The organism is Rubripirellula tenax (genome assembly GCF_007860125.1).
Lineage (GTDB): Bacteria > Planctomycetota > Planctomycetia > Pirellulales > Pirellulaceae > Rubripirellula > Rubripirellula tenax.
This window is the reverse complement of sequence record NZ_SJPW01000003.1, coordinates 1-57,671: the sequence shown is the minus strand read 5'-3', so window position 1 is coordinate 57,671 and position 57,671 is coordinate 1. Positions and strand designations below refer to the sequence as shown.

The following is a 57,671-nucleotide window of genomic DNA, read 5'->3' as shown; positions in this document are numbered from 1 at the left end:
TTGACTTGTGATTGCATCACACCGGGAAGCGAGTGTTCGATCGGGTCCTCGAGCGTGTGGATTTTTCGGGTGCCGTCGTTCAACGCCTCCACTGCGGAATAGAGCGTGCTAGATTTACCGCTCGCGACCGGGCCGGCGACCAAAATCAAACCCGATGGCCGATGGATCAGATCCACAATGGTTTGCATTTCGGAATCGTCATATCCGAGATTTTCGATCGATCGTGCGCCACGAATCGGGTCGAACAAGCGTATTGCAACGTCTTGTCCATAGAGTGTCGGAATGGAGCTCAATCGCAAGTCGATGAGGCTGCCGTCGGGCGTGGCCAAGACTCCCCGGCCGTCGGACGGACGGATCGACTCGCCGGCATCGGCACCGGCGAGGACGCGAAGGTGGCCCTGCAATCGCTTTCCATATTGTCGAGCGAGTTGTCGAACGGGTTCAATTTTTCCTAGGCGACGAATCGAAACCAAAACACTGGATTCTGAATCCGAGATAAACAAATCGCTGGCGTGACGCTCGACGGCCCATTCGACCAAATTAGCGGCGTAAACCTCGGGCGGTGATAGTTCCGTTTCACCATGAAGAGGTTGGAAGTCAATCTTGTCGTTGGTGCTCATCTTGAAGTCTTCGTCGTGTAAGGGCTGGAAATCTTAGGGTGTCGCGACTTAGGAGCAAATTGGAAGCCTCGAACTTTGGGCTGTGCGAATCGGCCAATTTCCATTGGCATGACTATGGACGATCCGCGACGTGATTGCAAAGATTTTGGCATGACAGAGCACAGATTATCAATTCCGGCCGATGACGCGTTGGGACTTTTGGAAACACACTTTGGTTACCCGTCGTTTCGCGGAAGCCAGCGAGCGATCATTGACCATGTTTGTTCGGGACAAAATGCATTGGTGGTCATGCCCACGGGGATGGGCAAATCATTGTGTTACCAGATTCCTGCGCTAGCGATGAAGGCGGATGGAGAAAATTTAGTATTGGTTCTTTCCCCTCTGGTGGCGTTGATGCATGATCAGGTGGATTCCATGGTGCGCCGAGGCATGGATGCGGCCTTTATCAACTCGTCACTTGATCGCCCCACTCGTTTACAGCGTTATCAGGAATTGGCCGATGGAAAATATCGGTTGATATATGTGACGCCGGAACGGTTTCGCAAAGACGACTTTCGAGAAGCTCTGTCGAAGCGACGCGTTCGGTTGTTGGCGATCGACGAAGCGCATTGCGTCAGCCAATGGGGCCACGATTTTCGCCCCGACTATTCGCGGGTCGGTGACATTCGACGGTCTTTGGGCGACCCCGTCACGATCGCTTTGACTGCGACGGCCACCGCGGAATGTCGCGACGACATTCGCCGGCAACTGCGGCTGGATGAGAATTCAATCAAGTTGTTCCACGAGGGAATTGATCGACCGAATTTGAAGTTGGACGTGCAACCGGTTTTCGATGAAGAGGAAAAGCTAATCGTCATCGGGGACGCCTTGGACGATACCGAGTACCGCGGCGGAAGCGTCATCGTTTATTTCTCGCTGATCAAAACGTTGGAACGATTCAGCGACGATTTTCGCCAACGCGGAATCGACCACGTCGTCTATCACGGCGATGTTCCTCGCCATCGGCGTCGACGCGTTCAGGACGAATTCATGGCCGGTGATGCGGACATCGTGTTGGCGACACCCGCGTTTGGGATGGGTGTTGATAAGGAAGACGTTCGCGTTGTCATTCACGCCGAAACACCGGGGTCGATCGAGTCGTACTATCAAGAGATCGGGCGAGCGGGCCGCGACGGTAAGCCGAGTTTGTGTCGGTGGCTGTATGACCAGTCGGACTTGATGACGCAAATGCAATTCATTGAATGGTCCAACCCGGATGCTGATTTTTACGGTCGGGTATACACCACGATGGTCGAGCACCCTGAGCCATGCCGAGCCTTCGGGCTTCAGTGGCTTAACGATCGGTTGCAGCGGGTTAGCCGACATGATCATCGATTGGCGACGGCGATCGCGATGCTGGATCGTCACGGCGTCATCGCAGGCCCGCATGAACCAGAGTGCTTTGACATCCTTGGTCCTTTGCCGTCGTACTTTTCAGACGACGAAGCACTGGCGCATAAAAAACGCCGCGATCAGCAGCGTTTGTATGCGATGGTCCAATTGGCGGCCGAAGAAGGTGACCGCAAAGAGTTTCTCAACCGCTACTTTATGGGTGACGGTTTCACCGAAAATGAAAACCCTACGCCAACAGCGTAGTTTGCACGGGCATCACCATCACCGACGGGTTCGCCGTGTTGGTTCGGTAATAGTCCGGCGCCCAACGGTTCAATTCAATCCACATCGCAATGACGGCGATCAACATGAACAGCATGCTTAGCAGAAGCATGACCGTGTAGACGCTTGGTGGCTGCTTGCCACTATTTTCAATCGAGGGTTGTGTCGACACGGTCGTTCTCCTGCATGATGCCTTCGCTGTAGTCTTCCAAGATCTCGGCGACCGCACGGTCCGGTTCGGTCTTGCGGATTTTCATCTTGCCGATATAGCGACCGTTTCGGGTTACTTCCAAGAAGTGGCCTTCTCGCAGTCCTTCGTCGTAGCCGATTGAAACCAACGTCAAGCGACGTGGGCGATCGATTTCAAGAATCTTGCCGTTCCGCATCGGCGGTGCACCGTCCAGCGGTGCATTGATGTCGATGCCCTTCGATGCGACGACTTCTTCAAATCGCGTGACTTGCGACATCAGTTGAGCGTTGCGTTCTTCGAGCTGTTGCTTGAAGCCTCGCAGTTTGTTCATTTGGTCGGTCAATTCGAGCGTCTGCGTGAACAGGCTATCGCGACTCTGTTGTTCGTCGCGAACCTTCTGGCGAAGGCTCGAGTTGTCTGCGGTCAGGCGCTCCAATTCTTGAGCGCGACTCAAGTCAATTTGTGTGAGCTCTTGAACTTGCGCGGTCAATTTTTGAACGCTCGCTTCGCTTTGTTGCAGGTCACTCTTGAGTTGGTCGAGTTGAGTCTGCAGGGCGGCCAGCGCGGTACGGCGGGCGGCTTGTTCACGATCAAGCGACGATTGACTTCGCTCTTTCTGGATCGTGAGCTGTTCGTTCTCACGTGAGATCGCTTCGATCTGAGACTTCAGCCCCGGTTGTCCGTTGACACCGGTCAGAACAACGTCTCGCCAATTACGGTGGGACGCATTGACTGCCAGCGCCAAAACCATAAAGACGGCGCTGAGAATCAAAATGAGAGCTGTGAAGGACTTCCCAAGTAGGGTCATGGGTGTTTTCCGTTAACGACGAGATCGACAAGGGACGTGCGGGCAATCTTGCCTGAATTACCACGCCCCCGAAGTATAGTTACGCGGAAAAACGAGTGTCAACGAATTCGCTATGAAAACCGCCATTGCCGGCACCTTTTACCGAATCGGAACCAAATACACGGCGCCGGCCGGATACGCATCGGGAATCGGTCGTGCCGATTATGCCAATTTTTCCGTTTTGAGGAGCTTTTGCCGCGCTGGAACAGCCATCCGGTGGTGGCCTACGGTCTTTTTCGACCAGTCGGGCAAGGGAATTGACTTCGTTTTGCTGCGGCCCGATTAGCAGCCTGTTGAAAAAAGGGGCTGACTTAGGGGACGTCGAACGTCGGAGAGGGTCAGACCCCTTTTTCAACAGGCTGTTAGGCGTCCGAATCGACGAAGGCCTTTTCGACGTTTCGGATTCCGTGCAGAAATTGATCCATGTCCTCCGTTCGCTGTTCGACCACGGGATTGAGCGCGTTCATGATGGTCCGCGCCAGTCGCGGGTCGACGTTGGGGCATCGCTCGATCAGGTCTTTGGGAGGCCTCGAATCGTGTTGGAGCGCTGCTCGCCCGTTGAGCATCTCGCTCTGCCAGGGGTGAAAAAAACAAACGAGGCAGTAACACGTCACGCCAAACGAGAAAATGTCGACGCGTTTGTCGGTCGGTCGTCGGCGAACGATCTCTGGAGACATGTAAAGCGGCGTCCCCGTCCGATTGCCGGCAACCATAAAAGGGGCGGTTGCAGGGACCGTCAGCCCGAAGTCGATCAGTTTGACACCGGTCGTTTCCGGCAAGCAAATGAAGTTTCGCGGGCAAATGTCTCGGTGAATGAAGCCTTGGCTGTGGACATATTTCAGCGATTCGGCCATATCCCGAATCATCAGCATTCGGCGTCCCGTCACATGATGTTCTTGCTTTTGAACGACGATGTTTTGAAGACTCGGTCCACCGACGTATTCCATCACAATGACCGGTTCGCCCTTCAGCGACGTTCCGATTTCGTAGGTTTCGACGACCTTGGGATGCTTCATTTGCATCGCGATTTGGCCTTCGGACGGTTTGTTCAGGCCTTTGAATCGAGCCTCGAACAACTCCATCTTTTCGATATCCAGAATCTTCACTCCGACCATCCGGTCGTTGTGTTCGCGATCTTTCGCGACGAAAAAGTTGGCCATCGTTCCCGTCACTGCCGTCCGCTGGCGGGCGAACCGTCCGGCAACGTCAATCCGTCCGCCCGTGCTGGGGCCGGATTTGAACGCGGACTTGATGGAATCGAAAAGACTCATGGCGGAGTAGGAGTAGGTGACAGGTTTTAGGTGACAGGTGACAGGAAAAAGCGATGACTCAACCCCCTTTAGTTTAGGTCCAGATTGGGCAAGCTGAAACTGGATTCCAGGTGCCTATGCCCCGAAACCTGTTACCTGTGACCTGAAGCCTGTCACCTATCCCGCTATTTTCCGCAATAGTCGATTGCGCGGGCGATTTCGCTCTTGAGGTGCTTGCGTGTGACGATTCGGTCGATGTAGCCGTGTTCGAGGAGGAATTCGCTGGTTTGGAATCCCTCAGGCAATTCGATTCCGATGGTGGCTTTGATGGTCCGTGGCCCGGCGAACCCAATCAGAGCTTTGGGTTCGGCGAACACCAAATCGCCAAGCGATGCGAAACTTGCGGCGACGCCACCCATGGTTGGGTTGGTCAAAACGCTGATGAACAGTCCGCCGGACTCGTCATAGCGTGCAAGTGCCGCGGAGACCTTCGCCATCTGCATCAGCGACAGGATTCCTTCGTGCATTCGGGCACCGCCGCCCGACGCCGAGATGATGATCAGTGGCAGCCCGTCGTCCGTGGCACGTTCGATCAAACGCGTCAGGCGTTCGCCGACCACCGAGCCCATGCTTCCCATGATGAACGCACTATCGGTGACCGCAAACGCCACTCGACGAGCCCGAACCATTCCGGTTCCCGTCATCGCAGCATCGGTCAAACCCGTGCGTTTTTGCTCGCCGACAAGCCGGTCGGCGTACTTTCGTCGATCCGAAAACTCCAGCGGGTCGACCGGCCGAAGGGATTCGTTCATCGGCTCAAACGTGCCTTCGTCCAACACTTGAGCGATTCGATCAATTGCCGAAACGTAAAAGTGATGTTCGCACTTGGGGCAAACGTTCAGCCGTTGTTCGACTTCTTTTTTGTAAACCGACGATCCGCATCCCGGACACTTCAGCCAAAGTCCTTCCGGCACACCGCGTTTCTTTGGTGGCACGGGTGTATCGTCGGACGATGACACGGGTGTTTCCTCAGACATCGCGGGACCAGCAGGGTTGGAATCGACAGTGGACATGCAAAATTATTTCTTGCGGTGACGAATTTTCGCTCGCATACGGCGTTTTTTACGTCCCACTTTTCGTCGACCTTTTCCCGTTCTCTTAGTACCCACCTAGTCAAATCTCCCATGGTATTGCGTCGAAAACAGAGCGTCGTTCGACATCAAGGCATAATCTTCCCGTCGAAAACGAAAGTCCGATTCGGTCCCGTAGCGTACCAAATCGCGGCACGGCGGCAAGTCGGATACCGGATCGGCCATTCGGCGTCGAATTCCGCGTCATCGGGGGCGGCGATGAAACCTCATCCGCCAGCCCTCAAATTGTGTGTTTTCCTGTGCGATCCACCGGGTTAACCGTTGGTGACTTCGGAATCACGGCTGTAGACGGCTAGCGCCGACTCGAACGTTTGGCCGTTGATCTTGAAGACCGGTTGGGCATCGGTGTGCCGGTTGCAGTGATCGACCAGCACGCGATAGAGCAGCCGAAACAGATGACGAGGCACGCGTAGCGACTGGAATGCGGCCAGCAATCGTTCGTAACTTACATCGTCGGCGAACAAGTCCTTTGGTTCCGGCGACCGTCCGTCTGCGGCGCACGCCAACATCCGGGCACGGGCCAGGTCGTAGAGCGCCTCGCCGGTCCACTGGAACGCCGGGATGACGTTTTGCTTATCCAGCCGGGCCCGTTCATGAAATTCACGAGTCTCGCGTTCGATATCGCGGTGCAGCTCTTGCGGCAAGAAAATCTTGAAACCGATACCGGGGTGCTTCAAAAGTTTGTTGTCCAGAATCGGCCAAACGAAACGTTGCATCAATTCGGCCTTGCCGCCGGTCATGTGCGGTTCGTCCACGCGGTCCATCAACACAACGACGCCGCTGTAACCCAATCGCAACAGGATCGCCCGAAACTTGTTGAGCAACTCGTAGCGATCGTCGGTCCGATCGTAGCGCGGCAGCGGTTGGCTGGCCAATTCCTTCGATGGGATATTGCCGAGCACTTTTCGCAGCGTTCCCGTTTCTCGCTTTCCGACTCGCATGTGTTTGCGAATTCCGGCGGCCGCCAACTGGTTTTTGGTCCATTGGATCCAAAACGGCATTCCGCCGACCAATGTGATTAGCGGAATCAACCAAAGGATGTGATTGCTAACCGCCGCTGGTTCGCCGTCGGCACCGACACCGCCGCCTCGATAGAACAGCCAACCGACCAGGATGACCGACGCCAAGAATGCGACGATCGCTAGCACCATCGGCCATTTGGCACCAACGTTGCTGTATCGCAGTCGTTTGCGAAGGTCGTTCCATCGGCTGGTGAACGAAGACGCCGTGGATTGGTCATAGCACGTCGCCAGCATCAAAAAATCGCGAGCCGATGTGCGGTCGAGGTTCTTCAACGCATTGGCGTCGATCCGCGGCCCGGTGCTGCCGTCGCCTTCGGTTCGCAAAACACGATCGACCAAATCGGTCACACCGAGGCACAGGATCGAGTCCATGTGGTCCCATAAACGCCACGAATCGAGGACCTTTTCGGGTTTTTTGGTCGTCCGCCGACTCATCCGTTCGCAGAAGTGATCCAGGAACGGATTGAAGTCGTCATAGCGAATCACGAACGTGCGATTGGTCGGGTTTTCTTGGTTGAACCGAGCCAGGTGCCGATCGATTTGCAGCCGCATGGCCGTTTTGCCAGAGCCCTTGGGGCCGAAGACGATCGCGGTCGACGGTTCCTTGGGATCGCCATAAACCTTGTCCCAAATCGGATGGTACGCGCTACTGATGCAGTGCTCTTTGAACACCTGATCGGTTTGGGCGTCCTCTTCGGCGAACGGGTTGCGGACGATCCCGTGGTGTTCCAAGAAGCTCTGGATATTCATGCTGGCGGGTTACCGGTTCAATTGATTCAACAAGGCGAGTTGACGGCGGCTGGTGACGGATTCGCGCGATCGATCACTCGATGCTTTTGATCATCGCGACGAATTTTTCACGGTTGGCTTTGATGACGGCGGCGGGGCCGATCATCTTGACGAAGTACTTTTGGCCTTCGGGATGGACCAAAATTGCTGCGGTCATCGCATAATCTTCTCGCTGGACGACCTTTCCGCCCGAGAACGGGCCGCCGCCCATCGATTCACCGAAGCTGCCGTTGAGATCGACCAAGTGGACTTCCCATTGGCCGACTTTCATGGTTTCGGTCTTGTTCGCATCGGCGTTGCCGCCGGCGAATTGGCCTTTCCAACGCGCGATGTTCGCGGGCACGTCGCCGCCGGCCGCCATCATGGTGATCCGCGCCGGTGCCGGTGCTCCGTCGGCGGTGGCTTCGAATTCGTGTTCGATGATTCGCGATTTCGGATCGACCGACTTGAACTCGGCGGGCACATCCAGGTCGCCGTCACCAAACACGGTGACTTTGGTGGCTTCGGCTGGCTCGGCTGCGGTAGCCAGGGGCGAGGAAAGAAGCGTCAACAAAATCGCTAGAAGCGAGGCCAGGCTTAAGAGGAAACGCATCGCGGAAACTCCAACTTTGGGAAGGATTGGCAAGGGCGGGCTTTGACAGGAGACGGCGTCGTCGTGAACGTTTCGCCATCGTCGCGTCGTCCTGCAAATACTCTAGTGCGTCGTGCCAACGCCCGGTAGTTGGGAGGTGCCGATCCTAGGCTGCGGGCCGATTGAGAAGGAAGTACAACGCGACGGCCAGCGAAATGGCGATCAAGGTTAGTGCGCCGATCCAAAATATCCGCTGGAACGAACGGGATCGTCGCGCGGCGCCGATGTTGGCTTGGCCCGCGAACGTCGGTGTCGTCACGTCACTTTCTGGGGCAACTTGGGGCCGCGGGGACGCAGCAGGTTGCACGGCCGGTTTCGCGACTTCAGATACCGACGGCAAGATCGAGGCGACTTCGACTAGGGCTTCGTCGGCGGGGCGCCACTGTGGCCATCCTTCTCGCCAAATCAGCGCCGTCGCGGCGACACGGCCTTCTTCGATCCACTGTTTCAACAAATCGCCCGAAGCCGGACCGTACTGTCCACCACTTGGCGGGCGGACGTACCATGTCGCGTCGGGCTCGTCGGCGATCAGGGAAATGGCAGCGCCAGCGGACGGCTGGCGTTTGGCGGACGGTTGGGATGCGGCGGAAACTTTGGGTGCCGGGCGCGACCTGGTGGCAGGCTCGGCCGGTGTGTCCTGAATCGGTGAGGAAACGTCTGAGTCAGCAACCGGAATTCGAAACTTGGTTTTGCACTTCGGGCAAACGCCACGACGTCCGGCAAATTCCTGTTTGATATTGAGTTGCTTGTTGCAGGCATGACAGGCAAAACGAACACCCATGGGAGGTCCAAGCGGGAGGCAGATAGATAAGAGGGAAACGAGTAGAGGGACTCATCATAACCCAACCCTCTACCTCGCACCCGAACGGAACTCCGACGTCGATGTTACAGCGTCGATGTTGCAGTTCTGGCGTTGCCGTGCTGGTCTACATCAGCGATTGGGCGAACGCCTTTCTCAGCCCTTCGGTCGCCTCGGCCGCCCTGGTCGCGTCGATGACTGCGTTGACCTGCAGTTCGCTGGTGTTGATCATTTCGACGTTGATTTGGTCGTTCGCCAAGCGGTCGAACAGCAGCGTTGCGACATGGGTATGGCTGCGCAGTCCGATGCCGCTGACCGTGATCTTGGCGATATTGTCGGCACCTTGGACGTCTCGCATCCCATGGTTTTTCTGGATCACGCGAGCGACGTCCAGCGTCTTTTCGAGATCTTTTCTGTCGACGGTCAGCGAGACGCTGGTCGACCCGTCTTCGCCGTCATAGCCTTGCACGATCATGTCGACAAAGATGTTGGCCTTGCCGATCATTTCGAACATGTCCGCCGCGATGCCCGGTCGGTCGGGGACTCCGCGAAGCGTCACACGGGCCTGGTCTTTGGTCAGCGCGATGCCGGTCAACGTCAAGGCTTCCAGTTCGTCGGCCCTCAATCGGTTGACCAACGTATCAACGTCGGCTTTGCCTCGATCGGCCTTGATCTCGCTCCAATTTTTTGCGTCAGCAGGACGCGAATGCAAATCGAACGCTTTATGGACCGCACGTAACGCGTCGGCCGATTGTGATTTCGGAACCAGCGTCGAGATCTTGATTTCGCTGGTCGTGATCATATGGATGTTCACACCCGCGTCGGCAAGTGCGCGGAACATTCGCGACGCGACGTTCGTTTGCGTCGCCATATTCAAGCCGACCACCGAGACTTTCGACACTTCGTCGTCGTGAGTGACGCCTTGCGCTCCGATCGACTTCACCACCGAATCGAGCGCCGCAAGGGTCGACTTCAGTTCGCCTCGCGGGACCGTAAACGAGACGTCGGCGTGGCCGTCCTGTCCGACGTTCTGGACGACCATGTCGACCGCGATCTTACGCGCCGCAATTGCCGAGAAAATCTGCAAGCTTTTGCCCGGCACGTCCGGCACGCCAAGCACCGTCACGCGTGCTTCGTCGGCCGTCATTGCCGCGCCGCTGACGGGTTGGGTCGTCGATTCGGCTTCGGCCACGATCATCGTGCCCTCGGTGTCCGAAAAACTGCTGCGGACGTGAATCGGCACACCGAACTTCTTCGCAAATTCGATCGAGCGGTTGTGCATCACTCCGGCACCCAGGCTGGCCAATTCCAGCATTTCGTCGTAGCTGATCACGTCGACGCGGCGCGCCTCTGGGAGTTTGCGTGGGTCGGTCGTGTAGACGCCATCGACGTCAGTATAAATTTCACACGCATCGGCGCCCAAAACGGCGGCCAGTGCGACGGCGGTGGTGTCGCTGCCGCCGCGGCCCAGCGTCGTGATGTTCAAATCGTCGTCGATCCCTTGGAATCCCGCCGCGACGACGATGTTGCCCTCGGCCAAGAGTCGTTCGATGCGATCGGTCGAAATCGATTGAATGCGTGCTTTCGAGAAGCTGTTGTCGGTCTTCATTCCGATCTGTCCGCCGGTCAAGCTGATCGCTTTGGCGCCGAGTTCGTGAATGGCCATCGCCACCAAGGCGACGCTGACCTGTTCACCGGTGCTTAGCAGCATGTCCATCTCGCGTGCCGGCGGGTTCTCGCCGATTTGGCCGGCCAGGTCCAACAAGACATCGGTGTTCTTACCCATCGCGCTGACAACCATCACGACTTGGTGACCTTGCCGTTGGGCGCGGATCGCCTTGCGAGCGGCGGCACGGATTTTTTCAACATCGGCAACGCTAGTGCCGCCAAACTTTTGGACGATCAGAGACATGGGAGTAGGTAACAGGAGATAGGTGACAGGTAACAGGATTTTGTGATCGTAGTCTCGAGCGTTAGCCTTTTAGGAACGCTTGCATCAGGTCCCAGCCCTTCGCGAACGTTCGGCCGCTCGCCTGGGCCGCGATTTCGTCATACGTCGTTTGGTCGTCGGCCGTAATGCCGGTACCGGCGATCACCAAAGGCACCATCCCGTGCGTGTGCTTCTTGGTGCTGCAAAACGTTGGGTGATCGGGGAGCACCAAAATGCGATGGTCGCCGTATTGGGCCAGTGCATCGACAAGCGGCGCCACGATGTGCTTATCGATCTGCTGCAGTGCTTCGATCTTTGCATCGGCGCGGCCTTCGTGCGATGCTTCGTCGGGGGCTTCGATGTGAACGCAGACGACGTCGTACTCTTTTAACGCTTCAACGGCCGCGCGACCCTTGGCGGCATAGTCCGTATCCAGGTATCCGGTTGCCCCTTCGACTTCGATGCGGGGCCATCCCACCAGCGCCGCGATCCCACGCAGCAAGTCCACCGCCGTGATCATCACGCCCTGGACCCCGAATCGTTCTTTCACCGACGGCAGGCTCGGTGCGCCGCCCAATCCCCAAAGCCAGACGTTCGTGGCCGGACGCTTGCCTTCGGCGATGCGTTTCTTGTTGACCGGATGGTCGGCAAACAGTTCGGCCGAATCGTTCATCAACCGAACCAGCCAGTCGCTGCCCGGGCCGCGCGGGAAATCATCGGCGACACTCAGGTCCGTCAAATCGTGCGGCGCGCTGGTGCGGGTATCGCGAGCGAAGGGAGCCGGTTCGCCATCGACGCCTCGATAGATCAACAGATTTCGATAGCTGACGCCGGGCACAAATTCCAACCGTCCGTCCATGCCGTCGCGAGACAGAATCTTTTCCTGCGCCGACTTTAGCAACTCGGTTCCTTCGGCGGTCGAGACGTGATCGGCGGTAAAATCGACCATCACTTGGTCTTCGATCGTGACCAAATTGCATCGAACGGCCCAGTCGTTGGGGCCGAGCGTGATGCCTTGGGCTGCAGCTTCCAGGGGGGCACGGCCGGTGAAATAGACATCCGGGTCATAGCCCAGAAGGCACAGGTTGGCGACTTCGCTGCCCGCGGGCAGGTGGGCCGGCGTGTTATTGGACAGGGCCTGGAATCCGCGAGCGGCGATCGCGTCCATCGCCGGCAATTGGGCGGCCTGGAGCGGCGTTTTTCCGCCGAGCGAATCCATCGGTTCATCGGCGCATCCGTCCGGGATGACGATTACATACTTCACAGCGAGGCTCCGCCGAGTGGTTGGTTTTGCGGATCGAATCCGCAGATTTGATCGAAATGAGGGAAATCTCGGCGTAGTTTCGTTCAGGTCTGGATCGGACGAAAGGGGGTTTCGCCGCATCGTGGTTCTGTTCGGCGATCGTTTCCGCCGCCGGCGCAACCGGAACGGTCGGCCCAATCCGACGCCGGCGACCGGCGGTCGGTCGACGAAAGGGGCACATTGATCAAGGGCCGCGTTTCGCAACCTAGGTTTCAGCGAACGCCTGAATTCGGGATTTTGCACCACCAACAAGCCATCATGTCAAACGATTCGGCCTCGTCGCCCAGCATTTTGAAACCACATCGACGAATCGTCGAGTTGGATTCGCTGCGCGCCCTTGCCGCGATCAACTTGGTGCTCTTCCACTTCACTTTGGTGTACGCGAACAAGTACGGCTATTCGTCGCCCCTCGGCTTTCAATGGCCGTTTGGTGCTTACGGCGTCGAGATGTTTTTTATCTTGAGCGGATTCGTCAACAGCATGTCGTTGTTGCGTCGCGGTAAGCCGGTTGATTTCGTCGCCGCTCGATTGATTCGCATCGTGCCCGTGTTCCTGTTGGTGATCATCGCCAATCTTTGGATTTTGCCGTTGGCTCCGATGCAACAATCGGTAACGCTCGGTCAGTTCGTTGCCAATATGACGTTGTTGCCAAGAGTGTTGGGATTCGAGTGCGTCGATCCGGTGATGTGGACGTTGCAGATCGAGATGATGTTTTACGTCACGCTTGTGACCTTGTTCATGATCGGCGGACTGCGGCGGTACTTCATCGGTTGGGGAAGTCTGTTGGCGATGTCGATCACGTTTTGTCCGCTGCTGGATTCGTTGGAAGCCACCTACGGCGGTCAAGCTTGGTTCAGCGTTGCCACGGGACTAAGACGTTTGTTGCTGTTGGACTTTGCGCCGCTGTTTTCGATCGGCTTCCTGCTGTACATGATCAAGACCGGTGTCGGCAAACGGTGGCAAAACATTGCCGGCATCGTCGTTGCCGCAATCGTGTTTCACTGCATCGACCACGGCAAACACAATCCCGTCGCAACCGTGATGATCATCGGTTTGGTGACGCTATGTGCGTACGGCAAAGTGCCACCGTTGAGGTTCCGACCTTTGGTCTACATCAGCACGATTTCGTACGCGATCTACCTTTGCCACAACAATTTGGGCTGTGCATTGATCCGTCGCTTTGACGAAGCGGGCGTGCCACCGGTGATCTGTTTTGCGATCGCCGTGGTCTTCTCGTTTGCGTTGGCGGTGATCATCACGCACCGCGTCGAGCAACCCATCACCAATGCGCTTCGCCGCGGATGGGTGCGCTATCGAAATCCGACTGCGGAAGTCGCCGCGGCATGACCGACCGTCCCGGTCTCGGTCGTGATTTCCAGCCGCGTTCGGATCAGCGGCGTTCTTTGGTCAGCGAACCGATCTTCACGTCTCGGTCCACCCACTGACCCTCTTCCCACGCGCTGCGGCCGGCCACTTGCCAACTTTCGGGTTCGATTTTCGTCACGCTATGGTCGATGCGGCGGATCATGGATTCGGCACCTGCGTGGGGCAACGTCGCGATCACCAATTCCGTGATCGGTGATTTGCGAAAAATTGCCAGCTTCGAGCCGATTCGCGTGCGATCGGAACCCGCAACGTCATAGCGCCAAATCGGAACGCCGCGATACAGGCTGACAAGCGTTCCCGAATCGGTGATTAGCATGTCATGGTCGATCCAGAATGGTGTTCCCGTTCCCAAGCTGTTGCGACTGCGGACGTCACCGGCCAGCGCTGCCGAAGGCAGGTCCCAGGCCCGAACACGACGCGTTGTGGCGATCGCCAATTGGTTTCCTAAGGGCGAAAAAGAAACGCCTGGAACTTGTTTCTCGACTTTGATGCGGCCTTGCCAGTCACCCGTCGCCGTCGTCCATAGATCGACGCCGCCTTCGTAGGGAATCGCAACGTAGCGACCGCCGCCGGACACCGCCAGCGCCGCCCGCTTGTCGATGCCTTCGATCTGATAGAGCTGTTTTCCGGTCGTGATGTTCCAAAGGCCAAGGGTTTCGTCGATGACCGCCAATGCGTGATTCTGGTCGATCCATTTCGCCCAACGCAGTCGGGGCACACCGCCGGCGGATCGGCGCGGCGGCAGTTCTTTGCGATGGGATAGTTCCAGTCCGCCGTCTTGCCATCCTTCCAAGACCGCAAGCGAGCCCCCGGAGCCGAGCGAATTGAATCCGACCGCAACCAACGAGCGACCGCTTTCGAGATGATGATCCAGCAAGCGGAGCGTTTCGTTATGTCGCATCATCACGTCGGCGCTGCCACGGTCGAGTTCGAATCGAACCAGTTCTTGTCGCGTGATTTGGTCAGGCAATCGAATGGGTTCGCTGATCGACATGATCAGCGACGTTTTGCTGTTTCCTGACGCGTCCAGGGTGTTGATCGCGATCGGTGGCGAAATGCCAATGTTGAAATCGACGCGCTGGATCATGATCCTGGCATCGGCAACCGATACGTCCATGGGCGATCGATCCGCGGGAATCGACGCTGGCAAGTGGTCGGACACGCGTTGTCGGATCGGGCCGTCGAACTGCAACGGCGCATCGGCGGCCTCGGCTTCGGAAGCATCAAAAGGAATCTTAAGCGGTTCCAACGCCACGATTTTGGGCGGTGAGGGCGGCGCGGCACGCAGCCCGTTCAGCGTCGATTCAAATTGCTTTTGTTCAGCAACGTAGGCTTTGTCTTGTTCGCTGAGTTTGTCCAACGATAGCGTGATCTCGCCTCCGTCGGATCGTAGCAGCACGACCGAATTGTCGTACGCGTTGATCATGGTGGCTTTGACCGAAAACGACCCGCCCGCATCGACCCAGATCCGTTCAACGTTTTGAGCGCCCGCATTGCTGGCCGTGATTGCGATTCCTGTAAGCGTCGACAGGGCAATGCTGCGAAGGATCGCCAATCGAGTTCGGGTGGGTCGTCGGTGCATGGCAATCGGTTCGATAGTTTTGGTGTTCGAAGTTTCGCGTTCAACGATTGGGCGATCTAGAAAAGATCGCGAACTCGATCAGCGATTCGCGTTTCCACTTGCGCGGCTGGTTTGCCGTCCAACGCGGCTATCCAAACCTCGGGATCGCTACCGTAGTTCTTTCCCGTCGCGCCGCGTAGCGAAGCGATCGCCAGCGACCGGGTTGCCGGGTTACGGTCCGACAGGGCCGTTCGCAACGAATCGACCGCGATCGGACTCTTGTGGCCGGCCAACGCCGTCATCGCAGTGTGACGCACGTCTTGATTGGTTTCGGTACCGATCGTCGCCGCTAACATACGAGCAGCGTCGTCGCCTTTGCGGCGGCCGAGTGCTTCGCAGGCTTCCATGCGAACCTTAACACTCTCGTCGTCGAGCCCTTTTTCGACCATCGCCAAAGCGGACGGGTCTTGAATTGCACCGGCGGCGCGAACGGCTAAGCGTCGCATTTCAGGGCTCTGTTCGTTTTCGATCAATTGTTTCAGATGGCCCGACCAATACTGTTGGCGATTGGCCGGCATGGTTGCAATCGTGTCCGCCAACTGGGTCAGTACCTTGCGTCGTTCGTGGTCCGTCACGCCGATGGCTTCGTCTTTTTTCCATTCCTTCATCGAATAATAAGGATTGGCAACCTTCAACGCGTACAGCGGTCCATCCTGGCAACCGGCGACGGCCGCGAACGTCGACATCACCAAAGCACCCAATGTGAAGCGACGAGTCAGCGAATCGGTTTTCGTTCGATTGTAAATTGGCCGTGGCATAACAACTTTCGACATTCGGTAACTCGGTACTTTCAAAGACGGCGTCCGCATTGGCATGTATCAAAGCAACTCGCGCCATTCCAATACCACTTATCGGCACACGAATTTTGTAGCCGCGAAAAAATCTCTCTTTTCGTGAAACACCGGATTCGACTAAAGTGCGTCGACATCCGCAAATCAAACGGTGGAAGTTCGAGAATTCCCGTGGCGATTGATTCGCCATTCTTGAACAATCGTATGCAATGAATGCAATTTGCCGGGTTTCGACCCGCGTGGCCATGGAGGGGCCAGATCATGTTGTTGGACCGAATCGACATCGACGCCCACGGACCCCTAAACGGCGTAGAATTGGGCCCGTTTTCCGAACACCTCAACGTGGTATCCAGCCCCGCTGGCTCTGGAAAAACCGCAATTGTTCGCTTCATTCGTGATTCGCTGGTCAATCGCGAATATCCGCTTGGCATGATGAGCTCGTCGACGGGCCGCGTCGTCTGGGCCGATCGCCACGGAATGCTGCATTGCCGCCGCGAAAAAGATGGCACCGCGACGGGACGACGCACCGTCGAATTCGAATCTCGAGGCGCTTCGGTCTATTCCGACATCGCGAGTTCCGGGGCCTATCAAGACATGGCACTGAATGGTTCAGCTTGGGCCAATTCAATCGGCGCCGGCTCGGCAGCCCATGCAAACGCGAATTTTTCCGACTCGGCGTTGGCCATGAAGTCGATTCAGTTGCCCGAGAGCCTGGTCGACGGTGTGATCACGGATTCTGGCATCACGTCGGTCGGTCGAGTTGTGTCGGCCTGCGTTCGCGCCGGACTGGATTCGCCCGAAACGTATCGCTCGCTGCCGCTGGGCCGCGATTCGGTCTATCAAGATCGTGATGCTCACGTGGACTCGCTGGGTGGGTATCGTCGCGAAACCGTTGGCGATCGTCGCTATGAAAACCATTTGCAACGACGTGAAGAATTGGCAACCATCGAGTCCGAATTGTCTCGGTTGGATTCGGGCGGTCGTGATCGGGAATCGCTGATCCACCGTCGCGCCGAATTGGTTGCCCGCTTGAATCGTCGTACGCATCACCCCGTGGGACATAACACCGACCATTTCATTCCTCGGTCACGCTACAACGATTGGCAGCACGAATTGTCGCGTTTGCACGATCGGACGCGCGGCCTGCGTCATCGTCAACACGAATTGCGTCGTTGGATCGCCGAGATCGATGCCGAAGCGGCTCGCTACGGTGCCCGCGGCGATGTCTCGCCATCTTATCGATACGAAGCCTCGATTGCCGACGAAAATTTGCGTCGCCAACTCGAAGACCTCGACGCCCAAATGATCCGTTGGCGCCGCGCGCTGTTGGAAGTTCGCGGTCTGCGTCAAGCATTGCTTGCCGGTCGCGACACGTTCGCTCGATACACCGGATCGCCGATCGATGAAGCGACGCTTCGTCGTATGCGATTGGATGGGTTCCTGCATGCCATCGATCGCTATGAGCCGACCCGTTCATGGGACGACTTGGACCAGAACATTTATGCCGGCGGGCATCGGCCACTGCTGCATTTGGACGAAGTCGAATCTCGCATGGAGTCGGCGACACGCAATATCGATTGGTTGCTGTCGCGATACGCCAGCCCCGAAAATCTTCAACACGCTTGGTTCGAGTCGATCCCGTCATCGGCGGGTTACCGATCGGCCACTTCGTTGGAAGGCACCCTTCGTGCCATCCGCGACGACTTGCGAACGGTTCAATCGTATACGGTGGATCAATACGCACGCGGTTCGCACTACGCGGCCCCGTCGTCGATCGACCGCCACCACGTCGGCGAATTGGAAGAACTGGCGCACAGCGAATCGTGGTTAGTGGCCGCCTTGGAAGGGCTGTCGCGTCACCGTGAATCACTGCTGCGTGAAAGCACAATCGGTCACTCGGCGTCGGCTAATTTTTCGGCCGGCCCATGGTCCGAAGGCGTCCGCTTCGGCGCGATCGGACTGCGACGTGAACGTGACGAACGGTCGGCCGAACTCGGTCGATTGACCGCCGAACTGGATGACTGTTTGCGTTCGGCGGCACAGATCCGTCGTTCCATGCGTACGTTGCCAGTCATTGATTCGTACGCGGCCCACTATCAACTCGCCGGCGATCATGTGTCGGGCTATTCATCGGACTGGATCGACCGTGACGCGATCGCCGCTGAAATTCGCAGCATCGATGCGGCGATCGGTTCGACCCCGCGTATCGATTGGCTTCGAAAGCGACGCGATGAACTGATCGATCAACTTCGCGTTGTCAAACCGACGGGAAGCTCGCAATCGCCGCTCGCCGATGCTGCCAGCCGATGGTTGGTGCGTCTTTCCGCCGGTCGGTTGCAGCGTGTCGATTGGCCGTACCAACTGTATCGCAATGATTCGTCGATGATGCATCGCGATGGATTCCAAGGCGGTGTGGTCAAGATCAATGGTCGCGACGAAAACCAGTGCACGGGCGCCGAACGTGCGATCGCAACCATGGCCGTTCGATTGGCCGCGGGTGAACTTTTGGAACAACTCGGTCGTCCCATTCCTCTGGTCTTGGAAACGCATCGCGAATTGTTCTCGGACATCGGTTCGATCGGCTTGGGTGATACCACGCCTTTGGCCTACTTTGAACACGGCGATCACGGTCACAGCAATCACCCGATCGTTGCGGCGCTGCGTGACTACGCACATCGCGGCCGCCAGGTCGTTGTGTTGACCAGCCATCAAGGTTTGGTCGATCAACTTGCACGTGTCGGAGCCCGCTCGTTTGCGATTCGCGGTGAACGCGTCGTGCACCCGCATCGTCCAATGTGGCAATCCCAATACACGCCGGAAAGCTACGTCGGCCCGCATCCGCACACGTACGGCGATCGATCGGCGGAATCCGTGGCCAGTCGTCGCCCGCCGCGAAGCGGCGATGTCAATGGCGACTTTGACATGGCGTGGCGCGAAGCCTACGGGCTGTACAACGATCCCACGCAATCGGCGCGAACCGATTGGGCGATCGATGGAGCCGAGTTTCGTGACGGATACTACTATGCCGATCACTACACGACCGATGCGGCGCGAAACCATCGCGATCACGGAAACCGTGTCGACACGTCTGGCCAGGGGATGCAAAGGACTCTCTACCCGGAGAGCACGTTTCGCGATTCCTCGAATGGTTCGTATGTTGATGCTCACGGACACGCCGCTGGCCAAGTTGTATCGCCGTCGGTGGTAAACAACTCCGTTGCGATCAAGTCGGTACAAGCACCGGCAAGCCCATTCTTTTTGTCCGTGGACAGCCCGATCGACCAAGCCCCGTCCATCGACGCCGTCGCAGCGGCGCGGTTGCGTGGATTGAGCGTGACTCACATCAATCACTTGATGCAGCAAGACTCGAACCGTCTAGCCGATGCGTTGGGTTTGACGAATGTTGACGCACCCGTGATTCGTCGTTGGCAAGCCGAGTGTCGGTTGGTGTGCCGCGTACCTCAATTGCGAGGCTTCGATGCACGCGTGCTTGTCGGATGCGGGATCACCACGCCGGCACAGTTGGCGTCGATTCATCCCGTCGACTTGCTCGGCCGTGTCGAAGAATTTTTGGCAACGCAGCGAGGCCAGCAGTTATTGCTTTCCGGCAGCAGTCACGAACTGTCGCGTTTGACCAGTTGGATCGCTGCGGCCAATAGCAGCAGTGATCGAAAATTCGGTGGATTTGCTCGCGGTCGCTCGGCTTCGGTTCGTTCACACGGAAAAACGCGAATCCAAAACGGGGCGCGCCGCAGCTACTATCGTGACGAACGTTTGTCCGGCGACGATCCACTAGGTCGTGACTCGGACGCAGGGCGCGACGGTGAATTCGCGTTCGACAGCGATCGCTACGAGTACGAAAAAAATGACGGACGCCGATCCTCCGAAGGCTCGCGAGGTCGTCGACGCATTCGAACCATCGAAAGCAATGAACGGGGCTCGCGTGAAGGCGATTCCATCGACGGTTACATTCGACGACGAAGCAACCGGGGTGGAAACTCCACTCGCTCGGCCGCCGAGGGACAAGGTCGTGGAAACGGCCATGGAACTGGAAACGGCCATGGAACTGGAAACGGTTCGGGCAGTGGTTCCGATAGCGGACGATCACGGCGTCAATCGCGACGTTCATCGACTGGATCCACGTCGGCTGCACGTGAAGTCGTTCGATACGAACGAAGTGACCGTGACGAACGAGTTAGCAACGAACGAGTTAGCGGCGATCGAGTTAGCGGCGATCGAGTTGTCAGTGAAAGGGAACCACGAGCCGAACGAAGTGAACGAACCGAGAGAAGCGAACGGGCGCAGCGAGGCGAGCGCGACTCGCGTCGTCGTGAACCGCGACCCGAACGCAGTTCAGAGCGAGAGCTGCGTTTCTACTTGCAACGCGACAGTCCCGTTGTCGACGCACCGTCGATCGGCGCACGTATGGCCGAACGATTGCACGCGATTGACATCTACACTGTCGACGACTTGTTGACTTCCGATCCGGCTGCGGTCGCGGAGCAACTGGGGCATCGTCGTGTCGACGCTGATACGGTGTTGCAATGGCAGCAGCAGTCCACACTCGTTTGCCGAGTCCCGATGTTGCGAGGCCATGACGCCCAGTTGTTGGTGATGGCCGAAGTCACGACGCCCGAGGAACTTGCGGCTGAAAACGCGGGTACGTTGTTTGGCACCATCGATTCGATCGCTCGCAGCACCGAGGGCAAGCGAATCGTTCGTGGCGGCACGCTGCCCGACTTGAACGAAGTGACCGAGTGGGTCGGGTACGCCCAGCACCACCGCGAACTGATCGCGGCCTAAATCCCCCGCAATCACAGTGCGCTCGAACGACAAAGCGAGTGAGGCCACGGCCTCGCTCGCTTTGTCTATTTCGTTGTCGCCGTTTGCCAGTAGTCTTGTTTCATCGCGGCGGCATCAATCGAATCGTACATCCATACCTTCCGCTGATTGTTTTCCGGAGGCGTGTTGACCTGCTTCTCGGATGCCATTTCGGGGTGCAGTAGCGATTCGACGAGGGCCAGGTCCCACATCGTCCATGTCGTGCTGTTTGGAAATTTGGTTTTCCATTTTTGCGTCAAGTATCTACCGAGTTCGCCCATCGATTGCTGACGCGTGAAGGTATCGTCGCGATCGAAAGTCAGTTGTTTCGACACGCTGGTCGGCATGATGTGCAATTCCAGGTCGCGTTGGTTCAGCAGAAAATCGGCGGCATTCAAGTCGCGACGAATATTGAATTCCGACTTGTTCCAGACGCCCGTCGAAGCGTCGTACTGGAATCCCAAAATGTAGGCTTTGATTTTGGCCGCGATTTCGGGCGCAATTTTGATGGCCGATGCCAGGTTCGTCGACGCACCGGTGCAGACAACGATCAGGTGTTCATCGGCAGGAGTTGCCCGGGCTTGCGCGATGATGAACTGTGCCGCTACGGAGTCTTTGGCATCGTCACCGCCCCAAGGTTTTCCGAGTGGTTCCGGCGAACCTTGCGGCATCGGCACATCGCTTCGTCCCAGAACGCGCATCAGGTCCTCGTTGTCTTTCTGGCTTGCTTCGACCGACTTTGGGTCGCCCAAATAGTGAAACCACTGCGATGAAGTCAGGCCGACGACATCGAACGCGTCCTGCTTCATCATTCGCACGATCGCATACAGGTCGTCGATCTCGTTCGCCGTATCGCAGTCCAGGATTAGTCGTTGTCCTGGGGTGTGGCTCGCCTTCGCGGTGGTGGTCCCGACGAGCAGCGCCACCGCATAGCAGCACAAGATCGAATAGCAGGGTCGGCCCCGTTTTGACTTCATTATCATTGGAAAACACTCATAAACGGATCGGGGACAACAAACGAACGGGCGATTTTGGGCTGGATTCTGATGTGTTTGAAACGTTGCTGTGCGTTCACGGCACTGTCGGGCGAACCGTTCATGCGCCGCAGTTGACGGCGTTTCTCGCGTCGCAATAAACGATTGTTTATCGGTCGCCTCAGGCCCAAAATTGCAATACGGCTGGCAAGTCCAAATTTTTTCTTATCAATCCGTTACTGAGCGTCTATGACGTTTTGAGGATTTGACGAGCCAGTCTGATGTGAAGTTTTGAGTCTTTCTCTTTTTAATCCTAGGGATTTTAGTCATGAAGAACGCGAATCGGAATCGAGGTTTCACCTTGGTGGAGCTTCTAGTGGTCATCGCCATCATCGGCGTGTTGGTCGGGTTGCGTGCCGGCGGTTCAAGCGGCACGTGAAGTTGCTCGTCGGATGAGTTGCAGTAACAATTTCAAGCAAATCGGGCTTGGAATTCACAATTACCATTCGGTCTTCAAGAGGTTGCCGACACACGGCACAGGCACCGTTGACGGGATCAACCCCACCGGGATGGCATGGTGGCAAAATGGCGTGACCGGAAATAACAAGCAATTGAGCATGTTGGTGAGCGTTTTGCCAATGATTGAGCAACAAGGCATCTGGGAACAGATTACCAATCCTTTGGACAACAACGGCGGCACGCCACTGATTTGGCCTGCCATGGGGCCGACACCGAACGAAATCACTTACTTGCCGTGGACGTTTGAGATCCCGACCTTTCGCTGTCCCAGCGATCCAGGTGTTGGCCTTCCTGCGCTGGGTCGAACCAATTACGCAGCCTGTATCGGCGATTCGTCGGACGAAACGGCATACGGTCCTTGGCCAAATAATCGCGTTATCGGAATGACGAAGACGCGGGCCCAAACGGCACAGAAGGCCCACCGTGGATTCTTCAAGCCGTTTGACGACACAAAGTTTCGCGACTGTCTTGACGGATTATCAAATGCCATCGCGATGGGTGAAATCGCGACTTCGCTCGGCGACAAAGACAACCGAACCGTCCTGCCCAACTTCACGGCTGGGAACAACAACGCGACCATGACGGTGATTCGCCAAAATCCGAAAGCCTGTGCTGGTGTCATCGATCCACTACGACCGCGATTTTGGACCGCGGATAGTCGTGATACCCGAGCGCGAGGTTATCGCTGGGCGGATGCCAAGACGATTTTCTCGGGCATGGTCACGATCCTGCCGCCTAACAGCGAGATTTGCTCGCGGACCAACGGTGACGACTTGAACTTGGTTGGTTCAGCATCGAGCTATCACCAAGGTGGTGCCCACGTATTGATGGGTGATGGTGCGGTGAAATTCATCACCGATTCCATCGAAGCGGGGACTTCGACAGCGGGAATGGTTTGGTCGGGTGGCGTTGGCCCGCAATCCGCAGGCTCCGAAAGCCCCTACGGCTTGTGGGGTGCTTTGGGGACTCGCGCCGCGAAAGAAGTGATCGAAGAAGAGTTGTAAATCGATTGGCACCTTCTCTTGCTCGCCACTGGACGATCGGTTTCGGTGGCGAGCTTTGCCGGGGCAGAAATGCATCCCGGTTCTTTTTTTAAACCGATCGATCAACATCGATCCATTTGCGTTTGGGACAGTCAGCGAGCGAGGCGTTCGCACTCACATTTTTGAAAAGAGATTTCCGTTGAAAAACCTAATGTTCAGTTTCCTTTTCCTGGGTTGTGTCGTTCCGATGGTCAGTGGCTGTGGCGACAGTTCAGCGCCAACCAGCGTGACCGAGGGAATGGCCCCTTCGGCCATCGAAGAGTATCAAGCCAAGGAGAAGCAGTTGTTAGAGGAAACTGAGAACTCGATGAAAGACAACAAGTAGTGAACGCGAGGCGGCAATCGTTGCCGCTTTCCAATGGGCAGTTTCTTTGTCAGCGGAAACGCGCTGCGTGAAATCGCCTAGCTGTTTCGAGCAGCGTTCATCGTTGTTCGGAGCGAACTTCGGTCGCCAGTGAAGTGTTGGCGATAATCGTGTTGAGGAAGACGCGACGGATCGCGTCGTAGCCTCGGTCGTTGGGGTCTTCGATGTTGGTGTAGAACCAGTAGTGTGGATCGTCTGCGTCGTAGGTCGATCGCCAAAATTGGCGACAGTGCGAGCCGTGGCCTAAGAAAGTTTCGTGAAGCGGCACGACGAACACGTGCGCGTCCTGGCTGGCCACTTCTCGGATCACGGCGTTGTATTCGGCGTGAATCGCAAGTCCATCGGGCCAATCGGGCAGGAAGATGCTCGGCGCGTCACCAATGCCGTCGGTCGGGTCGTAGATGTCGCCGATGTAAATCTCGCAGCCAGCCGGGAATTTTCCGCTCAGCTCGTCGAATATCTCTCGCAGTCGGACTCGGAAAGAAGCGATCCAGGGTCGGGCTTGTTCCAGCGAAGCACCGTACATCGCGCACTCTCGCGGGTCGCTGCGACCGTAGCTGTGGATCAAATCGTTTCCACCGGATGTCATCAGGACAATGCCGAATGCGTCGTCGTATGTCGGCACTTGGTCAACCGCGACTTCTAGATGCATCGATGACTCGGACCCCGAAATGGCAAAGTTCTCGGATTCCAGGTTGGGAAGCACGGCCGTCAAGCAAACGCCTCGCAGTTCGTCGAATTCGTCGCGAGGATTCTTCAGCAGTCGGTTGAAGAACGAATGGGACGGTGACTTGGCACCCAATCCCGCCGTGACACTGTCGCCGATGCCGATGACGCGGATTTTGCGATCGGTCCAAGGATGCTCAAAAACAGTCGCGTTCACCGCTGGGCCAGCCGGTCCGTCGCCGATGGGCCGAGCTAAGTAGAATTGGATGTAGCCGATCACCGCCACGGTGGTCACGATCGCTATCGCGATCAGGACCCAAAGGCGACGTTGGGACGGTGTCGCGTGTGTCATGGCGGTGCCTTTCGCGTTCGGTTCGGATAGCTACGAGCATACACCGGGGCTGAAGTTGTTACCCGTTGCGGATCACCCTTCGTGGCCCTGCGACTCCGCTCGCAGGGTGTACTGTGTTCTCTTCATGAACTGCTTTGCAGTTCATATCCCGCCAACGGAGTCGCGGGTCCACATCGGGTTGCCCGTTTGGGATCACCCTTTGTGGCCCTGCGACTCCGCTCGCAGGGTGTACGCTGCGCTTCTGCCGGCTACTTTGCAGCTGACATCCCGCGAGCGGAGTCGCGGGTCCACATCGGGTTGCCCGTTTGGGATCACCCTTCGTGGCCCTGCGACTCCGCTCGCAGGGTGTACTGTGTTTTCTTCGTGAGCTGCTTTGCAGTTCACGTCGCGCCAACGGCGTCGCGGGTCCACATCGGGTTGCCCGTTTTTTGGAACGCATCAGCGGCCGCGTCGTTGCGTCGCAGGCTTATGCCGGTTGCCGGCTATTGGTCGCCCTCGGTTCTTACCCAGACAGCGTGAACACCGCTTTTTTGGCATCGCAAAGCAATAGTCGTGCGACACAATGTCGCTCGGTCGTTGGTCGGGATTGCCAGCTTGCTAGTGTGACCGCCATACTGCGGCCCGATCGGGCACTGGATGCCTTCTTTTTCTTACTCCTTCTCCCGCGAAACGAGTCGCGACGAACTGTCGTCGGCGCCGGCGTCGTTGGGCTAGACAGTATTATTATGCAACGGTTCTTGTTTCCTCGCTGGATCAATCCACTTCTCGGCCTGCTGGCAGTTGCCGGTGCGGCTGGTGCCGTGTTCGCGGGCGCGATGGGCGGTCTGCTGACCGATCCCGTGACGCTCAATATCGGCTATCAGCCGACTCAGCCGGTTCCATTCAGTCACGCGATCCACGCGGGGCAGTTGAAAATGGACTGCCGGTACTGTCACAACACGGTCTTCGACGCTGCCCACGCGGCGGTCCCGCCCACCGCGACGTGTGTCAATTGTCACTCGCCAGCGAACGACCAGGGCGTGACAGCTTTGGCGGCCGTTCATGCAGAGAGCCCTAAGTTGGCTCCCATTCGTGAAAGCTGGGAAACCGGTCGCAGTATGGCCTGGAAACGCGTTCACAACCTGCCCGAGTTCGTCTACTTCAACCACGCTGCACACGTCAATTCGGGCGTTAGTTGCAAGTCGTGTCACGGCCGGATCGATCAGATGGAAGTCGTTTATCAGCACGAAGAGTTGTCGATGGCATGGTGTATCACGTGCCACCGCAATCCTGAGCCCCACCTGCGGCCCAAGGAATTTGTAACGAAGTTGGATTGGGAGTTTGATAACCCCGAAGCTCAAGCGGCCTTCGCGAAAGAGTGGCGGAAAGATCACAACATCAATCCCCAAGTCCACTGCGCCGTTTGTCATCGCTAGGTCGGTCCCGGTCGCGTGGGGCGAAATAGTCGCCGCTCGTCACTTGGTTTTTTTCCCGCACATCACTTCCACCCTCTTTCGCAATCTCTCGACATGACCTTGAACCATCCGGAACCTTCGACATCCGAAGCCACCCAGGAGAAGGCACGGCCACAGTACTGGCGAAGTCTCTCGGAATTTCGTGGCGACAAGGAATTCGAGCAGTACCTCGATCGCGAGTTCCCGGTCGCGGCATCGGAGTTCCCCGAGGGCGTATCGCGTCGTCGCTGGATGCAGTTGATGGGCGCGTCGTTGGCCCTTGTGGGTGCCGCCGGTTGCCGCTACCCCGAAGAAGAGATTTTGCCGTTCGTGATCCGTCCGGAAGGGCGTGTTCCCGGCGAAACATATAGCCGTGCGACGAATTTCGAGTTGGCCGGTCGGGTTTACAATCTGCTGGTCACCAACTTCGACGGCCGTCCGTTGAAGATCGAATCGAATCAGGATCACCCCGGCGGCGGCGGCACCGATGTGTTTTCGCAGGCGTCGATTCTGGGGCTTTATGACCCCGATCGTGCTCGTGGTGATGGCGGTTTCTTGCTGCGTAAAGTGGATGGGAATCGAGAGCAGCTCGGTTGGGATGACTTTGCAGTCTATGGCAAGGCTCTTGTGAAGACGGCTGCTGGTGACGGCGGTTCGAAGTTCGCCGTGCTGATGTCGCCCACGCATTCGCCCTCGACGTCGCGGATGTTGGCGGCCATGAAAAAGAAGCTGCCCAAGGCGACCGTTTGTCGATTTGATTCGGTTTCCGGCAGCGTGATGGCGGATGCAACCAAGGCGGTCTTCGGAAAAGCGGCGACGCAGGTTTTGTCGCTCGATCAGGCGGATGTTATCGTCACGATTGAAGCCGATATTTTGGGCAAGCACCCGGCGATGATCACGGCCGCTCGTTCGTTTGCGAAACGTCGTGACCCACTTTCGGGTGATGAAAATGGCATGAACCGCTTGTATGTCGTTGAAGGTGGCTTCACGGGTACCGGTGCGAGTGCTGACACGCGTTTGGCGATCAAGCCTTCGCAAATGCCTGCGTTCATCGCCGAATTGGGTCGCCGTGTCGAAGAGTTGGTCGGTGGTGGCAAGCACGATCATTCGGGCGAAGCCGAAGCTGGATTTAATACAATGAACCCCGAGGATCGTCTCGAGCGATTCTTGGATGTTGCGGCGCATGACATCGCCGAAGCGGGCGACAAGGCGGTCGTGGTTGTGGGCGAAACGCTGGGTGCCGACGCGGTTGCGGCCGGCATTCGCATGAACCAAAAGTTGGGTTCGCTCGGCAAGTCGCAAAGCTTCATGGCGGCCGTTGATGCGGAGTTGGGCGACGCAGTCTCGATCTCGGATTTGGTGTCCAAGATCAACTCGGGTGATGTCGATTCGTTGCTGATTCTGGGTGACAACCCGGTCTTCACTGCACCGGGCGATGTCGAGTTGGCCGCTGCGATCGCGAAGGTCGAGCATTCGATTTACTTGGGCGAATACGACGACGAAACGGGGTACGTGTGTGAGTGGTCGTTGCCGATGTCGCACCCGCTCGAATCCTGGGGCGATGTGATCGGTGATGACGGTCACTACGGCGTTTGCCAGCCGCAGATCTTGCCGCTTTTGGGTGGTCGCGGTGTGATCGAAGTCTTGGCGTTGATGCTGGGTGAAGATACGGTCGACGGCGCGGGAATCGTTCGTCGAACTGCCGATCAACTGGCTGGTTCTTCGTTGAGCGATCGTCAGTGGCAGAAATTGCTGCACGACGGATATTCGGACTCGATCGTTGTGAAAGCGGAGTTGAAGCCGGTCGGCGAAGGCAAGCCGTTGACGGCCGATGCACCCACGGCGTCAAACGAATTCGATAAAGATGCGATGGAGGTTCTGTTTGTGCCCGCCGACGGTCTGTACGACGGTCGGTTCGCGAACAACGGTTGGCTTCAAGAGTTGCCTCATTCGCTGACGAAGATGTCGTGGGACAACGCGGCCGTGATGAGTCCGCGAACGGCTCAATCGCTCGGTGTGAAGCACGAATTGGCGGTGGCGTTGCAAGTCGGTGACGCAAAGGTTGAGTTGCCTGTCTATGAAATGCCAGGCCTGGCCGCCGGTGTCGTCGTTGCGATGATCGGTTATGGACGTACCCGTGCGGGTATGGTGGGTGGCAACGTCGCGAAGGATGTGGACACGGTTGGTATCAACGTGTCGTCGCTGCGGAAGCACGATTCGATGATGGTTGCTTACAACGTCAAAGGTCGTCCACGATTCGAAGAAACTGAAATCGCAACGACCCAGGATCACTGGGCGATCGATGAAGGTGGGCGTGATGAAACCCAGCAACGAAGTTTCTCGCTTGTTCGCGAAGGTACCGCGGCGCTGCTCGCCAAAGTGCCCGAGTTTGCTCATGCCGAAGGCAAAGCACCGCACGTGCCTCAGGTCGGTCGTGCCGGATCGCCGTGGGAAGAGCCGATCAATACGATCGAAATTGAGAGACCTGAATTACCGCAGTGGGGCATGTCGATCGACCTGACCAAGTGCATCGGTTGCAATGCTTGTGTGATCGCTTGCCAAAGCGAAAATAATGTGCCGATCGTCGGTCGCGAACAGGTTCTTAACAGTCGCGAAATGCACTGGTTGCGAATCGACCGTTACTTTCAGGGCGACGAAGATAACGCAGATGTTGTTCAAGAGCCCGTCGCTTGTATGCACTGCGAAACGGCTCCGTGCGAGCAAGTTTGCCCTGTCGCGGCAACGGTTCACACCGACGAAGGCTTGAACGCGATGGCGTACAACCGATGTATCGGAACGCGATATTGTGCCAACAACTGTCCGTTCAAAGTACGTCGCTTCAACTACTTCAACTACAACTCAGACGTTGGCGTCGGGTACGGCATCGACGCCTATCCCAGTGCGATCGAAAAAGCGAACCGCAAGTTGCAGGCCTTGGTGATGAACCCCGACGTGACTGTTCGTGGTCGCGGTGTGATGGAAAAATGCACGTACTGTGTCCAACGCATCGAAAAGGGAAAGATCACCGCTCGCAAAGAAGATCGCAAAGTTCAAGACGGTGACATTGTCACGGCTTGTCAGTCGGCTTGTCCGACCCGAGCGATCAACTTCGGCAATATCGCCGACCCCGATTCGGTCGTCGCGAAGAAGCGGAAGGACCCTCGCAGTTACGGCATGTTGGGTCAATTGAACGTCAAGCCACGAACGGAGTATCTGGCTCGCGTCCGCAATACCCCCAAGCGTTTGATGACGGCGGTTCAGTTGTTGGACTTGGCGGAGCTCAAGGCACCGCATCACGCCGGTCATCACGACGCTGGTGGTGCTCATGGCGGCGAAGGTCATGGTCACGACGCCCACGCTCACGACGCTCATAGCGATCATGATCACGACGGCCATGATCATGAAGCCGAACACAAAGATTAGCCTCGCCACGATCGGCCCGCTGGGCTGGTCGACCTGCGTTTTCCTTTCAACTGATACCTGATACCTGAAACCTATTCCTTATGTCACTTGCCATCCCCAACGGACTGGACAACAGCGTCGAACGCCCGGGCGAACGTGCCCCGTTGGTGTTGGGCGACACGACGTTTCACGATATCACCGAAACGGTGTGTCAAGTTGCCGAGCGAAAGCCGAACAAGGCTTGGGTGATCGGGTTCTTGATCTCGTTCGCACTGCTTCAGTGGTTCGGTATCTGCATCCTTTACTTGCTTTACACGGGCGTCGGCGTCTGGGGTAACCGATCGCCGGTGTTCTGGGGTTGGCCGATTGTCAACTTCGTGTTCTGGGTCGGTATCGGTCACGCCGGTACATTGATCAGCGCGATTTTGTATCTGTTTCGCCAAGACTGGCGGACGGGGATCAACCGGGCCGCCGAGGCGATGACGATCTTCGCCGTCGTGTGTGCGGGAACGTTCCCGGGGATCCACGTCGGTCGGGCTTGGTTGGCGTTTTGGTTGGCACCTTATCCCAGTTTGAATCTTTGGATGTGGCCCCAATTCCGCAGTCCGTTGTTGTGGGACGTGTTTGCCGTGTCCACGTACGGCACCGTTTCGTTGCTGTTTTGGTACATGGGGATGGTGCCGGATTTGGCGACATTCCGCGATCGTTCCAAGAACAAATGGCGACGAATGGCTTACGGCTTTCTGTCGCTCGGTTGGTCGGGGTCGTCGCGTCACTGGATGCGTTACGAGAAGGCCTATGCATTGTTGGCTGCGTTCGCCGCGCCGCTGGTTTTGTCGGTGCACACGATCGTTTCGTTCGACTTCGCGGTTTCGCAAGTTCCCGGTTGGCACACGACGATTTTCCCACCCTACTTTGTTGCCGGGGCCATCTTTAGTGGTTTCGCGATGGTGTTAACGTTGATGATCCCGGCCCGCACCATGTTGGGTCTGGAAAAGTTGATCACGATTCGCCACTTGGACAACATGTGCAAGATCATCCTGGCGACCGGATCGATCGTCGGACTGGCTTACGGCACAGAATTCTTTATCGCTTGGTACGGCCAGGTGCCCGAAGAGAAGTTTGCGTTCTTGAACCGTGCATTTGGTCCGTATTGGTGGGCCTATTGGACGATGGTTTCCTGCAACGTGATCAGTCCTCAGTTGTTCTGGTTCAAAAAGTTCCGCACAACACCTTGGATCATCGTGATCATTTCGATCTTTGTGAACATCGGAATGTGGTTCGAGCGATTCGTGATTGTGATTTCGAGTTTGTCACGCGATTATCTTCCCAGCGCCTGGGCGTATTTCTCTCCGACATGGGTCGACTGGTCGATGCTGATTGGTTCGTTTGGTCTGTTCTTCACGCTGTTCTTGTTGTTCTGCCGGTTGATGCCGGTGATCAACATGGCCGAAGTGAAGTGGACGCTTGCGAAGCAGCATCACATGTCCCATGAAAACACGTCCCAAGCAGACGAGCACTAAAATACCGATGTCTGAAACCACCGATAAAAAAGTTCACGGAATTGCCGCCGAGTACACCTCGGTCGATACCTTGATGGATGCTTGTCGTCGCGTTCGCGATGCCGGTTACACCAAGACGGATGCGTTTGCGCCGTTCGCGGTTCACGGCATCGATAAGGCGCTCGGTATCAAGCCGACCAAGTTGCCCTGGATCGTGTTGGCGTGCGGATTGACTGGCACGTTGACCGGGTTGTGCATGCAGATTTGGATGAACGGGATCGATTACCCGTACATCATCTCAGGCAAGCCGTACATTTCGCTGCCAGCGTTTATTCCCGTCGCGTTCGAATTGACGATTTTGTTCGCATCGTTCGGCGCGTTCTTCGGAATGTGGGCGCTCAACGGATTGCCCAAGTTCAGTAACCCCGTTTTTACCGATCCTCGGTTTGATCGGGTCACGGACGATCGATTCTTCGTTTACGTCGACGCGTCGGATGCCCGGTACGACCGCGCCGGCGTTGAGAAACTGTTCAGTGAAACGGGTAGCGAGTACATCACCACGGTGATGGAAGACGATTCGCCCAAGAAGGTGCCGAAGTTCATCATCACGTCGTGGATGGTGATGGTCGCTCTGTCGATCATTCCGTTGTTGATCGTACTGAAGATGCGAGTGACGAATAGTTCTTCGCCACGCTTCCATATTTTCTATGACATGGATTTTTCGCCTTCCAAGGATGCTCAGCAGAACACGACCCTGTTCGCCGACGCGCGAGCGATGCGGCCAGACGTTCCCGGAACGGTGGCCCGCGGTCAAATGGACTTGAACTATCAAACGGGCATCGACATCGACGCGCTTGCGAAAATCGATGGGCCACGTGCTGCGATGTTGGTGCGGGCTCTGGATGATGCCGAAGCGAAGGCCGATTCCGCTGCGAAGTCCGATGGTGCTCCGAAAGCCGCCGCCTCACCGGCCCCCGGCGTGATGGATACGACGCCTTGGTTGGGTGAAAACCCGAGCGAACTAACGGCCGCATTGCTGGAGAAAGGCCAACAGCAGTTTGGGATCTATTGTTCGGTGTGCCACGGAATGAACGGTGGTGGCAACGGACTGGTGAACCGACGGGCCCAGAAGATTTTGGCGGGCACGTGGGTGCCGCCGTCCTCGCTGCATCAGGACAGCCTGTACGCGGGTAAGTATCCCGATGGCAAGCTGTTCAACACGATCAGCAACGGTATCCGCAAGATGCCGGGCTATGCGTCGCAGATCAAGGTCGAAGACCGCTGGGCGATCGTGGCCTATGTAAGAGCGTTGCAGAAGAGCCAAAACGCTTCGATTGACTTGGTGCCGGCTTCGAAGAAGAAGGCGATCGAGAAACAGCAAGCTGCCGTTCAACAGAAGTTGAAAGAACAAGCGGAGGCCGAAAAGAAGGCCGCCGAGGAATCGGCGGCGAAAGCTGCCAAAGCCGAGAGCGACAAGCCGTCGGCTTAAATCGATAGCGGATCGAGCCAACCCTGATCGACCGCAAGATCATATTACTGATCAATTACTGATCAATTCACTTAAACTTTACAAGCGTTCGCACTGATGTCTCACGCACGCCCTGTCGTCAAACCCGCCGATGATCCGGCCTTCATGCTACCGGCTGCCCTCTCGGCACTGACCACCCCCCTGTTGGGTGGCGGATTGCTGTTGTTGGTAGCGGGTTGGGCCGTTGGCAGCTTCATGGGAAGTCCCCAAGTCGGCATGTCGGCCTATTTGGCCGCGTTCATCTATTGCCTAACGTTGGCGACCGGATCGCTGTTCTTCGTGCTGATCCAACACCTCGTTCGCGCCGGCTGGAGCACCGTGATCCGCCGAATCGCCGAACTGGTGATGATGATGTTGTTTCCGTTGGCGATCTTGTTTCTGCCGATCTTGATGACGCTGTTGATGGGCGAAGGCACGCTCTATCGCTGGGACGATCCGAACTTCGCAACGGCCAACCACCTGCCTACCGATGCATGGGCCGAAAAGTCTCGCTGGCTGAACCAGGGCTGGTTTACTATTCGCTCGGTCATCTACTTCGCCGTCTGGTTGTTTTTGGCTCTGTACTTTTTCCGCGGCAGCACGCAACAGGATCAAACCGGCGAGCGAGCGATGACCGATCGTTTGCAATACTGGAGTGGGCCGGCAACGATGGCGTTCTGCGGCGTTACCTCGTTCGCAGCCTTCGACTGGGTGATGAGCCTGTCGCCGATGTGGTTCTCGACGATGTTCGGCGTGTACCTTTTCGCTGGCAGCGTTCTGGCGACGCACAGCATGTTGGCCGTTTCGGCTTACATGTTGCAAAAGAAGGGTGCGATGCGTGATGAAGTCACCGTCGAGCACTACCACGACTTGGCGAAGCTGATCTTCGGTTTCTTGCTGTTTTGGATGTACATCGCGTTCAGTCAGTACATGCTGATTTGGTACGGCAATATTCCGGAAGAAACCGAGTGGATCTATCACCGCCAACTTGGTGGGTGGGGAACGTTGACGGTCCTGTTGATTTTTCTGCACTGGTTGCTGCCGTTCTTTGGCTTGATGAGCATGTTTGTTCGTCGTCGTCCAGCGATCATCGCGTTTTGGGCTGCTTACGTCTTGGTCATGCACTTCGCGGACATCTTCTGGATCATCATGCCGGAAGCGACCGTGGCCGGTGAATTACCCTATACGATCCAGACCATCGGCGTTGCGTCGGCGGTGATGTGTGTCGTTGGGATGGCGGCCCTGCTGACCGGGTTGGTGTTGAAGGTTGCCGGCGACACGAAAGTCGTGGCGGTTCGTGATCCCCGATTGGCCGAATCGATGGCATTCGAGAACGTCTAGTCGGTCGTACGTCGGATGCGTCGTGATGACGCAGTCTGAGGCAATTTTTCCCCTTTCGAACACGTTTTCCACCACAATAAAAACATGGCAGCTTACGACGATCTGAACGTAAAGCGAATTTTCACAGTCGGAATTATCTCGATTGTTGTGACGGGCGTCACCGCTTTGGCGGTTCAAGTGCTGTACTACTCGATGAAGCAGTGGCAGGAGGTCGAAACGGCGGCCCAGAGCGATTACCGCCGTCAAAACCAGATACTCGACGAGCAAACCGCACAAATCAGCGAGTTTGGTGTCAATCCTGACACGGGCAGCATCACGATTCCGGTCAAGGACGCCATCGAATTGATGGTCAAGGACAAAGCGAACGCGGACAACCAACCCAGCAATGAAAAGAAAAGTGGCAGCGACGAAACCTAATCCTCTCGCGTCGGTATTTTTTACCGGCTTCGTCGCGATCGCTGCGCCCTTGGTGCTGAGTTCATCGCTGGTTGCACAAGGTTTGCAATCGGGCGCTGATGTCTCGCTGAACAACGGCGTGCCGCGTGAAGTCGAAAACGTGACCGTCGAACAAAATCTCGGCGCCCAGATTCCGCTGAACTTGCCGCTGACCGATTCAGCCGGTCGCAAGGTCAAGACGGGCTACTTCATCGACGGCAACAAACCGACGATCGTGTCGCTCAATTACAGCAATTGTCCGATGCTTTGCAACGTCCAGTTGAACCAACTGGCCAAGTCGCTGGGCGAATTGGATCTGCGGATCGGCGAAGACTTTCAAATGCTAAGCGTCAGCATCGACCCAAAAGAATCGACCGCAACGGCTCGCAAGACAAAAGACAAATACGTCGAACAATTGGTATCAAAACATCCCCGCGCCGAAGAGGGTTGGGAGTTCTGTACCGCTCAACAACCGATCATTACCAAGTTGGCCGATGTTTTAGGCTTTCGATACACGTATGACGCCAAGTCGGGCGAGTACTATCACCCGGCGATGTTGGCGTTCGTTTCACCCAAGGGCGTGGTGACGCGATACTCGTTGGCCGTAACGTTTGAAACTGAAGACCTTCGCAAGGCGCTCGTGGAAGCGGGCGATGGCACGGTCGGCACTCCCGTCGATCAATTCGTTTTGTGGTGCTTCAGTTACGATCCCGATAGCAACAGTTACGTTCCGCAGGCTTGGAAGATCATGCGTCTTGGTGGCGCCGCGACGATCGGTTTGATGTTGGCGTGTTTGGCACCGTATTGGATCGGTCGCAAAGGCAGCGTCACCGCAGCGACCGAGGCCGACGAAGTGCAGGAAACGTCACGCGACGACTGACACCCGTCGATCTACCGGCCGAACTCGATAACTCAACACATCCTAAAAACTTTCCGCTTGAAACCCGTCATGATGTCGATGAACTTCACAAACGCATTTTCGCTGCTCAGCGACTACGCCGAGCCCTACGCTTGGTTTCCGCAGTCAGCGTCGACGTTCTCGGAAACCAATGACTGGTTGTACAACTGGATCACTTACACTTGCTTGGTGTTCTTCATCCCGATCGTGTTCGCGCTGGTGTATTTTTCGGTCAAGTACAAAAAGCCGAAGGGTACCAAGGCCGAGAGCAACGTTGCTCACAACACGATTCTTGAACTGACATGGTCAATCGGACCTTCGTTCTTTCTGGTCGGCATGTTCATTTTGGGGGCCCGCGCTTACTTAGATCAGCGTGACGTTCCCGATGGCGCGAACGAAATCAACGTCCAGGCATTCAAATGGGGATGGACGATGGACTACGGTTCAGGTGTCTTTCATCCCGAGTTGCACATTCTGTTGGATGAACCAGTGAAGTTGTCGATGCGTTCGACGGACGTCATCCACAGCCTTTACGTGCCCGCGTTTCGTGCCAAGAAGGACATCGTCCCGGGCCGTTACAACTACATGTGGTTCAAGCCCACCGTGGCGAACGAACGAGTCAGCGACGCAGAGCTTGCGGCCGCGGTCAAAGAAACCAAGGACTTGGGCGAGACCTGGAACTACGATAAGCATCAATTCACGCCTGATGGCTATAGGTTTTTTGACCTTTACTGCACCGAATACTGTGGCACCAACCACTCTGAAATGCAGACGGTCGTTGTCGTTCACGAAACGTTGAAAGACTTGACCGATTGGATTTCGGCGAACAGCGTCCGCCCAGACGGTACTCCCCCCGCCGAGTACGGCGAAAAATTGTACAAGAACCGCGGATGCGCCGGCTGTCACAGCGTGGACGGATCGAAGCGAGTCGGGCCGTCCTTCGGTGGGCTTTATGGTCGCGACGAGGAAATGACCGTGGGTGGATCGGTCAAGGCCGATGAAAACTACCTTCGCGAATCGATCTTGTACCCCAAAGAAAAAATTGTTGCCGGCTACCAACCGGTCATGCCAAGTTACAAGGGTCAGCTCAGCGACGATGACATCTATTCAATCGTCGAATACCTGAAAACGCTCTCCAGCGGGGACGCAGCAAAGTAACCACCGCTTTGCTTCTGTTCTCGACCAACCATCCATCGCATCATCCGTTTTAGAGGCTTTACCATGTCTGCCGGCTCGATTCCGAAAGGCTCCGTCGTTCGCGACCCAGGATATCCGACTGAAAGTGAGAACTATCTCACCAATTCCAAGGGTGTGCTCAGTTGGGTGTTCACGCTCGACCACAAGCGGATCGGGGTGATGTATCTGATCGGTGTGACTTTGGCGTTTGGATTCGCCGGGTTGCTCGCCCTGTTGATTCGGTTGCACCTGTTTCAACCCGAAGGCGCGATCTTCAAGGGTGCCGAAGCGAACAACTATTACAACCAAGTTTTCACGCTGCACGGTGCGGTGATGGTGTTCTTGTTCATCATCCCAAGTGTTCCCGCGGCATTGGGTAATTTCCTAGTGCCGGTGATGTTGGGGGCCAAGGACGTCGCGTTTCCGCGGCTGAATTTGTGCAGTTTTTACCTGTGGTGCGTCGGCGCGGTGTTCTTCATCGCCGCTTTGTTCAGCACGGGTTTGGACACGGGATGGACGTTCTACACGCCGTACAGCACGACGACCGACACCTCGGTGATCGCCGCGACGATGGGCGCGTTCATTCTGGGGTTCAGTTCGATCTTTACCGGTCTGAATTTCATCGTGACGATCAATACGATGCGTCCGCCGGGAATGACTTGGTTTCGCATGCCATTGTTCCTGTGGGCCACGTATTCGACAAGCATCATCCAAGTCTTGGCGACGCCCGTCTTGGGGATCACGTTGCTGTTGCTGATTGCCGAACGCACGATGCACATCGGGATTTTCGATCCTGAATTCAACGGTGACCCGGTCACGTACCAACACTTTTTCTGGTTCTACAGCCACCCGGCCGTTTACATCATGATTTTGCCAGCCTTCGGCATCATCAGCGATTTGATCAGTGTTCACTCGCACAAACGAATCTTCGGATATCGCTTCATCGCCTACTCTTCGATCGCGATCGCCCTGCTGGGCTTCCTGGTATGGGGACACCACATGTTCACCGCCGGCATGAGCCCGTTGACCACGATCGTGTTCAGTGCGTTGACGTTCACGGTATCCGTACCGTCGGCGATCAAGGTGTTCAACTGGTTGGCGACCATGTACAAGGGCTCGATCAGCCTGACGACGCCGATGTGCTTTGCCATCGCGTTCATCTTCCTGTTCACGATTGGCGGATTGACGGGGCTGCACCTCGGCACGCTCGCCACCGACATGCACTTGCACGACACGTACTTCGTTGTTGCCCACTTCCACTACGTGATGGTCGGTGGAACGCTGATCGCCTTCTTGGGCGGTGTGTTCCACTGGTGGCCGAAAATGTTCGGCAAGATGTACAGCGAATTTGGTGGCCGCTTGGCCGCGCTGATCATCTTCATCGGATTCAACCTGACTTTCTTGCCTCAATTCGTTCTGGGCAGCCGCGGGATGCCTCGTCGATACGCGACGTACGATCCTGAATTTGCGTACCTGCACCAAATGAGTACCTATGGTGCCCTGTTATTGGGCGTGGGATTGTTGGTCGCCTTGGTCGTGCTGCTGACTTCGTTGGTCAAGGGCAAGAAGGCTCCGGCGAACCCTTGGGGTGGTGCGACGTTGGAATGGCACTGCACCAGCCCGCCGCCGTTTTATAACTTCGAACGAGCACCGGTTGTGGGCGACCCCTACGACTTTAGCAACGTCGAATGGGATGACGAAAACGAGCGTTATGTTTCGACCGAGCCCGAGCGGAAGTTGGTTCCTGGCGAAACGCCCGAAGCGGTGCCCGCCCACGCCAAGGACACTCACTGATCGCGATAGCGAATGTCGTAGCGACCTGCGGGCTCGCTACGGAACTGTTCAATCGATGACCTGGTTGTCCTTGGACGCCCCGACCTTTACTTGTACGATGACAGCCTGTCATCACCGGCCCTTTTTCAGACTCAATCCATGTCTACCATCGACGTAGCTCCCGAAAATGCGCACGACGCGCATGGTCACGATCATGATCACGACCATCCGTCGTTTTTGGCGCACCACTTTGACACTCCCGAGCAGCAGTTCGACAGTGGAAAACTGGGCATTTGGCTGTTCCTGGTCACCGAAGTCTTGTTCTTCAGTGGCATGTTTTGTGCGTACGCGATTTTCCGCAATCTGAAACCGGAAGTGTTCGAAGGAAATAGCCAGTTTCTGAACACCAAATTGGGTGCGATCAACACGGGCGTGCTGTTGTTCAGTTCGTTGACGATGGCTTGGGCGGTTCGCTGCTCGCAAACCGAGGAATACAAGAAGCTGACCGGAATGTTGGCCGCGACCTTGTCTTGTGCAATGATCTTCTTGGGTGTCAAATCGATCGAGTATTCGCACAAGTGGGGTATGGGTTTGCTGCCCGCTGGTTCGTTCTTCTATGACCCGGCGAACCCGCATCCGACGGCCGCTCAGATAACCAGCTACGGGTTCAGCGAGAACGTCGCTTTCTTCCTGCAAAACAGTCTCTACTTTCTGTGTGCACCGTTTTTGATGGTGTTGATCGGAGTGGTCATTTGGTTGGTTGTTGCAACCATCCAAGGCAATAAGTTTCAAAAAGCATGTGCGTTACCTTTGGCGGTGGTCAGCCTGTGCTTCTTCGTTGGCGTCGGGCTAGGCATGATTTTGGAAAGCGGTGGCTCGGAAGGTCACGGCGCTGATCACGCAATGGCTGACCATGCGATGGTGGATGGCGGACATGCCAGCCATGATCACGGTGACCATGATCACGCCGTTGGCGAGCACTCCCACGATGAAGCCCATGCGTCGGAAGAAGCATTGGCCGGCGGTGATCTATCCATTCGCCAGCGTTTGGCCAGCGATGCCACGAATTCGGGCTTGCAAAGCGAGTTGGAAGCACGGCGGCAGCAAACGGCGATGGCTAGCGGTGCGGTCGTTGCCCAAGGCGGTCAAGTCGAAGGTGGCATCACCTCGGCGACCGAGAACGTTTTCACTCCGCGGACGGCGGGCGTTTTCTTCAGTATCTATTACTGCATGACCGGCGTCCACGCGATTCACATTCTCGGTGGTATTGGGGTTTTGGTTTGGTTGTTGATCCGGTCGGTGCGTAACGATTTCAATCGCCAGTACTTTGGCCCGGTCGACTATGTCGGGCTTTACTGGCACTTGGTCGACTTGATTTGGATCTACTTGTTCCCGCTGCTGTACCTGATTCGATAGTTCGCGAAACGGCGCCCTCGCCAGCGAATTTCCATATACGATTTTTTGTTGAAAAGAACACGATGTCTGCACACGGTCACACTGAAGACGGTCACGGTCGCGAAGGCTACGATTTCGCGCATCCCATGCCTGTTTCGATGCTATTGGCTGTCTTCGGCGCCTTGGTCGTCTTGACCATTGTCACCGTTGCACAGGCCAGCTTTGATTTTGGCAGCTACGACATCCTGATCGTGATGGGAATTGCGACCATCAAAGCTACTTTGGTGATGCTGTTCTTCATGCACATGGCTTGGGAAAAGCCGTTCAACACGATCGTGTTCGTGGGTTCGTTCGTGTTCGTGGGCCTGTTTGTGATATTCACGCTCAGCGACAGCAGTCTCACCTCCGACTCGTTCGAGCCTAAGATCGATGAAGTTGTGCCAATGGTGGTCGAAGGCTGAGCGGCGGGAAAATTGGGTTCGAATGGCGTAGGCGTCGTCGTTACATGTCGTACTTTGCTATCGAGCCATTCGTGGAATGGAGCGAGCTGCCGCGAACGATTCTGATGGGCACGAAGGTTCTCTCTTCGGTTCCGGTGGCGCCGGATACAGGCTCGCCTGTCCCGTCCTGTTGAGTCCCTGTCCGGCGTACCGTGCTTCCGCATCCCGCGAAACAGGGCTGCCACGTTGGGCGATTCGGGGGTGGTTTTGACGATCGAGTCGGTTGTTCGGGATATTTTGGACGATCTTGTTCCGGATTGGGTGTTGGGCGGTTCATCCCCTGGGGCCTTCCGCGGCACTGATTTACACTAGGGTTAGCGAGGTGTGTTCAATTCCGCCACGCTTTTCATACCCAAATAAGCTCTGCGGGCATTCGGTTCCATGGCGTTGATCATCCTGCGTTTCCTGTTTTTGCTGTGCGCCGGTGGCGTTTCGGCAATCATCAACACCCAACTCTTGGATACATCGACGTCGGTGCCGTGGCTGGTGTTTGCCGGCACGATGGCAATAGCGTTGGCGGTCGTGGTGGCGGATATCTATGCGCCGAAGAAGAAAATCGACACGATTTCGTCGATTTACTTCGGGTTGCTGATCGGTGTGTTGTTGACCTACGTGCTGTCAATCGCGCTGGCGCCGCTGCTTGCTGCCACGTTCGTGGGGCCGGCCATCCCGCAAATGGTGATGGCGTTGATCCTTTGTTACATCTGCGTCAGTGTGCTGTTGCAGACCAAGGACGACTTCCGTTTCTTGATTCCCTACGTCGAATTTGTTCGCGAGGTGAAGGGGTTCAAGCCGTTGGTGTTGGACACCAGCGTCGTCATCGACGGGCGGATCGCCGATTTGGTCGGCACCGGAATCTTTGATAACCAATTGATCATGCCGCGGTTTGCATTGACCGAATTGCAAGCGATCGCTGACAGCGGCGATAAGCTTCGCCGCACGCGGGGCCGGCGCGGTTTGGACGTGCTGAACCGGATGCGGGCCGACGACAACGTTGATTTGATCATCTTCGACCGCGAACTTCCCGAGTTGGCCGGCCAGACGGTGGATCTGCAACTGGTGTTGTTGGCGAAGCACTTGGAGGGCAAGGTCGTCACCGGTGACTTCAATCTGAACAAAGTCGCGAAGCTGCACAACGTTCCGGTCATCAACTTGAACGAGATCAGCAACGCGCTGCGTCCGGTGTTCTTGCCCGACGAAACGTTCCGTTTGAAAGTCATCAAGGCCGGCGAAGGTCCCGAGCAAGGGATCGGTTACTTGGACGATGGCACCATGGTGGTCATCGAAGGCGGGCGGAATCGCATCGGCCAGGAATTGGATGTTCGCGTCACCAGCACATTGCAAACCAACGCGGGGAAGATGATCTTCTCGAAAGTCGAAAGCCGTTAGTGGCCATCCGCCGATGATGTGGTTGCTGATGATTCCGTTTGCTTGGGTGTTCGTGTCGTTCTTGCTGGCGAGAATCAGCGGTTGGTCCCGTCTGGTCAAACCGTATTCCGCGGGCGAAGTTTCGGACGGTGCGTTTGTTGCCGACGAATCGGCGCGATTCCGAACGGCAACCCTTGGTGCGATTCAATATCACTCGTGCGTGACTTTCGGGATCAATGACACCTCGCTGCGAATGTCGATGCCGTTTTTGTTTCGACTCGGTCATCCGCCGCTGGTGATTCCTTGGGACCAAATCCATCGCGTCGAGGCCGACAATCGACTGTACTCGCACCGTGTGAAGGTCAGCATCGGCAAGCCGACGTTGATTCGCGCGGCACTTCCGGGTTGGGTTCGGTACCGAATGCCGATGGACATTCGGCCTTAGCAGCCTGTTGAAAAGGTCTGACCCGCTCCGACGTTTCGAATTCACAATGTTTCAGCAACGTCTCCGAAGGGTAAGCCCCCTTTTTCAACAGGCAGTTAGCCCGTCCAAGGCTTCGTGTTACGGTTTGGCCCACGCCCCGTCTTTGGTGACGGGACGAATGGGGCATCGCATCGAAGCCAGAGCCGACACGATTTCGGTAACGGCCCAGTCAATATCGTCGACATCCAAACGATATTCGGGCCACTTCCATCGCGTCGGCCACATTTGATGCGGTGCCGGCCAGCCCGCTTCGTCGGTCCTTTGTTGGATTCGTGCGACCAGCCGAGGGACGTTCGGCTTGCGAGTCTCGGCACTGTCCAGCGGCGGCAGCGTCGGCACGAAGCTAGACACCCACGGATCTTCGGCGCGGTGGTCGGTCGGAAACGAAGCGGGGTCGGTATAGGTGGTGATGCCATGCTCTTGCGAAAGCCGGCGGCACAGTTCTTCTCGCATCGCCACTTCACCATTGATCAACGCCAACGACGCCGCGCCTTGGTTCAGATGATCGGACAGTTGTTCAATCGACCATCCGAACCGAGGGTCACGATAGTGGGCGGCGACATCGCAAGCCGGTTGAAGCACAAATTGTCGGGCCGTGTACCGCGGATGGGGAACGACCAGCGCGGTCGATCCGCCGATCAATTCGCCGTGTAGGACGACGTCCAAATCGATCGAGCGAGATCCCCAGCGTTGACGGCGAAGTCGGCCGAGTCGGTTCTCGGTTTCTTGCAGCAACTTCAGCACTTCTCGCGCAGTGGCTTGCGTATCGAAAGAGGCGATCGCGTTGAGGAACGGTTCTTGTCCGCCCGGGCCACCGATCGGCGGCGTTTCGAACAATCGACTGGCCGCAAAGTTCTGGACCATCGACGATGACTGCACGATGGCGGCAGCGTCCGCGATTCGATTGTCGCGGTCGCCAAGGTTGCTCCCGAAGCTGATCAGGCATTGTGCGTTCACGTTGATCGGCCTAACGGGGTTGGTCGGCGCCGGGAGAAACCAGTCGCTCGGACAAGGCGTGAATGTACGCGCCGCAGACGTCGCGTCGGCACGAAAGGATCGCCATTTGACCGTCTCGCCGCGAATGGATCAGGTCCGCGCAAACCAGTTCTTTTAAGTGGTGCGAAATGGTCGCTTGGGTAATCGAAAACTCCGCGACCAATTTCTTGCAAGGAATCTCGTCCGTCGCGGCAATACAGTCAAGAATCGCGAAACGCTGCGGATCGGCAATCGCTTTGGCAATTTTTTGCATCTGTTCGTCCGACAAATGAATACAGCCGGATCCATCCATCGATGGTGGTCCAGCAGTCGCGTCGCGCGGCGGGTCACAGGGATCAATCATGCCATCACTCTAGGCTGGGGCGACGGACCTTTGAAGTCCTTAGCGGCCAAGGATCGGACCATCGTGTCGCGGTGGGGGACAACCTTACCCTGGTCTACACCACGCCGCGAACATGCCACAATGAAAGTTGACACCAATGACCTGCCTTCTTGAACCATAGAATTATTTGTGGATGACACCGAAGCCGGCGACCAGTCGCCTGATGACGTCTTTTTGACAGCCGTGCTGTTTGAGTCGGCACTCGGTGTTTTGGCAATCTTGCTTGGCCTTTGGCTGGGGCCTGATCCTCGCGCATGGGTGCCCGAGATCGACTTGTCCGTTTTTGCGATTCCCGTCGATTGGGAAGCATTGATACCGATCGGCACAGGGGTGGGTTACGGCGCGCTCGCTGCGATCCCGATGTTGGTCGCGATCGATCTGTTGCGGCGTTTGCCTTGGGAGCCCGTTCGTGAATTGGAACGGCTCAGCGACGACGGGCTGATCAAATCTCTGCTGCAATTGCGGGCGTCCGAGATGATCGTGATCAGCTTGTGCGCGGGAATCGGCGAAGAATTGTTGTTCCGCGGATGGTTGATGTATTGGTTGGCTGATGGTTGGAAGCTGGCTGACGAAGCTTCGGTTGCTGTATCACCCGAGTTCGCGTTGGGTGCCGGGTTGGTGGGATCGTCGATCGCGTTCGGGTTGGTCCATCCGTTGACGAAACTCTATGTCGTCGTGGCAACGGTGATGGGGTTTTACTTCGGTGGACTGTTGATTTGGAGCGAAAACATGCTGGTTCCGATTACCGCCCACGCCACTTACGACGCGGTCCAGTTGATGTTGTCGTCGCGGAGCTTGAAAAAGGAGGCGTTGGCCGGCTGAAATCGCCCCGTTCGGCCATCGATCAGTTATCCTGGAAAGGTTCTCCGTTGTCTCGTTGAGAATTTCCGCCGTGAAGTTTCCCTCCCCTGCACTGTTTGTCCTTGGATCGGTCTGGATCTTGGGGGCAATCGGATTTTGCGTTACGACTTTTGCCGATCCGGCGACGGGTGGCGCGAAGGTCGTCGACGCCGATTCAGTCCGCTTCTTTGAAAGTCGCATTCGCCCGCTGTTGATCAGCCGATGTTATGAGTGCCACGCGGGAGAATCACGCGAGGGTGGTTTGAGTCTCGATCGATCGGACTCGCTAGCGATCGGCGGCGATAGCGGCCCCGCAGTTGTCTCGGGTGATGTCGAAGCCAGTTTGTTGGTTGCCGCGATTCGCTACGACGAATTAGAAATGCCGCCCGACGCGCCGTTGAGTGAAAAAGAGCGATCCGATGTCGAGGCTTGGATACGCGGAGGCGCCGTCTGGCCGGTCAAGGACAAGGCTGCTGCCACCAACCCGGTCGATGAAGATGCAACCGACATGGCGGCCGAACTGGATGCCGAATTGGGTAATTGGTGGGCCGCAAAACCGATTGACCCCGAGACGCCACCCGACAACATCGCCGGTATTCACTCGCCGACGATCATCGACCGTTACGTTGACCAAGGATTGGATGCGGTCCAATTGCATCGGGCACCTGTAGCGGACCGAACAAAGTTGATTCGTCGCTTGTCGTATGACTTGTTGGGCGTTCCCCCGTCCCCCGAGGCAATCGATCGATTTGCCGCGGACCGGCGTTCTGATGCCTATACGCGATTGGTTGATTCTTATTTCGCCGATCCGGCTTACGGGACACGAATGGCGAGGTTGTGGTTGGACTTGGTTCGCTACGCCGAATCCGATGGTTGGCGAGCCGATGCCTATCGTCCGCAAGTCTGGCGTTATCGCGATTTCGTCGTCGATGCGTTCAACGAAAAGATGCCATACGATCGATTTGTGTCGTTGCAGTTGGCCGGCGACGAAGTGTCGCCCGGCGACAATCGTACGTTGGCCGCAACAGGGTTTTTGCGGCTAGGGATTTTCGAATACAACCAACGCGATGCCGAGGGGCAGTGGCACAACATCGTTGACGAAATGACCGATGTGACGGCCGACGTCTTCTTGGCGACCGGTTTGGCGTGCGCGAAGTGTCACGATCACAAGTTCGATCCGATCCCCCGCGCCGACTACTTTCGTTTTCGCAGCGTGTTCGAACCGGTGTCGTTTCGCGACGTCAACACGGTGCCTCGTGATGCCGACGCCGAAGCCGAAATCGCAACACTGTTGGCCGAACTGGTCGACGTCGAAGGCGGCGACATCCGGGCTCTTAAAGACAGTCATGCCGATAGGTTTCCCTTAGAGGTTCAATCCGCGTATCGAAAGCCGGTTGATCAACGAAACACGTACGAACATCAACTCGCCTACATCGTCGCTCGGCAAGTGATCGAAGAAGGTTTGCAAGACGGAAAGATCCGTAAAGCATTGGGCGAGGAACGTTATCAACGTCGAACGGCGATTCTGAAACAGCTTGATCGTTGGGGCGCTGATCCGTACTCGCTCGATGCGATGCTAACGGTCGCGGACGCGTCGGGTTCGATTCGGCCGACACGATTGCCCGGCCGCAGCCAAGGTAGATCGTTCGAGCCGGGGGTTCCTCTGGTACTGGGCGGTGGTGCGTTGGACGCGACGCCGCCGACCGAGTCACCTGGTTCTAGTGGGCGCCGATCCGCGTTGGCTACGTGGATCACGTCCCCCGGCAATCCGATCGCCGCACGGGTGATGGTCAATCGGTTGTGGCAGTTCCATTTCGGCAGTGGACTGGTCCGCAGCCCGAACGATTTTGGGATTCTGGGCGAGCGACCGACGCACCCGCAATTGCTGGACTATCTTGCCCAACGTTTCATCGAATCAGGGTGGTCTATCGAGCGGATCCAGCGCGAGATCGTGATGACCGCAAGTTATCGACAATCGGCTGTCCACCATGACGCGGCAGCGGCGAAGACGGTCGACGCCGACAATCGATTGCTGTGGCACCGAACGGTTCGCCGCTTGGATGCGGAACAATATCGTGACTCATTGCTGGTTGCGATGGACGGTTTGATCGACACCGGGGGTGGTCCGGGGCCGAGCGACCATGCGGGCCGTCGTTCGATCTATATCCGACGGTTTCGCAACTCGTCCGATGAAATGCTGGCCGCCCTGGACGTGCCGCCGGGCGTAGTCGGCACGGCCCGTCGCGATGTAACGACGACGGCGCCCCAATCGCTGATGATGTTGAATAGTCCTCGTGTTCTGGGTGCAGCGGGGCGCGTCGCCGAACGAGTACGTGGCGAATTGCAGGGGGAAGTGCGTGTCGTTGCACCGGAGGTTTTTGGTGCCGCGTTTGTCGACCGGGTCCATCGAATTCTGACGGGCGCCAAGGCGTCTGACGAACTGAAGTCGTCACTCGGTAAATTGGCTGCATCCGGCAGCGAAGGTCAGACGGACGTTTGTCACATTTTGATCAATAGCAACGCCTTTTTGTTTGTGGAGTGATCGATGAATCTCGCGAACCCATCGCGATTGTGCCGCGCCGCCGGCGTGCCCCACATTCAACACGTATCCAACCGTCGGCAATTTTTGACGACGGCCGGTGCTGGTTTCGGCGCGCTGGCGTTGGACGCAATGATGGCAGGTTCCACGCTGGCCGAGTCCTCTGCAGGCCGGTTGCACCATCCGGCGACGGCGAAAAGCGTGATCTTTCTGTTCATGGAAGGTGGCCCCAGCCAAATGGACACTTTCGATCGCAAGCCGCTACTGAACGAGTTGGCGGGGCAAGGTTTGCCCGCCAGTTTCAACGCGCCGATCACGGCGATGGGTGAACACGGCGCGCCCTTGCTGGCATCGCAGCGAAAGTGGACGCGATATGGTCAAAGCGGATTGGAAACCAGCGATTGGTTTCCGAGCGTGGCGCAGCACGCAGACGACTTGGCCGTGATTCGTTCCTGCTATGGCGAAGGTATCAATCACGCCGGCGGTTGCAACTTGATGAACACCGGCTCGATCCTGGGTGGACGTCCGTCGCTGGGGTCTTGGATCACGTACGGTTTAGGCAGCGAGAACGAAGACCTGCCGGCCTTTGTGGTGATGACAGATGAAAAGAAGCCGGCGACCAACGGAGTGAGAAGTTGGGGGCCCGGTTTCTTGCCGGCGACGTACCAGGGCACTCCGGTCGGCAATGGCCCCAAAGGCGAAGTGATCGCAAATTTGAGTTTGCCCGCCGGCATGTCGGCCGAGCGTCAATTGCGAAAGTTGCAATGGATTCATCAGATCAACGCCGCGCATGCCGCAACGTTGCCGGACGTTTCGTCGTTGGACGCACGGATCCGATCGTACGAGCTGGCGTCGCGGATGCAAGCGTCTGCACCGGAGGCGGTTGACTTGGCGGGCGAAACGGCCGAGACGCGTCGCTTGTATGGGCTGGACCGAAAAGAAACGAAAAACTACGGCGAAATCTGTTTGCTGGCGCGTCGCTTGGTCGAGCGCGGCGTGCGGTTCATACAGCTTTACAGCGGAACGGGAAGCGGCTGGGATGCGCACGCGAACATCGAAGCCAATCACACAAAATACTGTGGCAGCGTCGATGTGCCGATCGCCGGGTTGCTTGCCGACTTGAAGCGTCGCGGTCTGTTGGACCAGACGCTGGTCGTTTGGGGCGGCGAGTTTGGACGCACGCCGATGAGTGAGAAAGGGAACGGACGCGATCACAATCCGACCGGATTCACGATGTGGATGGCTGGCGGCGGAGTTCGCGGTGGTCAAACCATCGGGGCAACCGACGAGCTCGGCTTGCACGCGATCCAAGATCGCGCCCATGTTCACGACGTCCACGCCAGTATTTTGCACCTGATGGGACTCGACCGACTCACTTTGTCCTACAATCACCAGGGGCGGCTCGAGCGACCGACGGTCAACGAGGGCGCCATGATTGAAAAGTTAGTGACGGGTTAAAGGGATCCGTTGTTCAAAGAATTTTTAAACTCCATTCGAGAAAATGATATGCGTTGTTACGTTGGATTTGGTTTGCTGATTTGTTCGCTGCTTTGCACGTTCACTCCGGCTTGGGGGGACGACGGGCCGCTGGTCTATCAGGGCGAGTCTGGTCCAGGTGCGGGGAAGCACATCGTCTTCTTGGCGGGGGATCACGAGTATCGCAGCGAAGAAGCGTTGCCCGCCCTGGCGCGAATCATGGCCAAGCATCACGGATTCAAATGCACCGTGTTGTTCAACGTCGATGCCGATACTGGATTTATCCATCCGGGCAATAACAACATGCCGCACACCGATGTGATCAAGGATGCCGACTTGTTGGTGTTCGGGTTGCGGTTCCAGAACTTCCCCGCCCAGCAGATGCAACCCATCGTGGACTATCTTCAACGCGGCGGGCCCGTCGTCGGTACGCGGACCAGCACGCACGCGTTTAATATCCCCAAGGACTCCCAGTTCGCCCGTTTCGATCACAAGTACGCTGGTGAAGAAATGAAGGGCGGATTTGGACGTCAAGTCTTGGGTGAGACTTGGGTCAGCCACTATGGCAAGAACCACGTCATGAGCACGCGTTTGGACATCGTCCCCGAACAAGCCGAGCATCCGATCATGCGTGGCGTCAAAGATCCTTGGGTCGAAGCCGGCGGTTACTGGGTCGACCCGGCGCCGAACAGTACCGTTCTGGCATTGGCCCAACCGCTGCAAGGGATGACGCCGGATTCACCGCCGGCGGAAGGGAAAGATCCTTGCCCTGGCGTTTGGATTCGCGACTACCAAATCGATGGTGGCGAAAAGGGCCTCGCGTTCACAACAACCTATGGCGCCAGCGAGGATTTTCGCAACGACGGTTTTCGGCGGATGATGGTAAACGGTTGCCTGTGGGCAATCGGATCCGAAGATGCCATCCGCGCCGATTTGAACACGGATTTGGTGGGGCCCTACCACCCGTCCACGTTCAGCTTCAAAGGCTACCGCCGTGGCGTCAAGCCATTGGACATGGCCGGCTGGGACACGCCGATTATGGATCCGGAAAAGCCGACCAAGGATTGATGCTGTCGGGCCCGCGCGGAGTTGATTTTCGCACCGTTTTTCCTAGGGCGGCCAAGATTCCCGAAAAAACGCGTCTTCGGCGTGCCGGACGCGTCCTCTGCGCTGCGGCATTTCTCTGCTATTCTGTCGGGTAATTTGCGTGTCGGAGGCGGTGGACGATCCACGGCCCGATTGCCCAGCGCGCAGACGGACATCCACGAAAAATCCCCCCCGCCGGAAAGACACCTGTGCCCGCCCGCGACGACATTAAAACGATTTTGATCATTGGTAGCGGCCCCATCGTGATTGGCCAAGCTTGCGAATTCGATTACTCGGGAACCCAGGCCTGCAAGGCGCTGCGTGAAGAGGGGTATCGCGTCGTCTTGGTCAACAGTAACCCGGCCACGATCATGACCGATCCCGGAACCGCCGATGCGACGTACATCGAGCCGCTGTCGTGGCAGATGATCGAAAAGATCATCGCCAAAGAGCGACCCGACGCGCTGCTGCCGACGCTGGGTGGACAGACCGCGTTGAATGCCGCCATGGAATTGGAAGCCAACGGCGTGCTGAAAAAATACAACGTCGAAATGATCGGTGCGAACACTGCCGTGATCGCCAAGGCCGAAGAACGTGACCAGTTCAAAGAGGCGATGGAAAAAATCGGCCTCGATGTCTGCAAAGGGTTCACAATCGGAACGCTCGTCGAAGCCCGCGCGGCGCTGAAGGAAGTTGGCTTGCCCGCCGTCGTGCGTCCCAGCTTTACGATGGGCGGTTCAGGATCAGCCATCGCGTACAACAAAGACGAGTTCGATTCGCTGGTTCAAAATGGGCTGGATCAATCGCCCGTCACCGAAGTGCTGATCGAAGAATCGATCATCGGTTGGAAAGAGTACGAGATGGAAGTGATGCGTGATTGTGACGACAACGTCGTCATCATCTGCGCGATCGAAAACTTTGACGCCATGGGTGTCCACACCGGTGACTCCATCACCGTCGCGCCGGCCCAAACGTTGACGGACAAAGAGTATCAAAGGATGCGCGACGCATCGCTCGCCGTCATCCGCGAAATCGGTGTCGAAACCGGCGGCAGCAACATCCAGTTTGCGATCGAGCCCGATACCGGACGCATGATCGTGATCGAGATGAACCCACGGGTCAGCCGATCAAGCGCTCTTGCCAGCAAGGCAACCGGTTTTCCGATTGCCAAGATCGCGGCCAAGCTTGCCGTCGGTTACCGATTGTGGGAACTGTCCAACGATATCACGCAAAAGACGAAGGCCTGTTTCGAGCCGACGATCGATTATGTCGTCACCAAGATTCCTCGGTTCGCGTTTGAGAAGTTCCCCGAAGCCGACGCGACGCTGATGACTCAAATGAAGAGCGTCGGCGAGACGATGGCGATCGGCCGATCCTTCCGCGAATCGTTCCAAAAGGCGATGCGAGGTCTGGAAGTCGGCGCCTTCGGACTGGGCAGCGACAATCGTGACAAATGGGGCACCGATGAACAGCCCGATCAACACGAAATCACGTCCAAGCTGAGCATCCCCAACGCCGATCGGATCTTCTATATCCGTTACGCGATGAAGGCCGGGATGACGAACGAACATATCCACGAACTGACTCACATCGACCCGTGGTTCTTGGATCACTTGTCGCAAATCATCGAAGAAGAGACGCGGCTGATCAAAATCGGTTCGCTTTCCAAGATCACCGTCGACGAAATGCGAGCCGCCAAACGCAACGGCTTTTCCGATCGCCAGCTCGCCAAGATTTTTGGCTCGACCGAAACCAAGGTCCGCGCCCGACGAATCGAAATGGACATCAAGCCCGTGTTCAAAAGCGTTGACACCTGTGCGGCCGAATTCGAAGCGTACACGCCGTACTACTACAGCACCTATGAATCCGAAACCGAACTGCCGCCGAAGGGTGACAAGAAACGGATCATGATTTTGGGCGGTGGTCCGAACCGAATCGGGCAAGGCATCGAGTTCGACTATTGCTGCTGTCACGCCAGCTTCGCGCTTCGCGAAATCGGCATCGAAAGCGTTATGGTCAACAGCAACCCTGAAACGGTCAGCACCGATTACGACACGTCCGACATCCTGTTCTTCGAGCCGCTTACGATCGAAGACGTGCTGAATATTTGCGACGCGGTCCAGCCCGATGGTGTGATCGTGCAGTTCGGCGGACAGACGCCGCTTAACCTTGCCCGTGGTCTGCAAGAAGCTGGCGTGCCGATCATCGGTACCAGCGTCGATACGATCGATGCCGCCGAAGATCGCGAGTTGTTCCAGCAGTTGATCAACGAACTCGGATTACGACAACCGCCAAGTGGCATCGCCCGCAACATGGAACAGGCACGGATCGAAGGCAAGAAGATCGGGTTCCCAATGTTGGTTCGGCCAAGTTTTGTGCTGGGCGGACGGGCGATGGAAATCTGCTACGACCAACCCCAATTCGAACGCTATGTCGCCGAAGCCTTTGTCGTGGCCGACGGACAACCGGTGCTGATTGATCGCTTCTTGGAAGACGCCACCGAAGTCGACGTCGATGCGGTCGCCGACGGTACCGATTGTGTGATCATGGGGATCATGGAACACATCGAAGAAGCCGGTGTCCACTCCGGTGACTCGGCATGTGCGATCCCGACGTTCAGCTTGAGCGAAGCCGTTCTTACCGAGATCCGCGAAGCGACGGCCAAGTTGGCCAAGCGATTGAAGGTGATCGGTTTGATGAACATTCAATTCGCGATCAAAGACGAAGCCGACGGCCCAAAGGTCTATGTGCTCGAAGTCAATCCGCGTGCCAGTCGGACCGCACCGTTCGTTGCCAAAGCCACGGGCGTTCCCGTCGCTGGAATCGCAACCAAAGTGATGACCGGCATGACGTTGAAAGAGTTGGGCATCACCAGCGAACCGATCCCGCGTCACGTTTCGATCAAAGAAAGCGTATTCCCGTTCCGCAAGTTCGCGGGCGTCGACATCGTGCTGGGCCCCGAAATGCGAAGCACCGGCGAAGTGATGGGCATCAGCGATGATTTTTCGATGGCGTTCGCCAAGAGCCAGATCGCGGCCGGCAGCGTGTTGCCCGAAGCGGGCAAGATTTTCATGAGCCTGTCGTCCCGCCACAAAGATGCTGTCGTCTCCATTGGCGCCGATCTGATCGGTTTGGGATTCGAGTTGCTGGCCACGTCGGGGACGGCAACACGATTGAAGGAAGCTGGCGTAGCCGTAACGCAAGTCAAAAAGATCGCCGAAGGTCACCCGAACCTGATCGACTTCCTAAAAAACGATGACGTGCAGTTGATTCTCAACACGCCCAGCGGCAAAGGCGCTCGAACGGACGAAGGTCGCATTCGTGCCGCCGCCGTCCAGGCCGGTGTGCCGTGCATCACGACGATCGCGGCCGCCGAAGTCGCCGTCAAAGCGATGAAGGCGATGAAGGTCGGATCCATGAAAGTTGAATCGCTGCAAAGCCGCTACGCCAGCACTTAAAACTTGTTGCAACCGAGGAGGAACCACGCCCTGCTTCGCACTGCGAAAAAAGCGAACGGGTTTGCGAACGTGGGATAGGCTGCCAGCCTGTCGTTCAAGATTTGACAGGCTGGAAGCCTATCCCACGTGTTGTTCATACGATCCTTATCCCGCCTTTCAAGACGGGAGACCTTTTTGAACGAATGCGTGGAATTCTCAGCATTCGATGACGAAACCCTTTTGCAGGACAACGGGGCGACAAAGTCGATTTCCTCAGATTTTCTTGCCTCCATTTTCTTGCCAAGACATGTCAACCGAAGCATCCACCACCGTATTTGATCCCAGCAGCTTGAAGCTGTTGGTCGTCGACAACGAAGCAGCGCACGCCCGCGCGATGACAGAGAGTCTTGAAAAGGTCGGCTACGTTTGCGAAGTGGCGACCAGCGGTCCCGAAGCGGCCAAGTTGATACAACGCGAAACGTATGACATCGTTATCACCGACATGGTGATGAATGATATCGACGGCATGAAGATCCTTACGCTCGCCAAAGAACGTTTGCCGGATTGCGAAGTCGTGATGGTGACCGGTCACGCGACCGTGCCAATCGCCGTCCAAGCGATGCAGCAAGGGGCCTTCAACTTTCTGGAAAAACCAATCACGCCGAATCGGCTTCGGGCGATCGCCGAAAAGGCCGCCAACGCCGTGCTGCTTCGCCGCGAGAACACCGAACTGCATCAACGGCTCGACGAACGCTTCGGTTTCGAAGGGATCGTCTACACCAGCAAGAAAATGCAAGACGTCGTCGATCGGGTTCGACGAATCGCTTCGACCGACGCCACCGTTTTGATCACGGGCGAGAACGGGACCGGCAAAGAAATCATCGCCCAGGCGATCCACCAAAACAGTCCCAGGCGCGCCAAACGCATCGTTGCAATGAACACCGGTGCGATTGCCGAAAACTTGGTCGAAAGCGAACTGTTCGGTCACGTCAAAGGTTCGTTCACAGGCGCCGTTTCCGATCGCGAAGGTGCGTTTCAATATGCTAACGGAGGCACGTTGTTCTTGGACGAGGTCGGCGACATGCCGATGGCGACGCAGATCAAATTGCTTCGCGTGCTGGAAGAAAACCAAATCACGCGAGTCGGCGACAACAAGACGATCAAGGTAAACGTGCGGCTGATTTCGGCAACCAATCGTCCACTCGAAGAAATGATCGACGCGGGTACGTTCCGCCGCGATCTCTATCACCGCTTGAAAGTCGTGACGATCGAATTGCCGGCCCTTCGTGAACGGCGCGAAGATGTTGTGCCGTTGATGGACAGCTTTCGCAAGATGTTTCTGCGGCGGCACGACAAGTCGACGGCCCATTTCACGCCCGCGGTGACCAAACGATTCTTTGCCTACGATTGGCCCGGAAACGTGCGGCAACTTCGCAACTTTGTCGAAACCATGGTCGTGCTGGACACCGACGGCAAGCTGGACGTTGACGATTTGCCGCCGGAACTCTTGGACAGCTCCGAGGCTGTGGCCGAAGACGAAACGCAATTCCCCATCATCGCCGGCGACAACGACTTGATCGGGAAGCGACTGGAGGTAATCGAACGTTGGGCGATCGAAGAGACGCTCAAGTTGACCGGCGACAACCGCGAAGAAGCCGCCAAGGTTCTGGGAATCGGAGCCCGAACGCTATACCGCCGTCTGGACCAATACAAGAAAGACGAAGACGGCACCGAAGTCGCGGATGACGACGAGTCCTAACGAAGCGGCGAAAGACCATACACCCTCCAAGCGGATCCACAGGATCACAGCGGGCAACCCATCGTGGACCCGCGACTCCGTTCGCGGGACGTGAACTGCAAAGCAGTTCACCAAAACCCCGTTCGGCACCATGAAAAGCCTTCACGATCCACCAGCTTGGACACTCCCCGCCCACCAGGTTATGTAGGCTCCCCACTGGCAAAAGGGTTTTTGCTATTTTGATCGCAGGGGCAGCGAAGCGAGACGGACGGTGCGGCCCCGGTGATTTCCTACTCGCTGCACGGGGCCGCGGCTGTGATGAAAGAATTGGGCACAACCGAGCGTCAGCTTCATCTGTTGAGGCTGCTGCAGAATCGTCGCCAAGGCGTCACGGTCGACGATCTGTCGCGCCAGTTCGGCGTCAGCCTGAAAACCGTTCGCCGCGACCTCGTGCGTCTGCGCGATGCCGGCTTTCCGATCCAAGAGGCTACCGAGGCGCACGGGCGGCATCGTTGGTCCATGCACGGCGAGAGCACGACCGGTGCCGGACTGGCATTCGACGAAGCCTTTGCACTGGCGCTATCGACCCAGTGCATCGGATCGCTCGCCGGAACCGAAATTGGCGATGCCGCTCGATCGGCGATGGCCAAGCTGCGCAGCGGATTGTGTGAGCGAACGTTGGACTACTGCGATCGCCTCGCTCGCTCAATCACCTTGCTCCAATCGCGCGGCGTCGACTACGCCGACAAGGCCGACATTCTCGAACAGATCTTGCTCGGTCATGAAGAGCGACGCAACGTCTTCATCGCCTATCACTCACGCGGATCCACTGAACCGCTCACGTATCCCATTTCTCCTTACGCGATTCGTCAATACCAAAACGCCGTCTACATCATCGGGCACAGCGAACAGCACGACGAAGTGCGCTGTTTCAAGCTCGATCGAATCGTCGAAGCCGAACGCATCGAGTTCCCGTTCACGATCCCAGCAACTTTCGACGCCGACGCCTATCTGGGCCCAGCCTTCGGCATCTACAGCGGCGAACCCGAGCGAGTCGAAATCAAGATCGCCGCCGCGGCCGCCCGCCCAATCGCCGAATCAGAGTGGCACGCCAGTCAAGAAGTGGTCCACCACGCCGACGGAACGCTCACGCTAACGATGCAGGTAGCGATCACGCCCGAGCTAGAGAGTTGGATCTTGTCGCTAGGACCCGAAGCGAAAGTAATCGAACCAGAATCACTAGCCGAAGCCATCGCAGCGAAAGCCACAGCAATCGCCGCCCAGTATCAACGCGAGGTCAAGCATGAACGATAGACGCCAGTTCGCTCCACGAGCAGCATTCACAGCAAAGCCATGCACCGCTACTACCCAGCCTCGCTCAGTGACACATCCAGTCGCATCCCAATCGCTTCCGCATACCGGCGCAGCGTCGACAGTGTCGGGTTGGGGTTATGGCTATTTTCCAATCGCGACAGAGCCGACTTCTGGATCCCCGTCCGCTCCTGCATTTCATCCAGCGACACACCTGCTCTCTGCCGCGCCTCACGCAACTGCGCAACCAACTCCACCGAAAAGCGAATTCGCTCCAACAATTCCGGAATCAGCAAGCGAGCCGCCGCAATATTCGCTTCCTTGCCCAGAATCTCCAGTGCAACGGCTTGCTCATAAGCGATGCGTTCGTCGTCGTTCATGCGAGGCAACTTTGGCTTGGATTCATCCTGCGACGTGGGATTCAAAAAGAACTCAACTATTTTATCGGTCCAATGGAAAAGGAAGAACTGCATCGTGGTTACCTGAATGTGAACAGGTGGAGATCGGAAAGTCAACGAAGCCGACTTTTTGCAAGCGCGGAAGTGTTCCTCGGGATGGCGAATCTCGACAGTCTGCGCAGGCCAGCTTCAACTGGGCCACGACCCGTTCGGTGTTTCCGCGACTGCCAAACAAAATTGAAAAACGACTCGGACATAGAGGTGTGAAGTGAAACGATTAGTCGACTTCGATCAGTGCTTTGAGCACCTGACTGGTCACCCCGCGTTTCCGTGGCAAAGGTCGTTTTATGAACACCTCGTTACCGGTGATTTTGATGCCATTGCGTGTTGTCGAATTCCGACAGGGCTCGGTAAGACATCTACGATACCAGCTTGGTTGATTGCGCTTGCCAATGCTCCGTCGATAGTTCCTCGTCGTCTGGTGTATGTGGTGAATCGCCGGACCGTGGTGGACCAATCAACTGATGAAGCAATTTCAATCCGAAAACGTCTTGCTAGTCATCCTCAGCTTCTTGCCGCTTTGCAAAGATTGCTGGCTGTGAAATCCGAATTGCCTTTGTCGATCAGTACGCTTCGAGGTCAGTTCGCGGACAACCGGCAGTGGTTGCAAGACCCTGCGAGGCCCGTCATTGTTGCGGGCACCGTCGATTTGGTGGGCAGTCGTTTACTGTTTGATGGCTACCGATGTGGCTTTAAGTCCAAACCGCCTCATGCGGGAATGATCGGTCGTGATGTTTTGTTGATCCATGACGAAGCACATTTGGAACCCGCTTTCCAAACGCTTCTTGATTCGGTCCAAGATGCCCAGCGAGAAGGCAAGCGAAAGCTTCGCGTTGTGGAGTTGTCTGCTACATCGAGAGGAATCGGAAAACTCAATGAGCCTCTGAGTCTGTCCGCTAGCGATCTCTCCAATGCCGAAATTAAAAAGCGATTGCATGCCAAGAAAGCGATCAAACTACACCCTATCGAGAGCTCGAAGGAAAACGCCGACAAGATCACGTCACTGGCATTGGATCACGCCGAATCAGGTCAGAACATCCTTGTCTTCGTCCGGTCTGTTGCCGAAGTCTCAAAGATCGCAAACGCGCTCACGAAAGAACTGAAAAAGCGAAAGCTTCCAGAGTCGGTCGCCACGTTGACCGGGACGATGCGAGGGCTAGAACGCGATTACCTGACCGGAGCGATTGATTGTCCATCAGGCCATCCACTCGAACTCAAACGAAACGTATTTCTTCGCTTCCTACCAAACGATGGCAAAATTCTAAACCACGGAACTGCTTATTTGATTTCAACCTCTGCTGGCGAAGTTGGTGTCAATTTATCGGCTGACCACATGGTCGGCGATGGGTGTCGTCTCGCCAGGGCGCGAGTTTACGCGGCCAATTGATGGTTCGTGGTAGCTTTGGGTGCGTAAGGTCGTATCGACGCCTCATTAGCCTTCAAGACCGCGCCATAGGTTGACTCCCACGTTC

43 protein-coding genes and 1 pseudogene (1 of these 44 running past the window's edge) are annotated in these 57,671 nt (G+C 56.8%); 27 read left to right on the top strand and 17 right to left on the bottom strand.

Going from position 1 to position 57,671, the window contains the following annotated elements:
- A protein-coding gene (locus tag Poly51_RS11185; protein ID WP_146457472.1) for a GspE/PulE family protein crosses the window boundary here: on the bottom strand, positions 1-620 show its 5' end (the start). Its footprint begins 637 nt before the window's first position; 620 of the gene's 1,257 nt are visible here — the first part of the coding sequence; its start codon is at positions 618-620; its stop codon lies beyond the left edge, outside the window.
- A 150-nt stretch (positions 621-770) separates the two neighbouring features.
- On the opposite strand from Poly51_RS11185, the gene Poly51_RS11180 reads away from it, so the two are divergent.
- Positions 771-2,255 carry a RecQ family ATP-dependent DNA helicase gene (locus tag Poly51_RS11180; RefSeq protein WP_146457470.1) on the top strand — a complete coding sequence of 495 codons (1,485 nt, stop codon included), beginning with the start codon at positions 771-773 and terminating at the stop codon, positions 2,253-2,255.
- Here the strand turns inward: Poly51_RS11180 and Poly51_RS11175 are convergent.
- Positions 2,239-2,445, bottom strand: a complete 207-nt coding sequence (locus tag Poly51_RS11175) for a hypothetical protein (RefSeq protein WP_146457468.1) — start codon at positions 2,443-2,445, stop codon at positions 2,239-2,241. The genes Poly51_RS11180 and Poly51_RS11175 overlap by 17 nt on opposite strands.
- A complete protein-coding gene (locus Poly51_RS11170; RefSeq protein ID WP_146457466.1) occupies positions 2,423-3,271 on the bottom strand; it encodes a hypothetical protein in 849 nt (282 codons plus the stop codon). The genes Poly51_RS11175 and Poly51_RS11170 overlap by 23 nt, the downstream gene beginning before the upstream one ends.
- Positions 3,272-3,383: 112 nt before the next feature.
- Between Poly51_RS11170 and Poly51_RS11165 the strand changes: the two genes are divergently transcribed.
- Positions 3,384-3,596, top strand: coding sequence for a hypothetical protein (locus Poly51_RS11165; RefSeq protein ID WP_146457464.1), 213 nt, complete (start codon positions 3,384-3,386; stop codon positions 3,594-3,596).
- A gap of 76 nt (positions 3,597-3,672) precedes the next feature.
- Here Poly51_RS11165 and Poly51_RS11160 read toward each other — a convergent pair whose 3' ends face one another.
- The 7 genes from Poly51_RS11160 to Poly51_RS11130 form a co-directional block, all read right to left on the bottom strand.
- Complete coding sequence (locus tag Poly51_RS11160) at positions 3,673-4,581, bottom strand: serine/threonine protein kinase (protein ID WP_146457462.1); 909 nt, start codon at positions 4,579-4,581, stop codon at positions 3,673-3,675.
- 164 nt (positions 4,582-4,745) lie between these two features.
- The gene (accD, locus tag Poly51_RS11155; protein ID WP_146457460.1) at positions 4,746-5,633 is read right to left on the bottom strand and encodes an acetyl-CoA carboxylase, carboxyltransferase subunit beta; all 888 of its coding nucleotides are present in this window, start codon (positions 5,631-5,633) and stop codon (positions 4,746-4,748) included.
- A 332-nt stretch (positions 5,634-5,965) separates the two neighbouring features.
- Positions 5,966-7,483: a hypothetical protein gene (locus tag Poly51_RS11150; RefSeq protein ID WP_146457458.1), complete on the bottom strand. Its 1,518-nt coding sequence runs from the start codon at positions 7,481-7,483 to the stop codon at positions 5,966-5,968.
- A gap of 73 nt (positions 7,484-7,556) precedes the next feature.
- On the bottom strand, positions 7,557-8,114 hold the full coding sequence (locus tag Poly51_RS11145; protein ID WP_146457456.1) for a hypothetical protein: 558 nt from the start codon (positions 8,112-8,114) through the stop codon (positions 7,557-7,559).
- 145 nt (positions 8,115-8,259) lie between these two features.
- A complete protein-coding gene (locus tag Poly51_RS11140; RefSeq protein ID WP_146457454.1) occupies positions 8,260-8,934 on the bottom strand; it encodes a GYF domain-containing protein in 675 nt (224 codons plus the stop codon).
- Between the two features lie 145 nt (positions 8,935-9,079).
- A complete protein-coding gene (locus Poly51_RS11135; protein WP_146457452.1) occupies positions 9,080-10,864 on the bottom strand; it encodes an aspartate kinase in 1,785 nt (594 codons plus the stop codon).
- Between the two features lie 61 nt (positions 10,865-10,925).
- Positions 10,926-12,146 carry a cofactor-independent phosphoglycerate mutase gene (locus Poly51_RS11130; protein ID WP_146457450.1) on the bottom strand — a complete coding sequence of 407 codons (1,221 nt, stop codon included), beginning with the start codon at positions 12,144-12,146 and terminating at the stop codon, positions 10,926-10,928.
- A 297-nt stretch (positions 12,147-12,443) separates the two neighbouring features.
- Here Poly51_RS11130 and Poly51_RS11125 point away from each other — a divergent pair, with 297 nt between their 5' ends.
- Positions 12,444-13,532: an acyltransferase family protein gene (locus tag Poly51_RS11125; RefSeq protein WP_146457448.1), complete on the top strand. Its 1,089-nt coding sequence runs from the start codon at positions 12,444-12,446 to the stop codon at positions 13,530-13,532.
- Between the two features lie 43 nt (positions 13,533-13,575).
- On the opposite strand, the gene Poly51_RS11120 is transcribed toward Poly51_RS11125, so the two are convergent.
- Together Poly51_RS11120 and Poly51_RS11115 are read right to left on the bottom strand one after the other, a co-directional pair.
- Positions 13,576-15,153: an SHD1 domain-containing protein gene (locus tag Poly51_RS11120; RefSeq protein ID WP_146457446.1), complete on the bottom strand. Its 1,578-nt coding sequence runs from the start codon at positions 15,151-15,153 to the stop codon at positions 13,576-13,578.
- A 56-nt stretch (positions 15,154-15,209) separates the two neighbouring features.
- The gene (locus Poly51_RS11115) at positions 15,210-15,965 is read right to left on the bottom strand and encodes a HEAT repeat domain-containing protein (RefSeq protein ID WP_146457445.1); all 756 of its coding nucleotides are present in this window, start codon (positions 15,963-15,965) and stop codon (positions 15,210-15,212) included.
- Positions 15,966-16,244: 279 nt separating this feature from the next.
- On the opposite strand from Poly51_RS11115, the gene Poly51_RS11110 reads away from it, so the two are divergent.
- Entirely contained in the window at positions 16,245-20,786 is a 4,542-nt protein-coding gene (locus Poly51_RS11110) for a DUF4332 domain-containing protein (RefSeq protein ID WP_186775482.1), read from the top strand.
- 65 nt (positions 20,787-20,851) lie between these two features.
- On the opposite strand, the gene Poly51_RS11105 is transcribed toward Poly51_RS11110, so the two are convergent.
- Positions 20,852-21,787, bottom strand: a complete 936-nt coding sequence (locus Poly51_RS11105; RefSeq protein WP_146457441.1) for a nucleoside hydrolase — start codon at positions 21,785-21,787, stop codon at positions 20,852-20,854.
- 319 nt (positions 21,788-22,106) lie between these two features.
- Between Poly51_RS11105 and Poly51_RS11095 the strand changes: the two are divergent.
- Together Poly51_RS11095 and Poly51_RS11090 are read left to right on the top strand one after the other, a co-directional pair.
- A pseudogene (locus Poly51_RS11095) lies at positions 22,107-23,301 on the top strand (DUF1559 family PulG-like putative transporter).
- Positions 23,302-23,479: 178 nt separating this feature from the next.
- On the top strand, positions 23,480-23,665 hold the full coding sequence (locus Poly51_RS11090) for a hypothetical protein (RefSeq protein WP_146457435.1): 186 nt from the start codon (positions 23,480-23,482) through the stop codon (positions 23,663-23,665).
- A gap of 97 nt (positions 23,666-23,762) precedes the next feature.
- Here the strand turns inward: Poly51_RS11090 and Poly51_RS11085 are convergent, their stop codons facing one another.
- Positions 23,763-24,722 (bottom strand): SGNH/GDSL hydrolase family protein, encoded by a 960-nt coding sequence (locus Poly51_RS11085; RefSeq protein ID WP_146457433.1) that lies wholly within the window; start codon positions 24,720-24,722, stop codon positions 23,763-23,765.
- A 725-nt stretch (positions 24,723-25,447) separates the two neighbouring features.
- Between Poly51_RS11085 and Poly51_RS11080 the strand changes: the two genes are divergently transcribed.
- The 13 genes from Poly51_RS11080 to Poly51_RS11020 all read left to right on the top strand — a co-directional run bounded on the left by Poly51_RS11080 (position 25,448) and on the right by Poly51_RS11020 (position 41,897).
- Positions 25,448-26,137: a cytochrome c3 family protein gene (locus Poly51_RS11080; protein WP_146457431.1), complete on the top strand. Its 690-nt coding sequence runs from the start codon at positions 25,448-25,450 to the stop codon at positions 26,135-26,137.
- A gap of 93 nt (positions 26,138-26,230) precedes the next feature.
- Complete coding sequence (locus Poly51_RS11075; protein WP_146457429.1) at positions 26,231-29,578, top strand: TAT-variant-translocated molybdopterin oxidoreductase; 3,348 nt, start codon at positions 26,231-26,233, stop codon at positions 29,576-29,578.
- Between the two features lie 80 nt (positions 29,579-29,658).
- Complete coding sequence (gene nrfD, locus Poly51_RS11070) at positions 29,659-31,080, top strand: NrfD/PsrC family molybdoenzyme membrane anchor subunit (RefSeq protein WP_146457427.1); 1,422 nt, start codon at positions 29,659-29,661, stop codon at positions 31,078-31,080.
- A 7-nt stretch (positions 31,081-31,087) separates the two neighbouring features.
- Positions 31,088-32,548 carry a quinol:electron acceptor oxidoreductase subunit ActD gene (locus Poly51_RS11065; RefSeq protein WP_146457425.1) on the top strand — a complete coding sequence of 487 codons (1,461 nt, stop codon included), beginning with the start codon at positions 31,088-31,090 and terminating at the stop codon, positions 32,546-32,548.
- Positions 32,549-32,644: 96 nt separating this feature from the next.
- Positions 32,645-33,907: a hypothetical protein gene (locus Poly51_RS11060; RefSeq protein ID WP_146457423.1), complete on the top strand. Its 1,263-nt coding sequence runs from the start codon at positions 32,645-32,647 to the stop codon at positions 33,905-33,907.
- An 84-nt stretch (positions 33,908-33,991) separates the two neighbouring features.
- Complete coding sequence (locus Poly51_RS11055; RefSeq protein ID WP_146457421.1) at positions 33,992-34,324, top strand: hypothetical protein; 333 nt, start codon at positions 33,992-33,994, stop codon at positions 34,322-34,324.
- The gene (locus Poly51_RS11050; RefSeq protein WP_146457419.1) at positions 34,293-35,222 is read left to right on the top strand and encodes an SCO family protein; all 930 of its coding nucleotides are present in this window, start codon (positions 34,293-34,295) and stop codon (positions 35,220-35,222) included. Before Poly51_RS11055 ends, Poly51_RS11050 begins: the two co-directional genes overlap by 32 nt.
- A 78-nt stretch (positions 35,223-35,300) precedes the next feature.
- Positions 35,301-36,398 carry a cytochrome c oxidase subunit II gene (locus Poly51_RS11045; RefSeq protein ID WP_246114426.1) on the top strand — a complete coding sequence of 366 codons (1,098 nt, stop codon included), beginning with the start codon at positions 35,301-35,303 and terminating at the stop codon, positions 36,396-36,398.
- 63 nt (positions 36,399-36,461) lie between these two features.
- A complete protein-coding gene (locus Poly51_RS11040; protein WP_146457415.1) occupies positions 36,462-38,210 on the top strand; it encodes a cytochrome c oxidase subunit I in 1,749 nt (582 codons plus the stop codon).
- 138 nt (positions 38,211-38,348) lie between these two features.
- Positions 38,349-39,605, top strand: coding sequence for a cytochrome c oxidase subunit 3 (locus Poly51_RS11035; RefSeq protein WP_146457413.1), 1,257 nt, complete (start codon positions 38,349-38,351; stop codon positions 39,603-39,605).
- A 62-nt stretch (positions 39,606-39,667) separates the two neighbouring features.
- A complete protein-coding gene (locus tag Poly51_RS11030) occupies positions 39,668-40,045 on the top strand; it encodes a cytochrome C oxidase subunit IV family protein (RefSeq protein WP_146457411.1) in 378 nt (125 codons plus the stop codon).
- Between the two features lie 420 nt (positions 40,046-40,465).
- The gene (locus Poly51_RS11025; RefSeq protein WP_146457409.1) at positions 40,466-41,473 is read left to right on the top strand and encodes a PIN/TRAM domain-containing protein; all 1,008 of its coding nucleotides are present in this window, start codon (positions 40,466-40,468) and stop codon (positions 41,471-41,473) included.
- A 13-nt stretch (positions 41,474-41,486) separates the two neighbouring features.
- A complete protein-coding gene (locus tag Poly51_RS11020) occupies positions 41,487-41,897 on the top strand; it encodes a hypothetical protein (RefSeq protein ID WP_146457407.1) in 411 nt (136 codons plus the stop codon).
- Positions 41,898-42,014: 117 nt separating this feature from the next.
- On the opposite strand, the gene folK is transcribed toward Poly51_RS11020, so the two are convergent.
- Together folK and Poly51_RS11010 are read right to left on the bottom strand one after the other, a co-directional pair.
- Positions 42,015-42,893, bottom strand: a complete 879-nt coding sequence (folK, locus tag Poly51_RS11015) for a 2-amino-4-hydroxy-6-hydroxymethyldihydropteridine diphosphokinase (protein WP_146457405.1) — start codon at positions 42,891-42,893, stop codon at positions 42,015-42,017.
- A gap of 10 nt (positions 42,894-42,903) precedes the next feature.
- A complete protein-coding gene (locus Poly51_RS11010) occupies positions 42,904-43,275 on the bottom strand; it encodes an ArsR/SmtB family transcription factor (protein WP_222435833.1) in 372 nt (123 codons plus the stop codon).
- A gap of 168 nt (positions 43,276-43,443) precedes the next feature.
- Between Poly51_RS11010 and Poly51_RS11005 the strand changes: the two genes are divergently transcribed.
- From Poly51_RS11005 to Poly51_RS10975, 7 genes are all read left to right on the top strand, one after another.
- Positions 43,444-44,136: a CPBP family intramembrane glutamic endopeptidase gene (locus Poly51_RS11005; RefSeq protein ID WP_146457403.1), complete on the top strand. Its 693-nt coding sequence runs from the start codon at positions 43,444-43,446 to the stop codon at positions 44,134-44,136.
- Between the two features lie 70 nt (positions 44,137-44,206).
- Positions 44,207-46,696 carry a PSD1 and planctomycete cytochrome C domain-containing protein gene (locus Poly51_RS11000; RefSeq protein ID WP_146457401.1) on the top strand — a complete coding sequence of 830 codons (2,490 nt, stop codon included), beginning with the start codon at positions 44,207-44,209 and terminating at the stop codon, positions 46,694-46,696.
- A 3-nt stretch (positions 46,697-46,699) separates the two neighbouring features.
- Positions 46,700-48,151: a DUF1501 domain-containing protein gene (locus Poly51_RS10995; RefSeq protein ID WP_146457399.1), complete on the top strand. Its 1,452-nt coding sequence runs from the start codon at positions 46,700-46,702 to the stop codon at positions 48,149-48,151.
- A gap of 48 nt (positions 48,152-48,199) precedes the next feature.
- Positions 48,200-49,237: a ThuA domain-containing protein gene (locus tag Poly51_RS10990; protein WP_146457397.1), complete on the top strand. Its 1,038-nt coding sequence runs from the start codon at positions 48,200-48,202 to the stop codon at positions 49,235-49,237.
- Between the two features lie 227 nt (positions 49,238-49,464).
- Entirely contained in the window at positions 49,465-52,713 is a 3,249-nt protein-coding gene (carB, locus tag Poly51_RS10985) for a carbamoyl-phosphate synthase large subunit (protein WP_146457395.1), read from the top strand.
- Positions 52,714-52,999: 286 nt separating this feature from the next.
- Entirely contained in the window at positions 53,000-54,451 is a 1,452-nt protein-coding gene (locus tag Poly51_RS10980) for a sigma-54-dependent transcriptional regulator (protein WP_146457393.1), read from the top strand.
- A gap of 261 nt (positions 54,452-54,712) precedes the next feature.
- Positions 54,713-55,744: a helix-turn-helix transcriptional regulator gene (locus Poly51_RS10975; protein ID WP_146457391.1), complete on the top strand. Its 1,032-nt coding sequence runs from the start codon at positions 54,713-54,715 to the stop codon at positions 55,742-55,744.
- A gap of 50 nt (positions 55,745-55,794) precedes the next feature.
- Here Poly51_RS10975 and Poly51_RS10970 read toward each other — a convergent pair whose 3' ends face one another.
- On the bottom strand, positions 55,795-56,214 hold the full coding sequence (locus tag Poly51_RS10970; protein WP_146457389.1) for a helix-turn-helix domain-containing protein: 420 nt from the start codon (positions 56,212-56,214) through the stop codon (positions 55,795-55,797).
- A gap of 523 nt (positions 56,215-56,737) precedes the next feature.
- On the opposite strand from Poly51_RS10970, the gene Poly51_RS10965 reads away from it, so the two are divergent.
- Positions 56,738-57,586: a hypothetical protein gene (locus Poly51_RS10965; RefSeq protein ID WP_449314217.1), complete on the top strand. Its 849-nt coding sequence runs from the start codon at positions 56,738-56,740 to the stop codon at positions 57,584-57,586.
- The last annotated feature ends 85 nt before the right edge of the window (positions 57,587-57,671 follow it).

What these genes read in the sequence shown, in the direction of transcription:
- Poly51_RS11180 (WP_146457470.1), top strand. Translation starts at nt 771, where the DNA reads ATGACAGAGCACAGATTATCAATTCCGGCCGATGACGCGTTGGGACTT.
- Poly51_RS11170 (WP_146457466.1), bottom strand. Translation starts at nt 3,271, where the DNA reads ATGACCCTACTTGGGAAGTCCTTCACAGCTCTCATTTTGATTCTCAGC.
- Poly51_RS11165 (WP_146457464.1), top strand. Translation starts at nt 3,384, where the DNA reads ATGAAAACCGCCATTGCCGGCACCTTTTACCGAATCGGAACCAAATAC.
- Poly51_RS11160 (WP_146457462.1), bottom strand. Translation starts at nt 4,581, where the DNA reads ATGAGTCTTTTCGATTCCATCAAGTCCGCGTTCAAATCCGGCCCCAGC.
- accD (WP_146457460.1), bottom strand. Translation starts at nt 5,633, where the DNA reads ATGTCCACTGTCGATTCCAACCCTGCTGGTCCCGCGATGTCTGAGGAA.
- Poly51_RS11150 (WP_146457458.1), bottom strand. Translation starts at nt 7,483, where the DNA reads ATGAATATCCAGAGCTTCTTGGAACACCACGGGATCGTCCGCAACCCG.
- Poly51_RS11145 (WP_146457456.1), bottom strand. Translation starts at nt 8,114, where the DNA reads ATGCGTTTCCTCTTAAGCCTGGCCTCGCTTCTAGCGATTTTGTTGACG.
- Poly51_RS11140 (WP_146457454.1), bottom strand. Translation starts at nt 8,934, where the DNA reads ATGGGTGTTCGTTTTGCCTGTCATGCCTGCAACAAGCAACTCAATATC.
- Poly51_RS11135 (WP_146457452.1), bottom strand. Translation starts at nt 10,864, where the DNA reads ATGTCTCTGATCGTCCAAAAGTTTGGCGGCACTAGCGTTGCCGATGTT.
- Poly51_RS11125 (WP_146457448.1), top strand. Translation starts at nt 12,444, where the DNA reads ATGTCAAACGATTCGGCCTCGTCGCCCAGCATTTTGAAACCACATCGA.
- Poly51_RS11120 (WP_146457446.1), bottom strand. Translation starts at nt 15,153, where the DNA reads ATGCACCGACGACCCACCCGAACTCGATTGGCGATCCTTCGCAGCATT.
- Poly51_RS11115 (WP_146457445.1), bottom strand. Translation starts at nt 15,965, where the DNA reads ATGTCGAAAGTTGTTATGCCACGGCCAATTTACAATCGAACGAAAACC.
- Poly51_RS11110 (WP_186775482.1), top strand. Translation starts at nt 16,245, where the DNA reads ATGTTGTTGGACCGAATCGACATCGACGCCCACGGACCCCTAAACGGC.
- Poly51_RS11105 (WP_146457441.1), bottom strand. Translation starts at nt 21,787, where the DNA reads ATGATAATGAAGTCAAAACGGGGCCGACCCTGCTATTCGATCTTGTGC.
- Poly51_RS11085 (WP_146457433.1), bottom strand. Translation starts at nt 24,722, where the DNA reads ATGACACACGCGACACCGTCCCAACGTCGCCTTTGGGTCCTGATCGCG.
- Poly51_RS11080 (WP_146457431.1), top strand. Translation starts at nt 25,448, where the DNA reads ATGCAACGGTTCTTGTTTCCTCGCTGGATCAATCCACTTCTCGGCCTG.
- Poly51_RS11075 (WP_146457429.1), top strand. Translation starts at nt 26,231, where the DNA reads ATGACCTTGAACCATCCGGAACCTTCGACATCCGAAGCCACCCAGGAG.
- nrfD (WP_146457427.1), top strand. Translation starts at nt 29,659, where the DNA reads ATGTCACTTGCCATCCCCAACGGACTGGACAACAGCGTCGAACGCCCG.
- Poly51_RS11065 (WP_146457425.1), top strand. Translation starts at nt 31,088, where the DNA reads ATGTCTGAAACCACCGATAAAAAAGTTCACGGAATTGCCGCCGAGTAC.
- Poly51_RS11060 (WP_146457423.1), top strand. Translation starts at nt 32,645, where the DNA reads ATGTCTCACGCACGCCCTGTCGTCAAACCCGCCGATGATCCGGCCTTC.
- Poly51_RS11055 (WP_146457421.1), top strand. Translation starts at nt 33,992, where the DNA reads ATGGCAGCTTACGACGATCTGAACGTAAAGCGAATTTTCACAGTCGGA.
- Poly51_RS11050 (WP_146457419.1), top strand. Translation starts at nt 34,293, where the DNA reads ATGAAAAGAAAAGTGGCAGCGACGAAACCTAATCCTCTCGCGTCGGTA.
- Poly51_RS11045 (WP_246114426.1), top strand. Translation starts at nt 35,301, where the DNA reads ATGAACTTCACAAACGCATTTTCGCTGCTCAGCGACTACGCCGAGCCC.
- Poly51_RS11040 (WP_146457415.1), top strand. Translation starts at nt 36,462, where the DNA reads ATGTCTGCCGGCTCGATTCCGAAAGGCTCCGTCGTTCGCGACCCAGGA.
- Poly51_RS11035 (WP_146457413.1), top strand. Translation starts at nt 38,349, where the DNA reads ATGTCTACCATCGACGTAGCTCCCGAAAATGCGCACGACGCGCATGGT.
- Poly51_RS11030 (WP_146457411.1), top strand. Translation starts at nt 39,668, where the DNA reads ATGTCTGCACACGGTCACACTGAAGACGGTCACGGTCGCGAAGGCTAC.
- Poly51_RS11025 (WP_146457409.1), top strand. Translation starts at nt 40,466, where the DNA reads ATGGCGTTGATCATCCTGCGTTTCCTGTTTTTGCTGTGCGCCGGTGGC.
- Poly51_RS11020 (WP_146457407.1), top strand. Translation starts at nt 41,487, where the DNA reads ATGATGTGGTTGCTGATGATTCCGTTTGCTTGGGTGTTCGTGTCGTTC.
- Poly51_RS11010 (WP_222435833.1), bottom strand. Translation starts at nt 43,275, where the DNA reads ATGATTGATCCCTGTGACCCGCCGCGCGACGCGACTGCTGGACCACCA.
- Poly51_RS10995 (WP_146457399.1), top strand. Translation starts at nt 46,700, where the DNA reads ATGAATCTCGCGAACCCATCGCGATTGTGCCGCGCCGCCGGCGTGCCC.
- Poly51_RS10990 (WP_146457397.1), top strand. Translation starts at nt 48,200, where the DNA reads ATGCGTTGTTACGTTGGATTTGGTTTGCTGATTTGTTCGCTGCTTTGC.
- Poly51_RS10980 (WP_146457393.1), top strand. Translation starts at nt 53,000, where the DNA reads ATGTCAACCGAAGCATCCACCACCGTATTTGATCCCAGCAGCTTGAAG.
- Poly51_RS10970 (WP_146457389.1), bottom strand. Translation starts at nt 56,214, where the DNA reads ATGCAGTTCTTCCTTTTCCATTGGACCGATAAAATAGTTGAGTTCTTT.